Annotated in this window: 54 protein-coding genes (1 of these 54 running past the window's edge); 47 read left to right on the forward strand and 7 right to left on the reverse strand. The window is 36.5% G+C overall.

From position 1 onward, the window contains the following. The 14 genes from accC to BAQ48_RS23715 form a co-directional block, all read left to right on the forward strand. A protein-coding gene (gene accC, locus BAQ48_RS23645; RefSeq protein WP_071713037.1) for an acetyl-CoA carboxylase biotin carboxylase subunit crosses the window boundary here: on the forward strand, window positions 1-1146 show its 3' portion. It extends 207 nt beyond the left edge of the window; the window shows 1146 of its 1353 coding nt (coding positions 208-1353); its start codon lies off the left edge, out of view; it ends in the stop codon at window positions 1144-1146. A 22-nt stretch (window positions 1147-1168) separates the two neighbouring features. Then, on the forward strand, window positions 1169-1561 hold the full coding sequence (locus BAQ48_RS23650) for an Asp23/Gls24 family envelope stress response protein (RefSeq protein WP_000807630.1): 393 nt from the start codon (window positions 1169-1171) through the stop codon (window positions 1559-1561). Between the two features lie 347 nt (window positions 1562-1908). Then, a complete protein-coding gene (nusB, locus tag BAQ48_RS23655) occupies window positions 1909-2301 on the forward strand; it encodes a N utilization substance protein NusB (protein ID WP_000830247.1) in 393 nt (130 codons plus the stop codon). Window positions 2302-2324: 23 nt separating this feature from the next. Further along, window positions 2325-3185, forward strand: a complete 861-nt coding sequence (gene folD, locus BAQ48_RS23660) for a bifunctional methylenetetrahydrofolate dehydrogenase/methenyltetrahydrofolate cyclohydrolase FolD (RefSeq protein ID WP_000226742.1) — start codon at window positions 2325-2327, stop codon at window positions 3183-3185. 26 nt (window positions 3186-3211) lie between these two features. Next, the gene (gene xseA, locus BAQ48_RS23665; RefSeq protein WP_071713038.1) at window positions 3212-4570 is read left to right on the forward strand and encodes an exodeoxyribonuclease VII large subunit; all 1359 of its coding nucleotides are present in this window, start codon (window positions 3212-3214) and stop codon (window positions 4568-4570) included. Then, the gene (gene xseB, locus BAQ48_RS23670) at window positions 4560-4790 is read left to right on the forward strand and encodes an exodeoxyribonuclease VII small subunit (RefSeq protein ID WP_000428423.1); all 231 of its coding nucleotides are present in this window, start codon (window positions 4560-4562) and stop codon (window positions 4788-4790) included. The genes xseA and xseB overlap by 11 nt, the downstream gene beginning before the upstream one ends. Further along, the gene (gene ispA / locus BAQ48_RS23675) at window positions 4790-5680 is read left to right on the forward strand and encodes a (2E,6E)-farnesyl diphosphate synthase (protein ID WP_071713039.1); all 891 of its coding nucleotides are present in this window, start codon (window positions 4790-4792) and stop codon (window positions 5678-5680) included. Before xseB ends, ispA begins: the two co-directional genes overlap by 1 nt. 301 nt (window positions 5681-5981) lie before the next feature. Continuing rightward, window positions 5982-7874 (forward strand): 1-deoxy-D-xylulose-5-phosphate synthase, encoded by a 1893-nt coding sequence (gene dxs / locus BAQ48_RS23680; RefSeq protein WP_071713040.1) that lies wholly within the window; start codon window positions 5982-5984, stop codon window positions 7872-7874. 3 nt (window positions 7875-7877) lie between these two features. Further along, a complete protein-coding gene (locus BAQ48_RS23685; RefSeq protein ID WP_071713041.1) occupies window positions 7878-8717 on the forward strand; it encodes a TlyA family RNA methyltransferase in 840 nt (279 codons plus the stop codon). 142 nt (window positions 8718-8859) lie between these two features. Further along, window positions 8860-9309, forward strand: a complete 450-nt coding sequence (argR, locus tag BAQ48_RS23690) for an arginine repressor ArgR (protein WP_001032581.1) — start codon at window positions 8860-8862, stop codon at window positions 9307-9309. Window positions 9310-9575: 266 nt separating this feature from the next. Further along, window positions 9576-11315 (forward strand): DNA repair protein RecN, encoded by a 1740-nt coding sequence (gene recN / locus BAQ48_RS23695; RefSeq protein WP_071713042.1) that lies wholly within the window; start codon window positions 9576-9578, stop codon window positions 11313-11315. 118 nt (window positions 11316-11433) lie between these two features. Then, complete coding sequence (spoIVB, locus tag BAQ48_RS23700; RefSeq protein ID WP_071713043.1) at window positions 11434-12732, forward strand: SpoIVB peptidase; 1299 nt, start codon at window positions 11434-11436, stop codon at window positions 12730-12732. 289 nt (window positions 12733-13021) lie between these two features. After that, window positions 13022-13816: a sporulation transcription factor Spo0A gene (gene spo0A / locus BAQ48_RS23710; RefSeq protein ID WP_033665531.1), complete on the forward strand. Its 795-nt coding sequence runs from the start codon at window positions 13022-13024 to the stop codon at window positions 13814-13816. A gap of 295 nt (window positions 13817-14111) precedes the next feature. Further along, window positions 14112-15644: a glycosyltransferase family protein gene (locus BAQ48_RS23715; RefSeq protein WP_071713045.1), complete on the forward strand. Its 1533-nt coding sequence runs from the start codon at window positions 14112-14114 to the stop codon at window positions 15642-15644. A gap of 167 nt (window positions 15645-15811) precedes the next feature. Here BAQ48_RS23715 and BAQ48_RS23720 read toward each other — a convergent pair whose 3' ends face one another. Further along, window positions 15812-15958, reverse strand: coding sequence for a YycC family protein (locus BAQ48_RS23720; protein WP_001247671.1), 147 nt, complete (start codon window positions 15956-15958; stop codon window positions 15812-15814). Between the two features lie 50 nt (window positions 15959-16008). Here BAQ48_RS23720 and BAQ48_RS23725 point away from each other — a divergent pair, with 50 nt between their 5' ends. Continuing rightward, window positions 16009-16737 carry a glycerophosphodiester phosphodiesterase gene (locus BAQ48_RS23725; RefSeq protein ID WP_071713046.1) on the forward strand — a complete coding sequence of 243 codons (729 nt, stop codon included), beginning with the start codon at window positions 16009-16011 and terminating at the stop codon, window positions 16735-16737. Between the two features lie 51 nt (window positions 16738-16788). On the opposite strand, the gene BAQ48_RS23730 is transcribed toward BAQ48_RS23725, so the two are convergent. Further along, window positions 16789-17022 (reverse strand): DUF2627 domain-containing protein, encoded by a 234-nt coding sequence (locus BAQ48_RS23730; protein WP_001190189.1) that lies wholly within the window; start codon window positions 17020-17022, stop codon window positions 16789-16791. A gap of 137 nt (window positions 17023-17159) precedes the next feature. On the opposite strand from BAQ48_RS23730, the gene BAQ48_RS23735 reads away from it, so the two are divergent. The 19 genes from BAQ48_RS23735 to BAQ48_RS23830 all read left to right on the forward strand — a co-directional run bounded on the left by BAQ48_RS23735 (window position 17160) and on the right by BAQ48_RS23830 (window position 35780). Then, window positions 17160-19232: a sigma-54 interaction domain-containing protein gene (locus BAQ48_RS23735; RefSeq protein ID WP_071713047.1), complete on the forward strand. Its 2073-nt coding sequence runs from the start codon at window positions 17160-17162 to the stop codon at window positions 19230-19232. Window positions 19233-19427: 195 nt separating this feature from the next. After that, window positions 19428-20327 carry a phosphate butyryltransferase gene (yqiS, locus tag BAQ48_RS23745; RefSeq protein ID WP_071713048.1) on the forward strand — a complete coding sequence of 300 codons (900 nt, stop codon included), beginning with the start codon at window positions 19428-19430 and terminating at the stop codon, window positions 20325-20327. A 34-nt stretch (window positions 20328-20361) separates the two neighbouring features. After that, window positions 20362-21462 carry a leucine dehydrogenase gene (locus BAQ48_RS23750; RefSeq protein ID WP_000171361.1) on the forward strand — a complete coding sequence of 367 codons (1101 nt, stop codon included), beginning with the start codon at window positions 20362-20364 and terminating at the stop codon, window positions 21460-21462. Window positions 21463-21549: 87 nt separating this feature from the next. Next, the gene (buk, locus tag BAQ48_RS23755; RefSeq protein ID WP_000115778.1) at window positions 21550-22653 is read left to right on the forward strand and encodes a butyrate kinase; all 1104 of its coding nucleotides are present in this window, start codon (window positions 21550-21552) and stop codon (window positions 22651-22653) included. Between the two features lie 4 nt (window positions 22654-22657). Next, window positions 22658-24079 (forward strand): dihydrolipoyl dehydrogenase, encoded by a 1422-nt coding sequence (gene lpdA / locus BAQ48_RS23760; RefSeq protein WP_000090438.1) that lies wholly within the window; start codon window positions 22658-22660, stop codon window positions 24077-24079. A 27-nt stretch (window positions 24080-24106) separates the two neighbouring features. Further along, window positions 24107-25108 (forward strand): 3-methyl-2-oxobutanoate dehydrogenase subunit alpha, encoded by a 1002-nt coding sequence (bfmBAA, locus tag BAQ48_RS23765; protein WP_000852551.1) that lies wholly within the window; start codon window positions 24107-24109, stop codon window positions 25106-25108. Window positions 25109-25121: 13 nt separating this feature from the next. Then, window positions 25122-26105: a 3-methyl-2-oxobutanoate dehydrogenase subunit beta gene (bfmBAB, locus tag BAQ48_RS23770; RefSeq protein ID WP_000290071.1), complete on the forward strand. Its 984-nt coding sequence runs from the start codon at window positions 25122-25124 to the stop codon at window positions 26103-26105. A 15-nt stretch (window positions 26106-26120) separates the two neighbouring features. Further along, window positions 26121-27437 carry a dihydrolipoamide acetyltransferase family protein gene (locus BAQ48_RS23775; protein ID WP_071713049.1) on the forward strand — a complete coding sequence of 439 codons (1317 nt, stop codon included), beginning with the start codon at window positions 26121-26123 and terminating at the stop codon, window positions 27435-27437. Between the two features lie 342 nt (window positions 27438-27779). Continuing rightward, window positions 27780-28958 carry an FtsW/RodA/SpoVE family cell cycle protein gene (locus BAQ48_RS23780; protein ID WP_071713050.1) on the forward strand — a complete coding sequence of 393 codons (1179 nt, stop codon included), beginning with the start codon at window positions 27780-27782 and terminating at the stop codon, window positions 28956-28958. Window positions 28959-29065: 107 nt separating this feature from the next. Continuing rightward, entirely contained in the window at window positions 29066-29770 is a 705-nt protein-coding gene (locus BAQ48_RS23785) for a DUF421 domain-containing protein (RefSeq protein ID WP_071713051.1), read from the forward strand. 69 nt (window positions 29771-29839) lie between these two features. Further along, entirely contained in the window at window positions 29840-30304 is a 465-nt protein-coding gene (locus BAQ48_RS23790) for an NUDIX hydrolase (RefSeq protein ID WP_071713052.1), read from the forward strand. A 121-nt stretch (window positions 30305-30425) separates the two neighbouring features. After that, on the forward strand, window positions 30426-30833 hold the full coding sequence (locus BAQ48_RS23795; protein WP_071713053.1) for a YjdF family protein: 408 nt from the start codon (window positions 30426-30428) through the stop codon (window positions 30831-30833). Window positions 30834-30976: 143 nt separating this feature from the next. Beyond that, window positions 30977-31390, forward strand: a complete 414-nt coding sequence (locus BAQ48_RS23800) for a BrxA/BrxB family bacilliredoxin (RefSeq protein ID WP_001979317.1) — start codon at window positions 30977-30979, stop codon at window positions 31388-31390. Between the two features lie 249 nt (window positions 31391-31639). Further along, the gene (locus tag BAQ48_RS23805; RefSeq protein ID WP_071713054.1) at window positions 31640-32419 is read left to right on the forward strand and encodes a transporter substrate-binding domain-containing protein; all 780 of its coding nucleotides are present in this window, start codon (window positions 31640-31642) and stop codon (window positions 32417-32419) included. 36 nt (window positions 32420-32455) lie between these two features. Then, on the forward strand, window positions 32456-33115 hold the full coding sequence (locus BAQ48_RS23810; RefSeq protein WP_001046917.1) for an amino acid ABC transporter permease: 660 nt from the start codon (window positions 32456-32458) through the stop codon (window positions 33113-33115). Beyond that, window positions 33108-33830: an amino acid ABC transporter ATP-binding protein gene (locus BAQ48_RS23815; protein ID WP_071713055.1), complete on the forward strand. Its 723-nt coding sequence runs from the start codon at window positions 33108-33110 to the stop codon at window positions 33828-33830. Before BAQ48_RS23810 ends, BAQ48_RS23815 begins: the two co-directional genes overlap by 8 nt. Window positions 33831-33930: 100 nt before the next feature. After that, on the forward strand, window positions 33931-34899 hold the full coding sequence (locus BAQ48_RS23820) for an aromatic acid exporter family protein (RefSeq protein ID WP_071713056.1): 969 nt from the start codon (window positions 33931-33933) through the stop codon (window positions 34897-34899). A 16-nt stretch (window positions 34900-34915) separates the two neighbouring features. Further along, a complete protein-coding gene (locus BAQ48_RS23825) occupies window positions 34916-35476 on the forward strand; it encodes a L,D-transpeptidase (protein WP_071713057.1) in 561 nt (186 codons plus the stop codon). A gap of 64 nt (window positions 35477-35540) precedes the next feature. Then, window positions 35541-35780: a DUF3894 domain-containing protein gene (locus BAQ48_RS23830; RefSeq protein WP_000281157.1), complete on the forward strand. Its 240-nt coding sequence runs from the start codon at window positions 35541-35543 to the stop codon at window positions 35778-35780. A 72-nt stretch (window positions 35781-35852) separates the two neighbouring features. On the opposite strand, the gene prli42 is transcribed toward BAQ48_RS23830, so the two are convergent. Continuing rightward, window positions 35853-35945, reverse strand: coding sequence for a stressosome-associated protein Prli42 (prli42, locus tag BAQ48_RS28050; protein WP_000549142.1), 93 nt, complete (start codon window positions 35943-35945; stop codon window positions 35853-35855). Between the two features lie 189 nt (window positions 35946-36134). Here prli42 and BAQ48_RS23835 point away from each other — a divergent pair, with 189 nt between their 5' ends. Both BAQ48_RS23835 and BAQ48_RS23840 read left to right on the forward strand, forming a co-directional pair. After that, entirely contained in the window at window positions 36135-36680 is a 546-nt protein-coding gene (locus tag BAQ48_RS23835) for a GNAT family N-acetyltransferase (protein ID WP_071713058.1), read from the forward strand. A 127-nt stretch (window positions 36681-36807) separates the two neighbouring features. Next, window positions 36808-37926 carry a tripeptidase T gene (locus BAQ48_RS23840; protein WP_000609822.1) on the forward strand — a complete coding sequence of 373 codons (1119 nt, stop codon included), beginning with the start codon at window positions 36808-36810 and terminating at the stop codon, window positions 37924-37926. 43 nt (window positions 37927-37969) lie between these two features. On the opposite strand, the gene BAQ48_RS23845 is transcribed toward BAQ48_RS23840, so the two are convergent. Beyond that, entirely contained in the window at window positions 37970-38170 is a 201-nt protein-coding gene (locus tag BAQ48_RS23845; RefSeq protein WP_071713059.1) for a hypothetical protein, read from the reverse strand. A 145-nt stretch (window positions 38171-38315) separates the two neighbouring features. Between BAQ48_RS23845 and BAQ48_RS23850 the strand changes: the two genes are divergently transcribed. Then, entirely contained in the window at window positions 38316-39554 is a 1239-nt protein-coding gene (locus BAQ48_RS23850; RefSeq protein WP_071713060.1) for a DNA polymerase IV, read from the forward strand. Window positions 39555-39723: 169 nt separating this feature from the next. Here BAQ48_RS23850 and BAQ48_RS23855 read toward each other — a convergent pair whose 3' ends face one another. Continuing rightward, the gene (locus BAQ48_RS23855; RefSeq protein ID WP_000665710.1) at window positions 39724-39975 is read right to left on the reverse strand and encodes a DUF3932 family protein; all 252 of its coding nucleotides are present in this window, start codon (window positions 39973-39975) and stop codon (window positions 39724-39726) included. Window positions 39976-40164: 189 nt separating this feature from the next. Here BAQ48_RS23855 and rnz point away from each other — a divergent pair, with 189 nt between their 5' ends. The 3 genes from rnz to sdaAA all read left to right on the forward strand — a co-directional run bounded on the left by rnz (window position 40165) and on the right by sdaAA (window position 43283). After that, the gene (gene rnz, locus BAQ48_RS23860; protein WP_000397434.1) at window positions 40165-41088 is read left to right on the forward strand and encodes a ribonuclease Z; all 924 of its coding nucleotides are present in this window, start codon (window positions 40165-40167) and stop codon (window positions 41086-41088) included. Between the two features lie 638 nt (window positions 41089-41726). Next, the gene (gene sdaAB / locus BAQ48_RS23870; protein WP_071713061.1) at window positions 41727-42386 is read left to right on the forward strand and encodes an L-serine ammonia-lyase, iron-sulfur-dependent subunit beta; all 660 of its coding nucleotides are present in this window, start codon (window positions 41727-41729) and stop codon (window positions 42384-42386) included. Between the two features lie 18 nt (window positions 42387-42404). Then, window positions 42405-43283 carry an L-serine ammonia-lyase, iron-sulfur-dependent, subunit alpha gene (sdaAA, locus tag BAQ48_RS23875; protein ID WP_000489466.1) on the forward strand — a complete coding sequence of 293 codons (879 nt, stop codon included), beginning with the start codon at window positions 42405-42407 and terminating at the stop codon, window positions 43281-43283. Window positions 43284-43331: 48 nt separating this feature from the next. On the opposite strand, the gene proI is transcribed toward sdaAA, so the two are convergent. After that, window positions 43332-44171, reverse strand: a complete 840-nt coding sequence (proI, locus tag BAQ48_RS23880) for a pyrroline-5-carboxylate reductase ProI (protein WP_071713062.1) — start codon at window positions 44169-44171, stop codon at window positions 43332-43334. Window positions 44172-44336: 165 nt separating this feature from the next. On the opposite strand from proI, the gene BAQ48_RS23885 reads away from it, so the two are divergent. Together BAQ48_RS23885 and BAQ48_RS23890 are read left to right on the forward strand one after the other, a co-directional pair. Continuing rightward, window positions 44337-45290 carry an MBL fold metallo-hydrolase gene (locus BAQ48_RS23885; RefSeq protein ID WP_071713063.1) on the forward strand — a complete coding sequence of 318 codons (954 nt, stop codon included), beginning with the start codon at window positions 44337-44339 and terminating at the stop codon, window positions 45288-45290. Window positions 45291-45299: 9 nt separating this feature from the next. After that, window positions 45300-46094: an SDR family oxidoreductase gene (locus BAQ48_RS23890; RefSeq protein WP_071713064.1), complete on the forward strand. Its 795-nt coding sequence runs from the start codon at window positions 45300-45302 to the stop codon at window positions 46092-46094. A 30-nt stretch (window positions 46095-46124) separates the two neighbouring features. Here the strand turns inward: BAQ48_RS23890 and BAQ48_RS23895 are convergent, their stop codons facing one another. After that, window positions 46125-46310 (reverse strand): YqzH family protein, encoded by a 186-nt coding sequence (locus BAQ48_RS23895; protein ID WP_071713065.1) that lies wholly within the window; start codon window positions 46308-46310, stop codon window positions 46125-46127. A gap of 223 nt (window positions 46311-46533) precedes the next feature. Between BAQ48_RS23895 and argC the strand changes: the two genes are divergently transcribed. From argC to argF, 5 genes are read left to right on the forward strand one after another with little or no spacing between them, the layout of a single operon-like run. Beyond that, entirely contained in the window at window positions 46534-47571 is a 1038-nt protein-coding gene (gene argC / locus BAQ48_RS23900) for an N-acetyl-gamma-glutamyl-phosphate reductase (RefSeq protein WP_071713066.1), read from the forward strand. 10 nt (window positions 47572-47581) lie between these two features. Next, window positions 47582-48805, forward strand: a complete 1224-nt coding sequence (argJ, locus tag BAQ48_RS23905; protein WP_071713067.1) for a bifunctional glutamate N-acetyltransferase/amino-acid acetyltransferase ArgJ — start codon at window positions 47582-47584, stop codon at window positions 48803-48805. 11 nt (window positions 48806-48816) lie between these two features. Then, window positions 48817-49584 (forward strand): acetylglutamate kinase, encoded by a 768-nt coding sequence (gene argB, locus BAQ48_RS23910; protein ID WP_071713068.1) that lies wholly within the window; start codon window positions 48817-48819, stop codon window positions 49582-49584. Further along, window positions 49581-50741, forward strand: coding sequence for an acetylornithine transaminase (locus tag BAQ48_RS23915; RefSeq protein ID WP_071713069.1), 1161 nt, complete (start codon window positions 49581-49583; stop codon window positions 50739-50741). The genes argB and BAQ48_RS23915 overlap by 4 nt, the downstream gene beginning before the upstream one ends. A 12-nt stretch (window positions 50742-50753) precedes the next feature. After that, window positions 50754-51704, forward strand: a complete 951-nt coding sequence (gene argF / locus BAQ48_RS23920; RefSeq protein WP_071713070.1) for an ornithine carbamoyltransferase — start codon at window positions 50754-50756, stop codon at window positions 51702-51704. Window positions 51705-51924: the final 220 nt, after the last annotated feature.

Genomic DNA, 51924 nt, shown 5'->3' on the forward strand with positions numbered 1-51924 from the left:
GCGAAGTTAACGGGCTGCGATGCTATACATCCAGGATACGGATTTTTAGCAGAGAATGCAGACTTTGCAGAGTTATGTCGTGAATGTAACTTGATTTTTATCGGTCCAAGTCCAGAAGCTATTTCAAAGATGGGCACAAAAGACGTTGCTCGTGATACAATGAAAGAAGCAGGGGTTCCGATTGTACCAGGTTCACAAGGGATTATTAAAAATACCGAAGAAGCGATCGAGCTTGCTAATCAAATTGGATATCCAGTTATTATTAAAGCGACTGCAGGTGGCGGCGGAAAAGGTATTCGTGTTGCACGCCATGAAGAAGAGCTTGTAAAAGGAATTCAAATTACACAGCAAGAAGCTAGTACCGCTTTTGGGAACCCTGGTGTATACTTAGAAAAGTACGTTGAAGATTTCCGCCATGTTGAGATTCAAATAATGGCAGATGCACATGGAAATGCCATTCATTTAGGAGAGCGTGATTGTACAATTCAGCGCCGTTTGCAAAAACTATTAGAAGAAAGTCCATCACCTGCGCTTGATGAAAATATTCGCAAGCAAATGGGTGAGGCGGCAGTTAAAGCGGCGGTAGCGGTTGATTATACAGGTGCTGGTACGGTTGAGTTTATTTATGAATATAAAACGAAAAGCTTTTATTTCATGGAGATGAATACGAGAATTCAAGTTGAGCATCCGGTTACTGAAATGGTAACAGGGATGGACTTAATTAAAGAACAAATTCTTGTAGCTTCTGGAGAAAAGTTATCGTTACAGCAAGAAGAAGTACAATTTAATGGTTGGGCAATTGAATGTCGAATTAATGCGGAAAACCCTGCCAAAAAATTTATGCCATCTCCAGGTAAAGTAGAAATGTACTTACCACCAGGCGGATTTGGTATTCGCGTCGATTCAGCTGTATATCCGGGATATTCAATCCCACCTTTCTATGATTCGATGGTTGCTAAATTAATTGTTCACGGAAAAACACGTGAAGAGGCAATTGCAAAAATGAAGCGAGCGCTTAGTGAATTTGTCATTGAAGGCGTACATACAACAATCCCGTTCCATTTGCAATTGCTAGATCATCCTGATTTTGTAAAAGGTGAGTTTAATACGAAATTTTTGGAAGAGCATGAACTTGTGACGCAGTGATACATTAAAGGAGGTTTTTTTCATGGCTGAACATATGTTAGATATGGGTCAAGATACAACTCTTGGTAAAGTAGAAATTGCACCAGAAGTAATCGAAGTAATTGCTGGTATTGCAGCTGCTGAGGTAGAAGGCGTAGCGGCAATGCGTGGTAATTTTGCTACAGATGTTGTTGAGAAGTTAGGTAAGAAAAATCATGGTAAAGGTGTAAAGGTTGAATTAGCAAACGAAGATATTATCGTTGATCTATATGTTGTAATGTATTTTGGCGTAGCAATTCCAGTTGTTGCACAAAAGATTCAAGACAACATTCGCCAAGCACTCTTTACAATGACAGGACTTGAGCCAAAAGAAGTGAACGTTCACATCGTTGGCGTAACATTCGAAACACAAAAAACAGAAATCGAACCAGTGTAAGAATGAAAAAGGTGCCTAGTAACATAGGCATCTTTTTTATCGTTTCATTTCTTCACAAATTACAACCCTCTAATTATTATACTATTTCAAAAAATGAGAAATAAAAAAGAAAACATTTCGTTTTTCCAAAAAACGTACATTGTGATAAGATATGGAACTTGAAGTTAATCTTTTTATTATTTTTCAGCCTTGTAACCCGTGTGTGAAACGATAAATTGTGTTATTATCATTGTATTATAAGGTTGGAAAATCAATGAAAACTGTAAGAGTAAGTGAATTGACGGCTTATAAATTATAATAATATAACAAAGCATAAGGAAAGACTTGAAGCATAAAGGAGAGTTACAATGAAACGTAGGACGGCTAGAGAAAGAGCTATGCAAGCATTATATCAAATGGATATTACAGGTGAATTAGAACCGAAAGTAGCGGTGGAAAACACGCTAGATGAAGGTGAAGAAACAAATGAGTTTCTAGAATCACTTGTTGTAGGTTTTGTAGAAAATAAAGAAGCAATTGATGAAGCGATTCGTCAAAATTTAAAAAAGTGGAAGCTTGAGCGAATTAGTATTGTTGACCGCAGTATTTTACGTGTAGCTGTGTATGAAATGAAATACATGGAAGAAATTCCACACAATGTAACAATTAACGAAGCAATTGAAATTGCTAAAACATTTGGGGATGAGGAATCTCGTCGTTTTATTAACGGCGTTTTATCTAATATAAAAGATACACTGTAATTTCTTTAAGGGGGAATCTTAAAATGGTAGCAGTAATCATCAAAGGAAATGAAGTTGCGGAGAAAAAACGAACACAATTAACAGAAGAAGTTGTGAAGTTGAAAGAGCAAGGGATTGTACCAGGATTAGCAGTTATTTTAGTTGGAGAAGATCCAGCATCTCGTTCTTACGTAAAAGGAAAAGAAAAAGGCTGTGAACAAGTAGGGATTTATTCAGAGCTAATTGAACTTCCTGAAACAATTACTGAGGAACGTTTGCTTGCTGAAATCGATCGCTTAAATGGCGATGACCGTATTAATGGCATATTAGTGCAATTACCTTTACCAAAACATATTGAAGAAAAAGCTATCATTGAAAGAATTTCACCAGAAAAGGATGTAGATGGATTTCACCCAATCAGCGTGGGACGTATGATGACGGGGCAAGATACATTCCTTCCATGTACACCGCATGGTATTGTAGAACTAGTAAAAGAAACGAATCTTGATATTTCGGGAAAACATGTTGTAGTAATTGGAAGAAGTAATATTGTCGGCAAACCAGTGGGACAATTGTTCTTAAATGAAAATGCAACTGTCACATACTGTCATTCTAAGACGCAAAATATGAAAGAGTTATCGAAGTTAGCGGACATTTTAATCGTAGCAGTTGGACGACCTAAAATGATAACAGCTGATTACATTAAAGAAGGAGCAGTTGTTATTGACGTTGGTGTAAATCGCCTAGAAACAGGAAAGCTTTGTGGTGATGTTGATTTTGACAACGTATTAGATGTTGCAGGTTACATTACGCCTGTTCCAAAGGGTGTTGGTCCAATGACGATTACAATGCTTCTTCATAATACTGTTGAATCTGCCAAGCGTGCAGGTGTTGTTTGTAAATAATTTGAATCGGCTATGAGGAGAGAGAGATGGAGAAACAATATTTAACCGTTACAGCATTAACACGCTATATAAAAACAAAAATAGAATACGACCCGCATTTGCAGTCTGTTTGGTTAAAAGGTGAAATTTCCAACTTTAAAAATCATAGTCGTGGTCATATGTATTTTACATTGAAAGATGAAAATGCAAGAATTGCAGCGGTTATGTTTGCGGGTCATAATCGTAATATTAAATTCAGACCAGAGAATGGAATGAAGGTACTCGTGAAAGGGAAAATCTCTGTTTACGAGGCGAGTGGTTCTTATCAAATTTATATTCAAGACATGCAACCTGATGGAATCGGAAACTTGCATTTAGCTTACGAACAGTTAAAAGTTCGTTTAGAGGAAGAAGGTTTGTTTTCTCAAGTTTATAAAAAAACAATTCCTCCGTATGCTAAAACAATAGGTGTGATTACGTCGCCAACAGGAGCAGCGATTCGTGATATTATAACAACGATTAAACGTCGTTATCCAATTGGAAATGTTATTGTATTTCCAGTACTTGTACAGGGGGAGTCAGCAGCTCCCTCAATTGTACAAGCAATTCGTACAGCGAATGAAATGAGAGAGATAGATGTACTAATCGTTGGACGCGGAGGAGGTTCTATTGAGGAATTGTGGGCTTTCAACGAAGAAATGGTTGCAAGAGCAATCTTTAAAAGTGAAATTCCTATTATTTCGGCAGTAGGCCATGAAACGGATTTTACAATCGCAGATTTTGTTGCAGATTTACGCGCGCCAACACCGACTGCAGCAGCTGAGCTGGCAGCACCTAACATTATAGAGTTGCGAGAAAAGGTATTACAAAGAACCCTCAGATTGCAAAGAGCGATGAGAGAGTTAGTACATAAAAAAGAAGAAAAATTACAAGTATTGCAAAAATCTTATGCGTTCCGTTATCCAAGACAAGTATATGAGCAAAAGGAAGAGCAATTAGATCGAGCATTAGAACAGCTTGTGTTAGCGAAAGAGCGCTATATTGATAAAAAAGTAAACCAGTTAAAACAGCTTTCATTTTATTTAGAGAAGCACCACCCATCTCAAAAAATTATGCAAACGAAGGTAGCAGTTGAAACGTTGCAAAAACAATTGCAACGTGAAATGCAAACGTTACTTCAAACGAAAGAATTTGCCTTCGTAAGAGCAGCTCAAAAACTTGAAGCATTAAGTCCTCTTAAAGTAATGATGAGAGGGTATGGGCTTGTATATGGTGAAGAGAAGCAAGTGTTAAAAAGTGTGAAAGATGTCAGCCTTGGAGATGCTGTTTCAGTTCAATTACAAGATGGAATACTAGATTGTAGCGTATCAGGCATAGAGGAGCGTGAATTGAATAATGGAAAATAAATTAAGCTTTGAAGAGGCAATTTCGCAACTTGAGCATCTCGTTTCTAAGCTAGAGCAAGGTGACGTACCTTTAGAAGAAGCAATCTCTTATTTTAAAGAGGGTATGGAGTTATCGAAGCTTTGTGATGAGAAATTGAAGAATGTACAAGAACAAATGGCAGTTATTCTTGGGGAAGATGGAGAGCTTGAACCGTTTACTGCTTTAGGAGATGAAGCATAGTGACTATCGCTTTTGATACTTTTTTGAAAGAAAGTAAAACTTTCGTAGAAGAGAAACTTGTAAGTTATGCAAATGAATTACAATGTCCTAATGTACTTCGTGAAGCGATGGCATATTCTTTGGAAGCGGGTGGAAAACGTCTCCGCCCGTTACTTTTATTTGCAACATTACAAGCGTTTGGGAAAGAAAGAAATCTTGGAGTAGGTGCAGCTTGCGCTCTTGAAATGATTCATACATACTCGTTAGTTCATGATGATTTACCTTGTATGGATGATGATGATTTAAGAAGAGGAAAGCCCACAAATCATAAAGTATTTGGTGAAGCGATGGCAGTTTTAGCGGGAGATGGTTTGTTGACGTATGCTTTTCAAGTAATTATGGCATATGAGCAAAAGGAAATCTCTGCTGAAAAAAAAGTAAGACTTGTACTTGAACTTGCAAAGGCAGCAGGACCCGAAGGAATGGTTGGCGGACAAGTGGCAGATATGGAAGCTGAGGGGAAATTGCTTACAATTGATGAATTGGAGTATATCCATAAGCATAAGACAGGGAAACTGCTTGAATTCGCTGTACTTGCAGGAGCGATACTTTCTGATGCCACAGAAGAGCAGGAAAAAAACTTACTTACGTTTGCAAAATATATCGGTCTAGCTTTCCAAATTCGAGATGATATTTTAGATGTAGAAGGAACCGAAGAAGAGATTGGAAAACCGATTGGTAGTGATGTTTCAAATGAAAAGAGCACATATACAACGTTATTTACTGTAGATAGAGCAAAAGATATTTTAGAAGACACAATTGCAAAAGCGAAAGATGCAATTAGCTCTTTGCAATTACAAGATGAATATCTAGTATCTATTTGCGACTTGATTGCAAAACGTAATAACTAATATAACAGCGTTTTCATTTGTTGAGTCATTCATCATTTTATGATATAAATGTAGGAAAAGGTTTTTCTTTTCTTGTTATTGGCAAAAATATATGTAGATTACATTGCCGTTATCACTTCGTGTTAGCGGCTATTTTTTTCATCGCCTAAAGAAATATGGTTTATAATAAGATTAGGGCACAATAGACTGGTTAATAGCAAAACAAGATGAAAAATAAAAAAGAGAATTTCTTGTGTTGTGTAAATGTTTCTTATAGTATTTGACATGTTGACAGATTATGAAATGAAAGTGAGTGATCCATGTGGATCTAACGCAAATTCAAAACCCTAGTTTTTTGAAAGATATGTCTATCAGTGAACTAGAGGGATTGAGTGAGGATATTCGTAAGTTTTTAATTGAAGAGCTCTCTCAAACAGGTGGACATATTGCACCTAATTTAGGTGTAGTAGAACTCACAATTGCTCTGCATAAATTATTTGATAGTCCGAAAGATAAATTTTTATGGGACGTAGGACATCAATCCTATGTACATAAAATTTTAACAGGACGTGCAAAAGAATTCGGCACATTAAGGCAATATCAAGGACTATGTGGTTTCCCAAAACGTTGCGAGAGTGAGCACGATGTATGGGAAACGGGCCATAGCTCGACATCATTATCTGCTGCAATGGGAATGGCTTTAGCACGTGATTTAAAGAAAACGAAAGAATATGTTATACCAATCATTGGAGATGGTGCTTTAACAGGCGGAATGGCTTTAGAGGCATTGAACCATATTGGACATGAAAAAACAGACATGATTGTTATTTTGAATGACAATGAAATGTCAATTGCACCAAACGTTGGTGCGCTTCATAATGTGCTTGGACGTCTACGTACCGCGGGAAAATACCATTGGGTAAAAGACGAACTAGAGTATATATTAAAGAAAATCCCAGCAGTCGGTGGGAAAGTTGCTGCGACAGCAGAGAAAATAAAAGATAGTCTTAAATATTTACTCGTATCTGGCGTCTTTTTTGAAGAGTTAGGCTTTACATACTTAGGTCCAGTCGATGGACACGATTATGAAAAGCTATTCGAAACGTTGCAATATGCAAAGAAAACAAAAGGCCCAGTGCTTGTTCATGTTATTACGAAAAAAGGAAAAGGTTATAAACCAGCTGAGAGTGATGTTATAGGAACTTGGCATGGAACAGGACCTTATAAAATTGAATCAGGTGACTTCGTTAAACCGAAAGAAGTTGCACCAGCATGGAGTGCTGTTGTTAGTGAAACAGTACTTAAGCTAGCGAGAACGGACGAGCGTATCGTTGCAATTACACCTGCAATGCCTGTTGGATCGAAACTTGAGAAATTCCAAAAAGAATTCCCGGATCGTATGATTGATGTAGGTATTGCAGAACAGCATGCTACAACAATGGCAGCGGGTATGGCAACGCAAGGTATGAAGCCATTCTTAGCGATTTATTCAACATTTTTACAAAGAGCATATGACCAAGTTGTTCATGATATATGCCGCCAAAATTTAAATGTTTTCATCGGAATCGATCGCTCTGGTTTAGTAGGCGCAGATGGTGAAACGCATCAAGGTGTATTTGACATCTCATTCTTACGTCACTTGCCGAATATGGTAATTATGATGCCAAAAGATGAAAATGAAGGGCAACATTTAGTATATACGGCGATGCAATATGAAGATGGACCAATCGCATTACGTTATGCGCGTGGTAATGGACTTGGTGTTCATATGGATGAAGAATTAAAGGCGATTCCAATCGGTTCATGGGAAACGTTAAAAGAAGGTACACAAGCGGCTATTTTAACGTTTGGTACGACAATACCAATGGCAATGGAAGCAGCTGAGCGTCTTGAAAAAGCTGGAGTTTCAGTGAAAGTAGTGAACGCTCGCTTTATTAAACCGATGGATGAAGCATATTTACATGATCTCTTAGGAAAAAATATACCGATTTTAACGATTGAAGAAGCTTGTTTAATCGGTGGTTTTGGAACAGGAGTAGTTGAATTTGCATCTGAGAATGGGTACCATAGTACATTAATTGAACGAATGGGTATTCCGGATCGTTTCATAGAGCATGGTAGTGTAACAAAATTATTAGAAGAAATTGGTTTAACGACAGAAGCAGTTGTAGACCGTATTCATACAATGATTCCATCAAAACAAAAAAGGGCGTAACAAATGAGTGCAAAAAAAGAAAGAGTAGACGTACTATTAGTAGAGCGAGGACTTATAGAAACACGTGAGAAAGCAAAACGCGCCATTATGGCAGGTCTTGTATATGCAAATGAGATGAGACTTGATAAGCCAGGAGAGAAAATCCCACAAGATACAGAAATTACGGTGAAGGGACAAGTTATGCCGTACGTAAGCCGTGGTGGTTATAAACTTGAAAAGGCATTAGAGACATTCCATCTTGATTTACAAGATAAAGTTATGATAGATATTGGTTCATCAACTGGTGGCTTTACGGATTGTGCGCTTCAAAATGGAGCGAAATTATCTTATGCATTAGATGTAGGATACAATCAACTTGCGTGGAAATTACGTCAAGATGAGCGTGTTGTCGTAATGGAACGAACAAACTTCCGTTACGTAACACCAGCAGATTTAGAACGTGGTTTACCGCAATTTGCTAGTATCGATGTTTCATTTATATCATTAAAGCTTATATTGCCAGTTTTAAAAACAATGCTAATGCCTAATGGGGACGTAGCTGCGTTAATTAAACCGCAGTTTGAAGCTGGAAGAGAGCAAGTTGGGAAAAAAGGTATCGTTCGCGATAGAAAAGTACATGAAGCTGTCGTAGAAATGATTGTCGATTTTGCTTTAAAAGAAGGATACAATGTAGAAGGTTTAACATTCTCACCAATTACGGGCGGGGATGGTAATATTGAATTTTTAATCCATCTGAAATGGCATGGTGAACGTGAGAATGGCGAAAATCATTCTCCAGTTTCTGTTGAGCAAGTTGTTACAGAAGCGCATGACGTTCTAAAACAAAAAGGAAAAGGGGAATAACATATGTTGTTCCTCTTTTTGTTGTAATTGTATAATGATTGTAAAAACAATTGTGTACAAGTAACGAATTATACGTTAACATAAATAAGTGAAGTATACCAATGTTTAAACTATGGTAAGAGATAGTGTGAGGTGCAAATGTATGAATAAAGGTCAGCGCCATATTAAAATCAGGGAAATTATTGCGAACAAAGAAATTGAAACACAAGATGAATTAGTTGATATTTTACGTAATGAGGGATTTAATGTAACGCAAGCGACAGTATCGCGCGATATTAAAGAGCTGCACTTAGTGAAAGTGCCATTACATGATGGTCGCTATAAATATAGCTTGCCAGCAGATCAACGATTTAACCCGTTGCAAAAATTAAAACGAAATCTAGTGGATTCATTTGTAAAATTAGACACGGCAGGACATATGCTTGTGCTAAAAACATTGCCTGGTAACGCTCATTCACTTGGGGCACTTATTGATCATTTAGAGTGGGATGAGATCATCGGAACCATCTGTGGTGATGATACTTGCTTAATTATTTGCCGTACACCTGAAGACACAGGTGTTGTCTCTGATCGTTTCTTAAATATGCTGTAACAAAAAAATCTTGTTTACTTTCCTCTATAAAGTGGAAAGTAAACAGGATATTTTTATGGATTAAAAATATGTATTTTCAATTGCAATATAATATTTTGTTCGAATAAAGTAAGAAAATAGGTGGATTGACCCGTAAAACAAATGTTTGGTACAATGGAGCGGGTTAGAAAAGTAATATATACATAAAACATATAGTATGACTATTTGAATAAAGAACTGAGAAAAGCCCTAATAGGGGATTAGTTTATAACGAGGTGAATGGGGCATTGTTATCGGAATTATCGATTAGAAACTTTGCTATTATTGAGGCATTAAATATTTCTTTTCAAAAAGGTTTAACGGTTTTAAGTGGTGAAACAGGGGCCGGGAAATCGATTATTATTGATGCGATTAGTTTGCTTGTAGGTGGCCGTGGTTCAGCAGAATTTGTTCGATACGGAACAGAAAAAGCTGAGATAGAGGGGCTATTTTATGTTGAAGATGATAAGCATCCATGTATTGCAAAGGCAGAAGAATTGGATATAGAAATAGAAGATGGCATGATTATTTTGAAGCGAGACATCGCTGCAAACGGAAAGAGTGTATGTCGTGTAAATGGAAAACTGGTTACACTTAGTATATTAAAAGAAATTGGGAAAACGCTTGTTGATATTCATGGACAGCATGAAACACAAGATTTAATGAATGAAGAGCGTCACCTATTTATGCTCGATCATTTTGATGGAGAGCGTATTGTTAAACAATTAGGTATATATCAAAACGTATACGCTGACTACGAGAAATTAAAAAAACAGTTGAAATCGTTAAGTGAAAATGAACAACAAATGGCACATCGCTTAGATTTAATTCAATTCCAACATGAAGAAATTCGTAAGGCGGATTTAAAGATGGATGAAGAAAATGAATTAATTGAGGAACGATTGCAAATTTCTAATTTTGAAAAGATTTATAAAGCGTTAGGTGATGCATATCGTTCGTTAAGTGCTGACGGACAAGGATTAGATAATGTAAGAAGCGCAATGGGACAAATGGAGAGTATTACACATTTAGATGAAGTGTATCAGGAAAATCATGATTCAATTGCAAATAGCTATTATTTATTAGAAGAAGTGGCGTATCAACTTAGAGAAAAGCTCGATATGATGGAATATGATCCGAATCGTCTAGATGAAATTGAGACACGTTTAAATGAAATTCGTATGTTAAAGAGAAAATATGGAAATACTGTAGAAGAGATTTTAGCGTATGCTGATAAAATTGAACAAGAAATTTTTACAATTGAAAATAAAGATGTTCATATTGAAACGACGAAGAAACAGTTAAAGGAATTAGAAAGTGTTATTCTGCAAGAAGCAACGTTATTAAGTACTATGCGTCATGAGCTTGCAGAGCATCTTACAAATGCCATTCATCAGGAATTAAAAGAATTATATATGGAAAAAACGAAATTTGAAGTGAGAATCATGAAGAGAGAAGGAAATGCAGAAGAACCTCTTGTGGAAGGTACACCAGTAAGATTGACGGCGGATGGTTATGATCATGTGGAATTTTATATTTCAACGAACCCAGGTGAACCGCTAAAACCACTTTCAAAGGTCGCTTCCGGCGGGGAGTTATCTCGTATTATTTTAGCTTTAAAAAGTATTTTTTCTAAGCATCAAGGTGTTGCGTCTGTTATTTTTGATGAAGTGGATACAGGTGTGAGTGGCCGAGTTGCACAGGCTATTGCGGAGAAGATTTATCGTGTATCAGTAAACTCGCAAGTACTTTGTATTACGCACTTACCTCAAGTAGCTTCAATGGCGGATTCACATTTATTTATTCGAAAACAGGTAGCGAATGATCGGACAATTACATCAGTTACTGTTTTAACTATGGAGGATAAAGTAACAGAAATAGCTCGAATGATTTCTGGTGTGGAAATTACGGATTTAACGACAGAACATGCGAAAGAGTTACTTACGCAAGCGCATCATTTTAAACAGACAGCAGAGGCTATCCAGTAATGGATAGCTTTTTTTCTCAAATAACGATTTCTTAATTCTTCCGGTTATAAATAAAGCATTGCAAGGAGAGATTAAAAAGTGAAGCCAAGAGGCTGAATGTGGGGTAGGAGCGAGGAGAGTGAACAAATTGAAATTAGAAAGATTTCGCAAAATAATAGGTCTTTGTCTCCTTGTTTCTTTAGTTTTTATTGGATGTTTTAAACCGCTTCGAACGTTTATTTCATCACCGAAACAACTTGTTATTTTTGAAGGGCAACAATCAGAAATAGCTTCATTACCAGTTTTTCAAGCTTCATCTACAGATCGTCATGTATTTACAGTGAGTTCGAACGAACAAAAACAAGGACTTATGGTAAATTCTCATCAAAATGGTGAAGCAGATATGGTGTTTCAGCTTGCTGGTTTTCCAGTGAAAAAAGTAAATGTAAAAGTGCTGAAAGATTTTAAAGTTATTCCAGGTGGACAATCGATTGGTGTAAAATTAAACACAAAAGGTGTACTTGTTGTAGGCCATCATTTAATTCAAACTGAAAAAGGTAAAATATCTCCTGGTGAAACAGCAGGTGTGCAAATTGGAGATATGATTACTGAAATTAATGGTAAAACAATTGAAAGAATGAGTGATGTAGCACCATTTGTTCATAGTAGTGGTGAAACAGGTGAGCCGCTTAATCTTGTTTTGTTACGAGATGGAAAATACATTCGCACTAAGTTAACACCACAAAAAGATAGTGGTGAATCTTCTTATCGTATTGGCTTATATATTCGAGATTCGGCAGCTGGAATCGGAACGATGACATTTGTTCATCCAGATTCTATGAAATACGGGGCGCTTGGTCATGTTATTTCTGATAATGACACAAAAAAACCGATTCAAGTTGAAGATGGGCAAATTATGCGTTCAACAGTTACATCAATTGAAAGAGGAAGTCATGGGAATCCAGGAGAGAAATTAGCGAGGTTCTCACCAGATCGTGAAGTGATTGGTAATATTACAATAAATAGTCCGTTTGGCATTTTTGGGAAATTAAATACAAATATGACAAATGGTATAATGGATAAAGCAATGCCTATTGCATTATCAAATCAAGTAAAAGAGGGACCAGCAAAGATTTTAACAGTTATTGATCAAGATAAAGTAGAATCGTTTGATATTGAAGTTGTTAGTACAGTACCGCAAAAATTTCCAGCTACAAAAGGTATGGTTATCAAAGTAACAGATAAACGTTTATTAGCGAAAACGGGTGGTATCGTACAAGGAATGAGTGGAAGCCCAATCGTACAAAACGGGAAAGTAATTGGTGCTGTTACGCATGTATTTGTAAATGATCCAACGTCAGGATACGGTGTTCATATTGAATGGATGTTACATGAGGCTGGAATTAATATTTATGATCAAGAAAAAAAAGCGAGCTAATTTATTAATTAGCTCGCTTTTTCTGTTTAAAAATTCGTTGAAATTTTGTAAAAGCTCCGCAAGAGGTGTTTTTTGTTGTAAAATAAAAGGAAAGGGTTGAACGTTTCGTTGTATTTCTATGATGGAATGTGTTGTGAAAGGAAAAAAATGAACGATAAACATATTTTTTTGTGATTTTATCGGAAAGTAACAAACTTTAAAAGGGAATTTTCACACAATTGTCGAACAATTCATGTAGCCTAGAAGGATACACATGTCGGAGAATCGATTCGGTAAGGGAGGAAAAGCTGTGGAGAAAATTAAAGTATGTCTTGTGGATGATAATAAAGAATTAGTATCAATGCTAGAGAGTTATGTTGCTGCTCAAGATGATATGGAAGTAATTGGAACTGCTTATAATGGACAAGAGTGTTTAAACTTATTGAAAGACAGGCAGCCGGATGTACTCGTATTAGACATTATTATGCCACATCTAGATGGTTTAGCTGTATTAGAAAAAATGCGCCACATTGAAAGGCTAAGACAGCCTAGCGTAATTATGTTAACAGCATTTGGACAAGAAGATGTGACGAAAAAAGCAGTTGATTTAGGTGCTTCATATTTCATATTAAAACCATTTGATATGGAGAATTTAACAAGTCATATTCGTCAAGTGAGTGGTAAGGTAAACGCTACCATTAAACGTCCATTGCCATCTTTCCGATCAGCGACAACAGTAGATGGAAAACCGAAAAACTTAGATGCGAGTATTACGAGTATCATTCATGAAATTGGTGTACCTGCTCATATTAAAGGGTATATGTATTTACGAGAAGCGATCTCTATGGTATACAATGACATCGAATTATTAGGATCTATTACGAAAGTATTATATCCAGATATCGCGAAAAAGTATAATACAACAGCAAGTCGTGTTGAACGAGCAATCCGTCACGCAATAGAGGTAGCTTGGAGCCGTGGGAATATAGATTCTATTTCGTCCTTATTCGGTTATACAGTATCCATGTCAAAAGCAAAACCTACGAATTCTGAATTCATTGCGATGGTTGCGGATAAGCTGAGACTGGAACATAAGGCTAGCTGAGAGTAGGTATACTAAAGAGTTTACTCTTTAGTGAAACCGATGAATTATTGAATTTCATACTGAATATCGATTTTAAAACAAATAAATTGTTTTACCTAAAGACCAATGGATTTTATAATTCATTGGTCTTTTTATTTACTTTGATTTAAGAATAGTGAGGCGATTTAGTGGGATATATATGTAGAAAGGGGCAGGGAAAAGAAGTGGGTTGTATAGGGAATACGTGGGTTTGACATCGTAATCTTGATAACGTATCATTGATTGGGAAATGATATAGGTATAGGAGAATATAAGAATGTCTGTAAAAAAAATAGTGGATCGATTGTATCCAATCATTGTTATGACGGTGTTTTTGGCTGTATTTTCAATGATAGTAAGTAAGTTTTTCATTCCGAAAGTAATTTTGATGAGTGGAGAATTTCCGTATCCGACTGAGGAGTATACTGCAAGCAAGATAGGCGTTGTTATAGTAGCGACACTTCTTTTATTTGCACTTTTCTTTATGTATTACAAATGGGTTATTAATAAAATGAAAAGAACGTATACAAATATTATGATTACCTTAGGGATAATAAGTATTTTGGTGGTAGAAATATTTATTACTTCTATAGCGTTTAACCCTGTTGTAGGGGATTATGCCATCCTTAAACAAGGAATTGTCTCGGTGTTTAATGGAGATAATCAATTTTTAGAAATGGGACAACTTCTATTTTATCCATATAATACACATATTGTATTATTAGGAGGATACTTTTCTAAATTAATAGGAAGCGTAGATTTAGCCATAAAAATATTACCAATAGTATGTATAACAGGTAGTATCATTTTAAATGTATTGATTGTAAGGAAGATTACAAACTTTAAAGTTGCTCACATATCGATTGTGTTATCTGTGCTAAACATTTTTATATATTGGCAGGCACCGGTTTTTTATACACATACATTAGTAATATTTTTTATTTCAGCAACGATGTATACATATTTGTGCTTGAAAACGGCCGAAACAAAAAGAATGCAGATTATTTTGTGGATTTTATTGGGAGTTTTCGCAGCTTGTACTTACATTATACGACCGACAGCATTGGCGGTAGCGTTAGCGATTTTAATTGAAAATATTTTAAAGTTTCGTAAGGGATATTCTGTAAAGGTGTTAAGTAGTGTTGTATTTTGTTTAATCCTTATTGTAAGTTTTAAGGGGATAACGACAAAGCTAAATCTTAGTACCGATAATGAAATTGAAAAAATTCCGTATACTCATTGGGTGAAAATGGGTTTAAACAAAGATACGTATGGTGTTTGGAATCAGGCAGATGCAGATTATATTGATGATGAAAACATAAAGAATACGAAGGACTTGAATGAACACAATAAAGAAGTTATAGTACAACGTTTCAATGAGCTTGGTGTAATGGGTTATGTACAACATTTGAATGAAAAAATAACTAGAGAATGGGTATCGAGTCAGTTTTCCATGTATCGTATTGGGCAATGGTTCGAGCAGAAGAATGACAAGGTAACTAATTTTGTGTCGAACTATAGTACAACGAAGTATGAAATCGTTACTATATATTCTTACATTATTAAATTATTCGTGTATATAGCTGTTATGGCGGCTGTTATTCTTTATACAAAGAAAGATGAAAAAGAATCGGAAGTTATACGAATTGCGATGATTAGTACATTAGGAGTATTTACTTTCTTGTTACTATGGGAAACAGCCCCGCATTATACGTATGAGGCATTTGCATTTATGAATATTCCAGCTTCTTTAGGATTGTATAAATTGTTTACGATTGTGACAAAGGATAAACACGGACAATTTGAATAATTAAAATATTATAGCAAACCCCCTCTTTTCATAAAAGAGGGGGTTTGCTATGTATAATTGAAGAGGGTTTGAAATTGGGGAATAGAATGTGCGTTACATATTTTTAGTGGAGAAGTCATCCGTGATATAATAGTTGATAATAAAAAGCCCTGCAAAACAGGACCATATTATTCTTCATCTTTATTTTGTTTTTCTAATTCAACTAGCTTTTGAATTAAAATGTGCTGTGGCATATGCATGAGCTGTTCAAGTGGGACACCTAACGCTTTTGATAGACGGACTGCAGTGTCTGGAGAAATTTGTAATGGTCTCATAGAAGTACCTCCTTTTTCGTATAGTATAGCATAAGATTGGGGGAGTGAGGATGACTCTTATATTTGCACATCGTGGTGTAGCGGGAACGTACCCAGAAAATACAATGATTTCATTTGAAGCGGCGGAGTCTTTTAGAGCGGATGGAATTGAGCTTGATGTTCAATTAACGAAAGATGGAAAGGTTGTCGTCATTCATGATGAAACGGTGAACCGGACAACAAATGGGAAAGGTGCGGTTCGAAATTATTTATATGAGGATTTATGTAAGTTAGATGCAAGTTATAAATTTGGTGACAAAGTAGGTTTTTGTAAAATACCACTTTTAGAAGAGGTATTAAAATGGCTTGTAAAAACAGATTTGCTACTTAATATTGAACTTAAAAATAATAAAATCCCATATAGAGGTTTAGAAGAAGAGGTTATAACACTTGTGCGTAAATTTAGTCTGGAGGATCGGGTTATATTTTCATCGTTTAATCACTACAGTATGAAACGATGCCATATGATGGCTCCTGATATTCAAACAGCTATTTTATATCGCGAAGGTTTGCATAGTCCGTGGGCATATGCGAAAAAAATGGGTGCAACAGCAGTACATCCGAATTATCGTTACCTTCCAGATGCCATTGCTGAACTAACGATAGAAAGTGGTGTAGAGGTTCGCCCTTATACAATAAATGAAGAAACACTTATGCGTAAATATTTTGATATGAATATATCGGCGATTATTACGGATTATCCTGAAACAGCAAGAACTTTATTGCCTATAAAAAAATGAGACCGAGTGCAACGGTCTCATTTTTTATTTGTTAATAGAAGAAAATTTTTTCTATCTTCTAAAGCGGGCTTGAACTTTATTTCGTTTGCGGTCCCGGTGTAAGACGAAGCCACCAAAGATATAAAAGCCGAGTGCGAAGCAGAGAGCTCCGATTAAAAATTGTAACCATAGTATAGAGATTGGTGGAAATAGAATGCCGAATAAAGTATCCCTCATTAACTTAATGCCAAGCACGGCTAATGAAATAGGAATGAGTGCTAACAATAGAGCGAGGTAACGCTGCATACATAACGCTCCTTTTCAGATTATTTAGTATATTTTAATGATGTTATATGAAAAGGGGGTTTGTCAAGAGATTGCTGAACGAGTAAGATAAGGGTGTGAAAAAAATTGCAGAGATACTTCGAGAGGAAGTGTACGATATGAAACAAAAGGTGTTAATTGTTGGTGCAGGTGAAGGTGGCAGTACACTGCTGAATCTGTTACAAAGTTCGAATATATTTCAAATTATAGGGATTATAGATATAAATCCGATGGCGAAAGGATTACAAATTGCTAAGGAATATGGGATTACGATTGGAGAAAGTATAACTCCGTTTCTTTCTATGCACCTCGATGTCATGTTTGATATGACAGGTGACGATAATCTACATAAAGTTTTATTAGAGAAAAAGGATAAAGATACTCTTCTTATACCAGGTGATATTGCAAAAATTGTTACGAGATTAGCGCATGAGAAGGAAGATTTAATTAGAAAGTTAGAAGAACAAACACAACAAGGGGATTTAATTTTAAATTCTACACATGACGGTATGATTGTCATCGATCGAGAGGGGCAAGTCCGCCTTTTTAATAAAAGTGCGGAGCGTATTATCGGATATAAAAAAGAAAACGCAATAGGGAAACATATTTTAGATGTGATCCCAACGAGTAAGTTGCTTCGTATCATACGAACGAAACAAATAGAAGTGAATTATGAACTGACGTTAGAGAATGAAAAGAAAATTATTACAACACGTATTCCAATATTGAAAGAGGGAGGAGAGGTACAAGGGGCGTTTGCGATTTTTAAAGATATTACGGAAGTCGTAGATCTCGCGGAAGAAGTTACAGATTTGAAGGAAATTCAAACGTTACTTGAGGCGATTATTAACTCATCTGAGGAAGCGATTTCTGTCGTGGACGAAAAAGGAAGAGGGTTAGTAATTAACCCCGCCTATACGAAATTAACTGGATTAACAGAAGAAGATATACTTGGACAACCAGCTACAACAGATATTGTAGAAGGTGAAAGTATGCATATGAAAGTACTTCGAACACGCCGTGCGGTACGCGGAATACATATGAAAATTGGTCAAAAAAAGCGAGATGTAATCGTAAACGTAGCACCAGTCATTGTTGATGGTATATTGAAAGGAAGCGTCGGTGTAATTCGTGACGTATCAGAAATTCAAAAGTTAACCAATGAATTGAATAGAGCAAGGCAAATCATTCGAACATTAGAAGCGAAATATGCATTTGATGATATTGTCGGAAATTCAGATGAAACAACGGCAGCTATCGAGCAGGCGAAACTTGGGGCGAATACACCAGCAACAGTATTACTACGCGGAGAGTCAGGGACAGGTAAAGAATTGTTTGCACATGCTATCCATAATGGAAGTAATCGAAAATATAATAAGTTCGTTCGTGTAAACTGTGCAGCTATTTCTGAGACGTTGTTAGAAAGTGAATTATTCGGTTATGAGGAGGGTGCATTTTCTGGAGCGAAAAGAGGCGGGAAACGTGGATTCTTTGAGGAAGCGAATAATGGCAGTATCTTTTTAGATGAAATAGGAGAGTTATCTGCTAATACACAGGCGAAACTCCTCCGCGTGCTGCAAGAAAAAGAAATTGTAAAAGTTGGTGGGACGAAAGCGATACCTATTAATGTCCGGGTAATTGCAGCGACACATGTGAATTTGGAAAAGGCTATTTTAGAAGGAGAATTTAGGGAAGACCTTTATTATCGTTTAAATAAAATCCCGATTCAAATTCCATCTCTTCGTCAGCGTAAAGGCGATATACCAGCGATTGCAGAGAGATTAATTCAAAAAATAAATCAAGATTATGGCCGAAATGTAGAGGGGCTCACTGATTCGGCTATTTCATATTTACAGTCATATGAATGGCCTGGAAATGTGAGGGAGCTTGAAAACATTTTAGGGAGAGCTATTATTTTTATGAATTATAACGAGATATATATTGATGTGCAGCATTTACCACCTTTACATAAAGAAGAGCAGCTGGAGTTAAAACAAAATAACTTATTACCTGTATTAGAAGAAAAGCCACTTGAGCATTTAGTGACAGAGTTTGAAGGGAATATCATTCATGAATATTTAGATAAATTTGATGGAAATAAAACAAAAACTGCAAGAGCGCTAGGAATTTCAGTTCGGAATTTATATTATAAGCTAGAAAAGTATGACTATGCAAAAAATAGCATGCAATAAATTGCGTACCGTGCAATTTATTGCATGGTATACAAAAAGTGACAAAATAAGACAGAATCTTTTGTTATTTTCCAAAGTATTGATTTTACTGCATTTTGAATGCGTTTTCATAATTGGTAAGACCACTTTTAAAAGTTGGCACGGTATTTGCTTTATAAATAGACGAGGGACGACGGAAAGGGTTGATTACAAAATATGAAGTTAGAACACTTAATTGATCAAGCAGCAGGAAAGCCTAAAAAAACTGTGGCTGTAGCAGTAGCTGAAGATCATGAAGTAATTGAAGCTGTAGCGAAAGCAATTACATTACAGCTAGCTCAATTTCGTCTATATGGAAATCAAGAAAAAATAATGGGGATGCTACAAGAACATGGTTTACAAACTTCAGAACATATTGAAGTGATTGCAGCAACATCAAATGCTGAGGCTGCAGAACTTTCTGTTAAATCTGTGAGAAACGGTGAAGCAGATGTGCTTATGAAGGGGAACATCCCAACAGCGAATATTTTGAAGGCTGTGTTAAATAAAGAGTGGGGGTTACGTAAAGGTAGCGTACTTTCACATGTAGCAGCGTTTGAAGTTCCGAATTATAATCGTCTTATTTTCGTTACAGATGCAGCGATGAACATCGCACCTGATGTAACACAGAAAGCTGCTATTATACAAAATACTGTAGAAGTTGCCCGGGCAATAGGAATTGAGTTGCCAAAAGTGGCGCCAATCGCAGCAGTAGAAGTTGTGAATCCAGCGATGCAGGCGACAATTGATGCAGCGATGTTAACACAAATGAATCGCCGCGGACAAATCAAAGATTGTATCGTTGATGGACCACTTGCTTTAGATAATGCAGTATCACAAATTGCAGCAGAGCATAAAGGCATAGTAAGTGATGTAGCAGGTAAGGCAGACATTTTACTCGTCCCAACGATTGAAGCTGGAAATGTGCTATATAAATCACTCGTTTACTTTGCAGATGCAAAAGTAGGAGCAATGATTGCAGGCGCAAAAGCACCGATTGTTTTAACATCTCGTGCTGATTCAGCAGAAACAAAAGTATATTCATTAGCATTGGCAGTTGCGACTGCTTCAAAATAAACCAAAAAGGGTAAAACATTAGGGGGAAACGACAATGACATTAGAAATCTTCGAATACTTAGAAAAATATGATTATGAGCAAGTGGTATTTTGTCAAGATAAAGAATCTGGTTTAAAAGCAATTATTGCAATTCATGATACAACTCTTGGACCAGCTCTTGGTGGAACAAGAATGTGGACATATGATTCTGAAGAAGCGGCGATTGAAGATGCATTGCGTCTTGCAAAAGGGATGACATACAAAAACGCAGCAGCTGGTCTAAACTTAGGTGGTGCGAAAACAGTAATTATCGGTGATCCACGTAAAGATAAGAGCGAAGCGATGTTCCGTGCATTAGGACGTTACATTCAAGGACTAAACGGACGTTACATTACAGCTGAAGATGTTGGTACAACTGTAGATGATATGGATATTATCCATGAAGAAACTGACTTTGTAACAGGTATTTCACCATCATTCGGTTCTTCTGGTAACCCATCTCCAGTAACTGCATACGGTGTTTATCGTGGTATGAAAGCAGCTGCGAAAGAAGCTTTCGGTACTGATAATTTAGAAGGAAAAGTAATTGCTGTTCAAGGTGTTGGTAACGTAGCATATCACCTATGCAAACATTTACACGCTGAAGGAGCTAAACTAATCGTTACAGATATTAACAAAGAAGCTGTACAACGTGCAGTAGAAGAATTCGGTGCAACAGCTGTTGAACCAAATGAAATTTACGCTGTTGAATGTGATATTTACGCACCATGTGCATTAGGTGCAACAGTTAACGATGAAACTATTCCACAACTTAAAGCAAAAGTAATCGCAGGTTCTGCAAATAACCAATTAAAAGAAGATCGTCACGGCGACATCATTCATGAAATGGGTATTGTATACGCACCAGATTATGTTATTAACGCAGGTGGCGTAATTAACGTAGCAGATGAATTATATGGATACAATAGAGAACGTGCATTAAAGCGTGTTGAGTCTATTTATGACACAATTGCAAAAGTAATCGAAATTTCAAAACGCGATGGCATTGCAACTTATGTAGCAGCAGATCGTTTAGCTGAAGAGCGCATCGCAAGCTTGAAAAACACTCGTAGCACATACTTACGCAACGGTCACGACATTATTAGCCGTCGCTAATCATTCATATATAACTTTTACAAAAGGTGTGGTTACCTCTTATGAGGTTTCCACTTCCTTTTGAATTTATTAGTGGAGGTAGCAACATTGTCTGTAAATCGAATTCTTGTTATTAACCCAGGTAGTACATCCACAAAAATTGGTGTTTTTGATAATGAAAGACCTGTTCTAGAAGAAACGATTCGTCATGACGTAGAACAGATTGGAAAATATAAGCGAATTATCGACCAATATGAGTTTCGTAAAGAAACGATTTTAGAAGTTCTACATTCTCACGGTATTAACATTTCAAAATTAAATGCTGTTTGTGGACGCGGTGGATTACTTCGTCCAATCGAAGGCGGTACGTATACAGTAAACGATGCGATGTTAGAAGATTTAAAAAATGGGTTTAGTGGTCATCACGCTTCAAACCTCGGAGGCATTTTAGCCTATGAAATTGCTTCTGGATTAAATATTCCTGCATTCATTGTGGATCCTGTCGTTGTAGATGAGATGGAGCCGATTGCTCGTATAAGTGGTATTGCTGGTATGGAACGCAAAAGTATTTTCCATGCATTAAATCAAAAAGCAGTTGCTCGTAAAGTAGCTGATCAATTAAATCACAAATACGAAGATTTAAATTTATTAGTTACACATATGGGCGGCGGTATTACAGTTGGTGCTCATAAAAAAGGAAAAGTTATCGATGTAAATAATGGTTTAAACGGAGAAGGACCATTTAGCCCAGAGCGTGCTGGTACAGTACCAGTAGGACAACTAGTTGAAATGTGTTTCTCTGGTGAGTATTACCGAGACGAAATGGTGAAACAGCTTGTCGGACAAGGTGGACTTGTAAGTCTAATCGGTACAAATGATGCGATTAAAGTAGAACAAATGGTTGAAAAAGGTGATCCTGAAGCAACTCTTATTTATAAAGCAATGGCATATCAAGTTGCAAAAGAAATTGGCGGAGCTAGTGCTGTGCTTCACGGGAAAATCGATGCAATCGTATTAACTGGTGGACTTGCGTACAGTAAAATTCTTGTTGATGAAATAAAAGAACGAGTGGACTGGATTGCAGATGTTATCGTACATCCAGGGGAAGATGAGTTAGAAGCGTTAGCAGAAGGAGCACTTCGTGTATTACGTGAAGAAGAAGCGGCGAAAGAGTATGTTGTAAGAGAAAAACAAACAGTAGCTAGGGGTTGAGATAATGGCAAGAGAATATGATTTAGTCATCGTTGGCGGCGGTACTGGTGGATATGTTGCTGCTATTCGTGCATCACAACTAGGTTTAAAAACTGCACTTGTTGAAAAAGAAAATCTTGGTGGTACTTGTTTACACAAAGGATGTATTCCTAGTAAAGCCCTTTTACGTAGTGCGGAAGTATATGCAACGGCTAAAAAAAGCGAAGAGTTCGGAGTTATTGCAAGTAATGTAGAACTAAACTTTGCGAAAGTACAAGAGCGTAAAGAGAAGATTGTAACGCAGCTTCATAAAGGCGTTCAACATTTAATGAAACAAGGTAAAATTGATGTGTTTGAAGGTATTGGCCGTATTCTTGGCCCATCTATTTTCTCTCCGATGCCAGGGACAATTTCAGTTGAACTTGCAAGTGGAGAAGAGAATGAAATGTTAATTCCAAAAAATGTACTTGTTGCAACAGGTTCTCGTCCAAATTCATTACCAGGTTTAGAGTTAGACGGAGAGTACGTAATGTCTTCAGATCATGCCCTAAAAATGGAAACGCTTCCTAGCTCGATCATTATCGTTGGTGGCGGTGTAATCGGTATTGAGTGGGCATCTATGCTTGCTGACTTCGGTGTAGAAGTTACAGTATTAGAGTATGCGAAAACGATACTACCACTAGAAGATCAAGACGTTTCAAAAGAAATGCAACGTCTATTCAAGAAAAAAGGTATTAAAGTGGTAACTGGTGCAAAAGTATTACCAGAAACATTGGTAAAAGATAATGGAGTAACAATTCAAGCTGAACATAACGGTGAGAATAAAGAATTTAAAGCAGAAAAAATGCTTGTATCTGTAGGACGACAAGCGAATACGCAAAATATTGGTTTAGAGAATACGGATATCGTTGTGGAAAAAGGATACATTCAAACAAATGAGTTTTATCAAACGAAAGAATCTCACATTTACGCAATCGGTGATGTAATCGGTGGCTTACAGCTTGCTCACGTTGCTTCTCATGAAGGAATTGTTGCAGTAGAACATATTGCTGGTAAAGAAGTTACACCAATTGATTATTCTATGGTATCAAAATGCGTATATAGCAGTCCGGAAGTTGCTTCTGTCGGTTTAACAGAACAAGAAGCGAAAGAAAAAGGCTATAAGTTAAAAGTAGGTAAGTTCTCATTCCGCGCAATCGGAAAAGCACTTGTATACGGAGAATCAGATGGATTTGTAAAACTTGTAGTTGATGAAGAAACAAATGATATTCTTGGTGTTCATATGATTGGACCACATGTAACAGATATGATTTCTGAAGCTGGTCTTGCAAGAGTACTTGATGCAACACCTTGGGAAGTAGCACATACAATTCATCCGCATCCATCATTATCTGAGGCGATTGGTGAAGCAGCATTAGCTGTAGATGGAAAAGCGTTGCACGCATAAAAATGTGGATTTAGGAGGTTATGAAAAATGGCAGAAGTAAAAGAAAAGCGCCATGAAGAGCTTGGCTTAAGTGATGAGCAAGTATTAGAAATGTTCCGTACGATGTTACTTGCACGTAAAATTGACGAACGTATGTGGTTATTAAACCGTGCTGGTAAAATTCCATTCGTAATTTCTTGTCAAGGACAAGAGGCTGCGCAAGTTGGAGCGGCGTTCGCTCTTGATAGAGAAAAAGATTATGCATTACCATACTACCGTGATATGGGTGTTGTATTAGCGTTTGGTATGACAGCTAAAGAGCTTATGTTGTCTGCTTTCGCGAAAGCTGGAGATCCGAACTCTGGTGGTCGTCAAATGCCTGGTCACTTCGGTCAAAAGAAAAATCGTATTGTTACAGGTTCATCTCCAGTAACAACACAAGTACCACATGCAGTTGGTATTGCACTAGCTGGAAAAATGGAGAAGAAAGATTTAGTAACGTTCGTTACATTTGGAGAAGGTTCTTCAAACCAAGGTGATTTCCACGAAGGTGCAAACTTTGCTGGTGTACACAAACTACCTGTTATTTTCATGTGTGAAAATAATAAATACGCAATCTCTATTCCGGTTGAAAAACAATTAGCATGTAAAAACGTATCAGATCGTGCAATTGGTTACGGTATGCCTGGATATACAATAGACGGAAATGATCCGCTTGCAGTATATAAAGCTGTAAAAGAAGCAGCAGACCGCGGCCGTCGTGGTGAAGGTCCAACTTTAATTGAAACAGTATCATATCGTTTAACAGCACACTCTAGTGACGACGATGATCGTGTTTATCGTGATAAAGAAGAAGTTGAAGAAGCAAAGAAAAAAGATTCAATTATAACATTTGCAGCTTATTTAAAAGAAGCTGGCGTGTTAACTGAGGAATCTGAAAAACAAATGTTAGACGAAATTATGCATATCGTAAATGAAGCAACAGAATATGCAGAAAATGCTCCGTATGCAGCACCTGAAGATGCATTGAAGCACGTATACGCAGAATAGGGGGGAACGTTTCATGGCTGTAATGTCTTATATTGATGCTATTACATTAGCAATGCGCGAAGAAATGGAACGCGATGAGAAAGTATTCGTTTTAGGAGAAGATGTTGGTAAAAAAGGTGGCGTATTTAAAGCGACACACGGTTTATATGATCAATTTGGTGAAGATCGTGCGCTTGATGCACCACTTGCAGAATCTGCAATTGCTGGGGTAGCAATTGGTGCGGCAATGTATGGTATGCGTCCAATCGCTGAAATGCAGTTTGCTGATTTCATCATGCCAGCAGTAAACCAAATTGTTTCTGAGGCAGCAAAAATCCGTTATCGTTCTAATAACGATTGGACTTGTCCAGTTACAATTCGTGCGCCATTTGGCGGCGGAGTTCACGGTGCGTTGTATCATTCACAATCTGTGGAAGCGATGTTTGCAAACCAACCAGGTTTAAAAATTGTTATCCCTTCTACACCATATGATGCAAAAGGCTTATTAAAAGCAGCAATTCGTGATGAAGATCCAGTATTATTCTTCGAACATAAACGTGCATATCGCTTAATTAAAGGTGAAGTGCCAGAAGATGACTATGTATTACCAATCGGAAAAGCAGATGTAAAACGTGAAGGTGATGATATTACTGTTATCACGTACGGATTATGTGTTCACTTTGCTCTTCAAGCAGCTGAGAAGTTAGCGCAAGATGGCATCTCTGCACACATTCTTGATTTACGTACTGTATATCCATTAGATAAAGAAGCAATCATTGAAGCTGCTTCAAAAACTGGTAAAGTTCTTCTTGTAACAGAAGATAATAAAGAAGGAAGTATTATGAGTGAAGTGGCAGCTATTATCGCTGAAAATTGCCTGTTTGATTTAGATGCACCAATCGCACGTCTTGCAGGTCCAGACGTTCCAGCAATGCCATATGCACCAACAATGGAAAAATTCTTTATGGTAAATCCAGATAAAGTTGAAAAAGCAATGCGTGAACTTGCGGAATTTTAATCGGGGGGACTATACATGGCTGTAGAAAATATTACAATGCCTCAGCTCGGGGAGAGCGTTACAGAGGGTACAATTAGCAAATGGCTCGTTAATGTTGGCGATCACGTAAATAAATATGATCCGCTTGCAGAAGTAATGACTGATAAAGTAAATGCAGAAGTACCATCTTCTTTCACTGGCATTGTGAAAGAGCTAATCGCTGGTGAAGGTGATACATTAGCTGTAGGTGAGGTTGTTTGTGTCATTCAAGTAGAAGGCGCAGATGAAGTAGCTGCAACAGCTGTAGAGGAAAAAACGAAAGAAGAACCAAAGGCCGAAGTAACTACTGCTGAGAAAGCACCGAAAGCGAAACAACCAACTGATGGAAAACCACGTTTTTCACCAGCTGTGTTAAAACTTGCGGGTGAGCATAATGTTGACTTAGATCTAGTAGAAGGTACAGGATCAAATGGTCGTATTACTCGTAAAGATATTTTAAAACTAGTGGAATCTGGAAATATTCCGCAAGCAGGTGCGAAAAAAGAGGAAGCTGTAGCAGCAGTAGTAGAAGTGCGTCCAGAAGCACCAAAAGCAGCGCCGGTAGCACAAAAAGTAGAAGCTGCGAAACCAGTTTCTGTACCGACAATGCCTGGAGATATCGAAATTCCAGTAACAGGTGTGCGTAAAGCAATTGCAGCGAACATGTTACGTAGTAAGCACGAGGCGCCTCATGCTTGGATGATGATTGAAGTAGATGTGACAAACCTTGTGTCATACCGTAATTCAATTAAAGGCGATTTCAAGAAGCGTGAAGGATTTAACTTAACATTCTTTGCTTTCTTCGTAAAAGCAGTAGCACAAGCATTAAAAGAGTATCCTCAAATTAACTCAATGTGGGCTGGCGATAAAATCGTTCAGAAGAAAGATATTAACCTTTCTATCGCTGTTGCAACAGAGGATGAACTATTTGTACCAGTAATTAAGCAAGCAGACGAGAAAACGATTAAAGGTATCGCTCGTGAAATTACAGAACTTGCAGGAAAAGTACGCACGAAATCGTTAAAAGCGGACGAAATGCAAGGCGGAACATTTACAATTAATAACACAGGATCATTTGGTTCTGTTCAATCTATGGGTATTATTAATTATCCACAAGCGGCTATTTTACAAGTTGAATCAATTGTAAAACGACCAGTAATTATGGATAACGGTATGTTCGGTGCTCGTGACATGGTTAACTTATGTTTATCACTTGATCACCGCGTACTTGATGGCTTAATTTGTGGTAAGTTCTTAGGACGTGTAAAAGAAATTTTAGAAAACACGTCAGAAAATAATACATCTGTATATTAATAAAAAGCTCGCTTATGCGAGCTTTTTATTATCTTATTTTTTCTTCTTTTACTCCTACTATATGTACAACACTTTTCCCAGTAATCTTACAATGGACGATTATGTATTAGGAATTTACGAAAATACATTGCTGATATATGGTATATGGATATAAAATAAAAAAAGAATAATTTTTTTGGCAAATCTTACTGACGAAACTGTAGTATAATATATTGTATTGTATGAAAAAGAGAGTTATTCTATATAAGTGTTTTATAGATAATGTGTAATCAGTCGTCAAAACATGAAGAGTATTGACTCCTGGTTTTTTATTTTGCCGTAACAATGTTTCAGGAGGATGTCATGAAAAGAAGTACCGAGTTTCTAAAAAGTTTAGATGTAAAATTAATTTTAATTTTGTTTGCATTTTGTGTTATAAGTATAACTGCTATATATAGCAGTCAGCAAACCGGACAATATGGAGATGCAAACTTTGCTATGAAACAAGGTGTCAACTACATAATCGGGGTTGTATTGTTACTTCTTGTTGCAAGCATTGATTTAGATCAATTGCAAAAATTGTCTTGGCCGCTTTATATTGCTGGATTTGGCTCACTTATTCTTTTGAAAATACTACCGGTTTCCAGTTTTACACCTGAAAAATTAGGTGCAAAAAGATGGTTTGTTTTTCCTGTATTTGGACAAATCCAACCGTCTGAGTTTTTCAAAATTTCGTTGCTTCTCATAGTAGCAAGTATAGCAGTGAAACATAATGCGCAGTATATGGCGAGGACATTCCAGACGGATTTAAAACTAGTAGGTAAAATTATGCTAGTATCTCTCCCGCCTATGGCCGTTGTATATAGCCAACCAGATACAGGTATGGTGTTCTTATATGCTGCTGCTATTGCATGTATTTTATTTATGTCAGGTATTCAGAAAAAATTGATAGCATTATGTACAGTTATTCCGGTGACCATATTAACCACCTTAATATTTATTTACGTAAGGTATGAGGATTTCTTCTTTAATAATTTAGTTACGTTATTAAAGCCTCACCAACAATCACGGATTTTAGGTTGGTTAGATCCATTTGAACATACAGACCAAGGTTATCAAACGCAGCAATCGATTTTAGCTGTAGGTAGCGGAGGTATGGAAGGGAAAGGATTTGGCGAAGGGAACGTCTATATCCCAGAGAAGCATACTGACTTTATTTTCGCTACAATTGCCGAAGAAGGCGGATTTATAGTAGCGGCGTTAGTTGTATTCTTGTTCCTATTACTACTATATAGAACAATTATTATCGGTTATTCTGCTGATAATTTATTCGGTACATTATTATGTGCTGGATCAATTGGAATATTAACGGTTCAAATATTCCAAAATATTGGTATGATCGTTGGATTAATGCCTGTAAAAGGTATTGCATTACCTTTCTTATCATATGGGGGAAGTTCCTTATTCTCGAATATGATTATGATGGGGCTCATATTATCGGTACGGAAAACGTATAAAAAATATATGTTTTCGGTTAAGTAAAAAAGCTGGTTCGTGTAAAAACGAACCAGCTTTTTTTACATATATGCTCTTAAACGTTGCAAACTAACACAGACTTGTAGTTTGGAATGTTTAAGGAGTGCAATGTGATGCATATGCATATTTTTGAAGGAGCACGGCACCTTTCTAATAGCGAATGGGTTGTTCGAGCTATTATAGCGTACATATTTTTAATATTAGTTGCGAAAGCGATGGGACAAAGGTCTATCGCACAACTTCGATTTTTAGATGTTGTATTAGTGTTATTGCTTGGTGGGAATATTTCTAACGCGCTATCTGATGAAAAGGTCGGATTACTCGGTTCGATGATTACAACGTTTATACTTGTTGTACTGCACATCATAAGCTCTATTTTAATGTTGAAATGGGATAGATGGAGACGTTTTTTAGAACCTGCACCTATTATTCTTATACATAATGGTTCCATTGATTTTAGTAATTTAAAAAAAGCGAGGATTACGGCAGAATATTTATTTTCAGAACTTCGTGTGCAAAATGTGAGTGATATTTCTACAATTAAATTGGCTCTATGGGAAGCGAGTGGTGTCGTTTCTATATTTCAGTATCCAGAATATGAAGCAGTTTCTCGCCTTGACCTTAAAGTGGCAGGGAAAAAGTCGCCAGTTGCTTTTATTTTAGTGAAGGATGGAAAAATCCAGCAGGACGTTCTTGCTTTATTAGGAAAAACAGAAGAGTGGGCGAAAGAATGTTTAGAGAAGAGCACGGAAATCGAATCCATTATGTTGGCTACAGTAGATGAAGCACATAAAATAAATATTTTGTTAAAAAAATGAAAAAGATACGCATTTTGTCGTTTTATACATATGATACAATAGTGTGGACAACGAAAAAGGAGGGATACGATGGGATATGTAGAAGAATTACGAAAAATAGTTGGTCATCGCCCTTTAATTTTAGTTGGTGCTGTTGTACTCGTTATAAATGAAAATGGAGATGTTTTATTGCAGCAAAGAACAGAGCCGTATGGAAAATGGGGACTGCCTGGTGGGTTAATGGAGCTAGGCGAATCACCAGAAGAAACAGCGTACCGTGAAGTATATGAAGAGACAGGAATAGAAGTGAAGAACCTGCGACTAATCAATGTATTTTCTGGAGCGAACTACTTTACAAAATTAGCGAATGGTGATGAATTTCAATCTGTAACGACAGCCTATTATACGGATGAATACGAAGGAGATTTTGTTATGAATAAAGAAGAAGCAGTTCAGCTTAAATTCTTCTCAGTAACAGAACTACCGGACTATATTGTAGGATCGCATAAAAAAATGATTGCTGAATATATAAAGATTATGGGAAATAAGATATAATACAATGAAAGAGATACAAAAACACAGTTCTGGTCGGTAGTCCAGACGCATGATTACATGTCAGTAACCTTCCCCTCCGGGATGTCCAGTATTTCTAATTTTTTTTAAGGAGGGGCTGTCAATGGATTTGACAGTATATCACGATGGTCAATTTTTCGTAGGAATTATTACGCATAAAGAAAAAGGGAAATTGTATGGAGCACGGTATATTTTTGGAATGGAACCTTCAGATGAAGAAGTACTTATATTTGTGAATGGTCCAATGTTAGCATATTTCCAGCACGTTGCAAAATGCGGTGTGGAAGTGAAAGAAACAAAGCGTCCCAAAAATATAAAACGTATCATACGACAAGCGGCAAAAGAAGTAAATGTAAAACGTTTTACTAAGGCACAAGAGGCAATTGGCTTATCTTATGAACTGCATAAACAAGAAAAGAAAGTGCGGTCTAAAGAGAAGCGAGAAGCTGAAAAACAAAGAAGACGTTTAATTAAAGTACAAAAAGCAAAGCAAAAGCATCGTGGCCATTAAGAAAAGGTGTTAGAGCAAGAGCTCTAACACCTTTTCTATACCCAAATACAAGTAAACTTACTTGTATTTCATAAACATTAACTGGTAAGATACAAATAGGTAGTTTTAGAGGAGGGAAAAGATTGATTAATTTTAACTTTTTTATGAATGATGTTGTCCGCCAAGCGCGTGAAGAGATTGTCTCTGCTGGATATACAGAATTAACGACGCCAGAAGCAGTAGAAGAAGCGTTCAAAAGAAATGGAACAACACTTGTAATGGTGAACTCTGTATGTGGTTGTGCAGGCGGTATTGCTCGTCCTGCTGCTGCGCATTCCGTACATTATGATAAACGTCCTAACCATCTTGTAACGGTGTTTGCAGGCCAAGATAAAGAAGCAACAGCAAGAGCTCGTGAATATTTCGAAGGGTATCCACCTTCATCTCCATCATTTGCTTTATTAAAAGATGGAAAAATTGTAACGATGGTAGAGCGTCATGAAATTGAAGGTCATGAACCAATGCAAGTTATTGCGAAACTACAATCGTATTTCGAAGAGAATTGCGAAGAACTATAAATAATTGAAAAGGCGCTACGCTCACAATTAAGTGGGTGTAGCGCCTTTTTTATTTAGTATTCGAAATGATAGGATATACATTGATTGGTTTATTTATGCAATATTTTATGCATAGAAAACAGTGTTTTTAATGATTTTTTATTTATTTTTATTTTATATATTGCATAAAAATAAAAGTACTGATACAATACAAACATCGAATAAATATTCTAATTAACTTTTAAATATACATCATTAGGGGGAAGAAAGATGAAGAAGTTTTTATCAATATCGTTTGCACTTATTTTAATTGTAAGTATGTTCAGTGCTTGTAGTAATGGGGAAGAAAAGGCTACTGAAAAAAATAAAAAAGTACTGGTTATGGGGACTTCAGCGGACTATAAACCATATGAATACGTGGAAGCGTCAAAAAGTGATGAAATTATCGGCTTTGATGTTGATGTTGCTAAATATATCGGAAAAGAACTTGGTTATGAAGTGAAAGTGAAAGATATGGATTTTGGTGGTTTATTAGCATCTCTTAGCTCAGGAAAAGTCGATTTCGTAATGGCAGGCATGACGCCAACTGCAGAGCGTAAAAATAATGTTGATTTCACAGATATTTATTTTGTTGCGAAAAACATGGTCGTTTCTAAAAAGGATTCTAACATTAAATCTGTAGAGGATTTAAAAGGGAAAAAAGTAGGGGTACAAACAGGGTCTATTCAAGAAGAGAAAGCAGCAGAATTTAAAAAACAAGTAGATTTCAAAGTTGAGGGACGTGACCGTATACCAGAAATCGTACAAGAAATTAAAGCTGGTCGTTTTGACGCTGCAATTATAGAAGACACAGTTGCTAAAAATTATTTAGAGAAAATGAAAGACTTACAAGGAATTGAAATTAAAGAAGCACCAGAAGAAGTTGGAGCAGCAATTGCCCTTCCGAAAAACAGTGATAAAACAGCTGAATTTAATAAAGTAATTAAAAAAATGCAAGAAAATGGAGAAATGGATAAATTAGTGAAGAAATGGTTTGGCAGCGAAAAATAAGCTGCCTTTCACTTTTCTGTGAGGGGAATGAACAGAATGAACTTAGATTTTTCGGCGATTACGCCTTCGATACCGTATATATTAAAAGGTCTAGAAGTTACTTTAAAAATTGTAGCAGTATCCGCTTTAGCGGGGTTTATTTTAGGAACGTTATTAGCACTTTGTAAAATTGCTAGAATACGAGCATTAAATATAGCGGCAGATCTGTATACATCAATTTTTCGTGGTACACCACTTGTATTGCAATTAATGATTATTTATTTCGGTGTCCCGCAAATAATTGGTTATGAAATACCAGCATTCTTGGCAGCTGTACTAGCATTTAGTTTGAATTCAGGTGCATACATGTCAGAAGTAATCCGTGCCGGCATTCAAGCGGTTGATAAAGGACAAACAGAAGCGGCGATGGCTTTAGGAATTCCATACGGAAAAATGATGCGAAATATCATTTTTCCTCAAGCTTTAAAAAATATATTACCGGCACTTGTAAACGAGTTTGCGACACTTACGAAAGAATCGGCTGTAGTAACAGTAATAGGCGCGACGGATTTAATGCGCCGTGCTTACATTGTAGGCGGTGAAACGTTTAAATATCTTGAACCATTACTTTTTGTTGGACTGATTTATTATATGTTAGTTATTATTCTTACACTAGTCGGGAAGGCAATTGAAGGGAGAATGAAGAAAAGTGATTAAAATTGAAAACCTTCATAAATCATTTGGGAAAAACGAAGTATTAAAAGGGATTACAACAACAATTGAAAAAGGGGAAGTAGTAGCAATTATCGGACCGTCTGGATCAGGAAAATCAACATTTTTACGTTGTATGAATGTGTTAGAGGCACCGACAAATGGTCACATTTGGATTGGAACGGAAGAAGTAACGAATCCGAAAACAAATATAATGCATGTTCGTGAAAATGTCGGAATGGTATTTCAGCATTTTCACCTATTTCCTCACATGACTGTATTAGAAAATATTACGTATGCGCCTATCAATGTAAAAGGGGTAGCGAAACAAGAAGCTGAAAAAAAAGCCGAAAAACTGTTAGAAAAGGTAGGATTATTAGATAAAAAAGATACGTATCCGAATCGCCTTTCAGGAGGACAAAAGCAACGTGTAGCAATTGCGAGAGCGTTAGCGATGGAACCGGAAGTTATGTTATTTGATGAACCGACATCAGCACTAGATCCAGAGATGGTGAAAGAAGTGTTAGAAGTTATGAAATCATTAGTTACGACAGGAATGACGATGGCGATTGTTACACATGAAATGGGATTCGCAAAAGAAGTAGCAGATCGTGTGCTCTTTTTAGATGGTGGAAAGCTTGTAGAAGATAGTGCGCCAGCAGAATTTTTTGCAGAACCGAAAAGTGAACGTGCGCAACAATTTTTACAAAAAATATTGTAATGTGTAAAGGTTAAGTGAATAATAAGCAGAAAAGGATGACATTGTGTCATCCTTTTTTTATACTAATTGTAAATACATTTATACATATAGGAGCAAACATATGTTTAAAATTGGATACCGTACAGTCAAAACAGCGCTTGGAACAGGCGCAGCGGTTTTTCTTGCCCAGTTATTAGGATTAGAATTTTATAGTTCAGCGGGTATTTTAGTTATATTATGTGTGCAAAATACGAAGCGTAAATCGCTTCAAGTATCGTTACATCGTTTTTTAGCTTGTGTGTTATCAATGGTATTCGCGTTTTGTATTTTTGAAACGATTGGTTATACACCACTTGCAATTAGTGTATTATTACTTACATTTATCCCGACTGCAGTTATGTTTAAAATTCAAGAGGGGATTGTTACGAGCTCAGTTATCGTCATGCATCTATATTCATTGAAACAAATTACATGGCTTATAGTTGGAAATGAAATTGCGATATTGACGATAGGGATTAGCGTGGCTCTATTAGTGAACATGTATATGCCAAGCAGTGAAAATAAGCTAAGGGAGTATCAGGACATAATAGAAAGTAATTTTAAAACGATTTTGTTTGAAATGGTTGTGTATTTACGAAATCGAGAAAGTAGTTGGAGCGGAGCAGAACTCATCGAAACCGAGAACATGTTAAATGAAGCAACCGATTTATCGTTTAAGAAACTTGAGAATGCATTTATGCGAGAAGATGACTATTACTATCGTTATTTTAATATGCGTATGCAACAATTCGAAATTTTAGAGCGAATGATACCATTAGCAGCTTCTTTATCATGGACATATGAACAAGCTGATATGATTGCCGATGTTGTTGAAAACATTGGGAATGCGATTAGCCCTGAAAGTACGGGAGTTATTTCCTTAAGGCAGCTTCAAGAAATGAGAGAGCTATTTAGAGAAATGCCGTTACCAGTCACGCGTGAGGAATTTGAAATACGCGCAAAACTTGTTCAACTTGTATATGAAATGGAGCAATATTTACTCATTAAAAGTCGTTTTAAGGGAAAGGATAATATAAAAGAACTTATATAGAAGGTAGGAATTATTTATGCCGTATCTTCTCTCTTTCATATTATGCCTATCTTTATCTCCGATTTGGCCTCTTGGTGATAATCCACGTGCCGGGGACCCTTTCATTATTGTAAATAAAGCGACGAATAAATTAGCTTATATTGATGACGGTAAGATTCAGAAAGTTTTTCCAGTTGCTACGGGAAAAACGAATGAATTAACACCAGAAGGAACTTTTGATATTGTAATGAAAGCGAAGGATCCATATTACATTGCGAAAGATATTCCAGGTGGCTCGCCAAAAAATCCACTTGGATCAAGGTGGATGGGGTTTAATGCAAGAGGTACTGATGGGAGTAAATATGGAATACATGGAACAAACCAGCCCAGCTCAATTGGAAAGTATATTTCACAAGGATGTATAAGAATGAAGAAAAACGATGTGGAATATTTGTTTGATCGTATTCCAATTGGAGCGAAAGTGTGGATTGTGAAATCGAAAAAATCATTTCAGCAATTGGCTAAAGAAAAAGGAGCCATTGCATATGAAAAAGCTAACGAAAAGGTTGGCTTTTTCTTTTGCATTAAGTTGTCTTGACATGTGTACATAACCATGCGTTAATGAAGATATAGAAAGATAAAAAAGAAAAGGGGTTGCTCATATGTACTTGAATCCAAAAATTTCGTATATGCAGTTTTTTATTGGTTTTCTATTTGTGATTACATTCATATTGGCAACTTTTAATATATGTTCTTACCTTGTAGCAATTATATTGATGGCACTGCTTAACCTTACATTTGTTATTGGGGCGTTTCAGCAGAAACAGTATACAAGCTTTGTAATAGCATTAGTAATGTCATTTTCCTTTAGTATTGTAGCAATTGTGATTTATACAAAATAAACCATCTCGATTTCGAGATGGTTTATTTTGTCATATATGAAAAGTAAAAAAAGGACGAACATATCGTCCTTTTTACCAAAACATACTCGCGCCAGCAAGTAATGTTGTTACCAGCATAGAAATTAGCATTAAATAAATCATAATTTTTTGAGTTTTTTTATGCATCATTATACCTCCTTGCAAATCAGTACAATATCATTGTAACGAGAAATGATATTGTGGACAAGAGGAGAGAAAGGACAAAATTCGGGAAGGGGTTGCAACATATAACAGGAAATTCGCGTATGCACAGAGAATATATTAAAAGAATAGATGGTTAATGTTTTGTTATGCAAGCTGAAGAATGGAGATACGATGATGAAAATATATGATACAGATCGTTTACATTTAAGGGAAATTGATGAGTCGTATGCGGAAAAAGTTCTTCAATATTACGACAGAAATCGTGAATTTTTAAAAGCGTGGGAAGAGTATAGACCAGAGGGTTTTTTTACATTAGATTATCAAAAGAAAAGGTTACAAAAGGATAGAAAAGAGTTTGCAGAAGGAAAGATTATTAGGCTATGGATTTTTAAAAAGGGTGACGATACGAAAATAATTGGTTGTATTTCATTTAATTTAATCGTGCGTGGTATTTATCAATCTTGTGTACTCAGTTACAAATTAGATAAAGCAGAGTTGAATAAAGGCTATACGACAGAAGCGCTTAGAAAAGCCATTCAAGTTGCTTTTGAGGAATCGCAGTTACATCGTATAGAAGCGCCGATTATGCCACGTAATTTAGCATCTATACAAGTAGTGACGAAGATAGGCTTTCAATATGAAGGAGTATCTAGGAAGATGTTAATGGTAAATGGCGTGTGGGAAGATCATATGCGCTGGGTATTGTTAAATGAGTAATAGAAAGCAGATGGGTATCTAGACATATAAACCATCTGTTTTTTGTCTTGTATTTCGAAACTTTTGCGAAATTCTGTTATAATTAATATTGTTACATACATAATGGTAGTGCAGGAGGCGCAGTCTTATGATTAATCAAGAACGTTTAGTAAATGAATTTATGGAATTAGTACAAGTAGATTCTGAAACGAAATTTGAAGCAGAAATCTGCAAAGTATTAACAAAGAAATTTACAGATTTAGGTGTAGAAGTATTTGAAGATGACACAATGTCTGTAACTGGTCATGGTGCAGGTAACTTAATCTGTACTTTACCAGCAACAAAAGATGGTGTTGATACAATTTACTTTACTTCTCATATGGATACAGTAGTTCCTGGTAATGGAATTAAGCCTTCTATTAAAGATGGATATATCGTATCAGATGGTACTACAATTTTAGGTGCGGATGATAAAGCAGGATTAGCATCAATGTTCGAAGCAATTCGTGTTTTAAAAGAGAAAAACATCCCTCATGGCAAAATTGAATTTATTATTACAGTTGGAGAAGAATCAGGTCTTGTTGGTGCAAAAGCGTTAGACCGTGAGCGTATTACAGCGAAATATGGTTACGCATTAGATAGCGATGGAAAAGTTGGTGAAATCGTTGTTGCAGCTCCAACACAAGCGAAAGTGAACGCAATTATTCGTGGGAAAACAGCTCACGCTGGTGTAGCTCCAGAAAAAGGTGTATCTGCAATTACTATCGCTGCGAAAGCAATTGCAAAAATGCCACTTGGTCGTATTGATTCTGAAACAACTGCAAATATTGGCCGTTTTGAAGGTGGTACACAAACGAATATCGTTTGCGATCACGTACAAATCTTTGCAGAAGCTCGTTCTTTAATTAATGAGAAAATGGAAGTACAAGTTGCGAAAATGAAAGAAGCATTTGAAACGACTGCAAAAGAAATGGGCGGTCAAGCAGACGTTGAAGTAAACGTTATGTACCCAGGTTTTAAATTTGCTGATGGGGACCACGTTGTAGAAGTTGCAAAACGTGCAGCTGCAAATATTGGTCGTACACCTTCTCTACACCAAAGTGGCGGCGGAAGTGATGCAAACGTAATTGCTGGACACGGTATCCCAACAGTTAACTTAGCAGTTGGTTACGAAGAAATTCATACAACAAATGAGAAGATTCCTGTTGAAGAATTAGCAAAAACGGCAGAATTAGTTGTTGCAATTATTGAAGAAGTAGCAAAATAATGTATAGAGAAAGCGTGTAAATCAATTGTGATTTACACGCTTTTTATTTTGATTCAATTGCTTTGACAAGACGTATAAGCCAATATAAGAAAATCCATGGCAATATATAAGTTGTTACTATATGAACTAGGCGAGGGAAGAATCCCGCTATGTTAATATCAAAAATAGGAAGTAGTAAATAATTGATTACGATGATTAGTATAATTACGAGAAACGTATAATTGAGTTTATTAGTTGATTTCATAATAATCACTCTCCTTTACAATTAAAACCATTTTATATAAATTATAACAAAATATATAATGGAAAAGAACAAGTAATTATTATTACTATTGTATAAAATTTGATATAATAAAAAGAACGAACGTTCTGATTAGGGAGTGAGTAGTATGCGAGAAATGTATCCGAAAAATGGTCGTGTAATTTTGCATGTAGATATGAATTGTTTTTTCGCATCTGTTGAAATTGCTCACGACCCATCATTACAAGGGAAACCACTAGCGGTTGCTGGAAATGAGAAAGAGAGAAAAGGAATCATCATAACATGTAGTTATGAAGCGAGAGAATATGGAATACGTACGACGATGCCTCTTTGGGAAGCGAAAAGATTATGCCCGAAATTAGTTGTAAGACGTCCTAATTTCACATTATATCGCGAAGCTTCATTTCAAATGTTTCAAATACTTTCCCGTTTTACAGAAAAAATACAACCAGTCTCTATAGATGAAGGGTATTTAGATATTACAGATTGCTACGCACTTGGTTCACCTCTTGAAATAGCAAAGATGATTCAACAAGCACTATTAACAGAGTTGCAGCTCCCTTGTAGTATCGGAATTGCTCCAAACCTGTTTTTAGCAAAAACAGCTTCTGATATGAAAAAACCTCTAGGTATTACCGTACTTCGAAAACGTAATATTCCAGAAATGATTTGGCCACTTCCCGTGGAAGCGATGCATGGGATTGGCGAAAAAACAGCTGAAAAATTAAATGAAATTCATATACATACAATTGAACAGTTGGCAAAGGGAGATGAGCATATCATTCGTGCTAAAATCGGCAAGCATGGTGTTGATTTACAAAAGCGTGCGAAAGGTACGGATGATAGAGAAGTTGATCCCAGTCAAATGGGACAGCATAAAAGTGTCGGCAATTCGATGACTTTTTCAAAGGATATGGATGAAGAGAAAGAGTTACTTGATATGTTAGAACGGTTATCAAAATCAGTAAGTAAAAGATTACAAAAGCGAACTCTTGTCAGCTATAATATTCAAATTATGATTAAATACCATGATAGGCGGACAGTAACACGGAGTAAGCAATTGAAAAATGCAATTTGGGAAGAACGAGATATTTTTCAGGCAGCATCTCGTTTATGGAAGCAACATTGGGATGGAGATTCCGTTCGTTTACTAGGTGTTACAGCTACTGAAATAGAGTGGAAGACAGAATCAGTGAAACAATTAGATCTGTTTTCATTTGAAGAAGATGCGAAAGAAGAGCCGCTACTTGCTGTCATCGATCAAATTAATGATAAATATGGAATGCCTCTTTTACAACGAGGTAGCCAATTATTACGTAAGCAGGAAAAGTCTTTTCAGCAAAAATTAGAAAATAAGTTTATGTAGAAGGTATTATGAATATAAAACCTTCTTTTTTTAGATAGAACAGAGAATCCGACCATGCGTGGGGTGGTCAGATTCTTTTTTAGCCTCATGCCAAGTTAAAACAAAAAGATTGAAAGAGTGTGGATATAAATAAAAAGCACTGTATGTAACCAGTGCTTTTTACTATAAATTACGAGATTGTAGCATTTTCAAAAATAACAATCTCTGAACGATTTGTTGTTGAAACGCGTTGTGCGTAATATGTTAAAGCTGAAGAAATATAAGCTGGCAACGTCTCATTTGTATGTGATGTTGTATATTCATGGATTAATTCTTTTAAAGTCGTCCATTCTAATTGTGCTGGGTGATCAGACACGAAAGAACTTACCCAGCGATCAAATGATGATGAAAAATCAGTTTGTAAACGAAATACTTCTTTCATAATAAAACGCTCCCTTAAAATGTAGTATATTTATTTTAGCACAAAACACGAACGATTACTAAGTTTTTTGATTATAACGTTCGTGTTATATAGTTGTCTAGATGATAGGTTATGTAAATTCAATTTGCCATTTGAAATAACATTCCGTAAGATGAGAGATAGATTATATAAAGAGCTGGAGGAAAGAAAGTGGAATTTGTATTTTTAGGAACTGGTGCAGGTGTTCCTTCAAAAGGAAGGAATGTTTCAGCAATTGCTTTGCAGTTGTTAGAAGAACGAGGACAGACTTGGTTATTTGACTGTGGCGAGGCGACGCAACATCAAATATTACATACATCTATACGTCCACGCCGCATTGAAAAAATATTTATTACCCATTTACATGGTGATCATATTTTTGGATTGCCTGGTTTATTAGGGAGTCGTTCGTTTCAAGGAGGGACTACACCGTTAACGGTATATGGACCAAAAGGAATTAAACAATTTATTGAAGTAGCATTATCGGTAAGTACAACACATGTCAAATACCCACTTGAAGTTGTTGAGATAGAGGAAGAAGGTACCGTGTTTGAAGATAATGAGTTCTATGTAGAAACGAAAAGATTGTCGCATGGCATTGAATGTTTCGGATACCGTATTGTAGAGAAAGATATACAGGGAGCACTTTTAGTCGATAAGCTCTTAGAATTGGGTGTGAAACCAGGTCCAATTTTTAAACGTTTAAAAGATGGAGAAGTAGTTGAATTAGAGAATGGGACAATGCTAAATGGAAAAGATTTTATCGGCCCGCCTCAAAAAGGGAAAATTATTACCATTTTAGGTGATACACGATATTGCGAAGCAAGTAGAGAGCTAGCACAAGACGCCGATGTACTTGTTCATGAGGCAACTTTCGCAGCAGAAGATGAACAACAAGCGCATGATTATTTTCATTCTACATCTAAGCAGGCTGCAAGTATTGCACTTCAAGCAAATGCGAAACGATTAATATTGACTCATATTAGCTCTCGTTATCAAGGCGATACATATAAGAAATTATTGGAAGAAGCAAGGGAAGTATTTTCTAATACGGAAATAGCAACGGATTTAAAATCATTCCCAGTAGAAAGATAATAATTTCAATAAAAAAATGGTGACTTATGTTTACCATTTTTTTATTTTCAAAAAAATTAGTAAGCAACTGTTATCATTTTATAGTTATACTCGTATAATACAGAAGTTTATAATGCTTTGAATATATAGGGTGAAAATACGAAATACCGATTGTTTAGAAAAACTGTTACATAAGAAGATGTATGTACAAGTAATACAAATGAGAAAATAAGAATTTTATTCAGAAACTTTAAAATTCAATAAAAGTAAGCGTTTTACAAAAAACAAGCTATAATGAGGGCACATTATAATTTATTTGAAATACCATTTTTTAAAAGAGGTTGGACAATTAGTCGGTAGCCTAGAAGGCATAGTTGTATTTAGTGAGAGGTGTATCTCCTGTTTATGCTATGATTGTAGAGGCTTCTGTGTTAAACTTTGGATTGCTACCAGGCTTAATTGCTGGTTATCTTATATCATTTTAAATGAAAGTAATGCTATGGTATCAGGTATTATTTTAGGATATATTGGTTCACCTTTATTCAAAAACTATCCAATTCGTATAGCGGAGCAAATTCGTGGTGCGGCTGGAAAAGCAATAGATGCGGTAGCTTAATAGAATGGTAAAAAATTTTCATAGAGGTTTAGGGGGAATTCTGATGAAGTATCGCTCGGTATTTGATATTATTGGTCCGGTTATGATTGGTCCATCAAGTTCACATACAGCAGGGGCAGCAAGAATGGGGCAAGTTGCTCGCCAACTGTTTCGTCATGAACCAGAGAGGGTTAGTATTTCATTATACGGATCATTTGCAAAAACGTATCGTGGGCACGGTACGGATGTGGCGTTAATTGGTGGAATACTTGGATTTGAAACAGATGATTTACGTATTCCAGATGCATTAGACATTGCAAAAGAGCTCGAAATTGAAGTGGAATTTATTGAGGAAGATGCAAATGCACCTCACCCAAATACAGCGAGAATTCGTTTGTATAAAGGAGAGGAAGAAATTGAAGTTGTTGCATGTTCTATTGGTGGTGGTAAAATCGAAGTGGTAGAGTTAAATGGCTTTGATCTACAATTATCAGGAACGAGCCCAGCACTTCTTATTGTAAATAACGATCGCTTTGGTGCTATTGCAGCAGTAGCTTCAATCCTTGCAAAACGTGAGATTAACATTAGTACAATGAGTGTTTCTCGTAAAGAAAAAGGAAGAAGAGCACTTATGGTCATCGAAACAGATGAACTGTTAGCAGATGAAGTGATTGAAGAAATAAAAGCGCAACAAAATATTTGTCAAGTAACTATTATGGATTAATTGCAGGGGGGACACACCATGTTTCGGAACGCAGCGGAACTAGTGGCGCAAGCTAAAGAACAAAATGTGAAAATCGCAGAAATTATGATTCAATGTGAAATGGAAACTAGAAGTATTTCACGTGAAGAAGTAATTGCGGGTATGGAAAAAAACTTAGTCGTGATGGAACAAGCGGTAGAACGAGGTATTCGCGGCGTAAAATCACCAACTGGTTTAACTGGCGGAGATGCTGTAAAAGTTCAAACGTATATGAACAGTGGAAAAGGCTTATCTGGAGATACGATTTTAGATGCAGTGAGTAAAGCTGTTGCAACAAATGAAGTAAACGCAGCGATGGGAATCATTTGTGCAACACCAACAGCAGGGTCTGCTGGAACAGTACCAGGTGTACTATTTGCACTAAGAGAAAAATTGCAGCCTACACGTGAAGAAATGATTGAATTCTTATTTACAGCAGGAGCTTTCGGGATGGTTGTTGCGAATAATGCTTGTATTTCTGGTGCGGCAGGAGGATGCCAAGCTGAAGTTGGTTCGGCAAGTGGAATGGCGGCTGCAGCAGCAGTTGAGATGGCTGGTGGAACACAAGATCAAGCAGCTACAGCGATGGCAATTTCATTAAAGAATATGCTTGGTTTAGTATGCGATCCTGTTGCAGGACTTGTAGAAGTACCTTGTGTAAAACGTAATGCAGCAGGAGCTGCGAATGCGATGATTTCAGCTGATTTAGCATTGGCTGGTGTAACTAGTACAATTCCATGTGATGAAGTAATTGAGGCAATGTTTAGAATCGGACAAACGATGCCAGTAGCACTTCGTGAAACAGCTGAAGGTGGGCTTGCAGCAACACCGACTGGTCGTCGTCTGCAAGAAGAAATTTTTGGTAAGGTTAATAACTAAGCGTAAAAATAAAAAAACGGAGCTCAAGTAAATTTGAGCTCCGTTTTTTTATTTTTCTTTCGTAATTTCTTCTAATGTTTTTCCGAGATCATGTGAGCGTTTCGTTGCCTTCGTAATACATGAAATTAAAGTCTGTTGAAAGTTATGTTCTTGTAACACTTCAATGCCTGCTTCGGTAGTTCCGCCAGGAGAAGTAATTTCCTTTCGCAAAATAGAAGGGTGTTTTTCACTTGCTTTTAGCATTTCAGCAGCACCAATCATCGTCTGAAGAATAAGTGATTTTGCAACATCTTCTTTTAAACCAATTTTTTTGGCGGCTTCCTCCATCGCTTCTACTACATAATAAATATAAGCTGGTCCACTTCCAGATAATGCAGTGACGGCATGCATATCATCTTCCTTTACAACAGAGACGAGACCGATCGTTTCAAATAAAGCTATGGCAGTCTGAATATGCCCCGTTGTTGCATGTTTTGAAGGCGAGATAGCGGTAGCTGATTTTAAAATAGCCGCAGATGTATTTGGCATTGCACGAATAATCGGAACGTCTTTTTGAAGTAGATCTCTAATTGATTGAGTAGAAACACCTGCTAATAACGAGATAATAAGCAGATTAGGATTCGTATATTCTTTAAGCGGGATAATGGCTTCGGCAACATCTTTTGGTTTCATTGCTAGAAAAAGAATATTTGCATCAGCAAGGAGTTCTTTTTTGTTATGCGTACCTTTAATACCGTATTTTCTATGTAGCTCCTGTAACCTTGTTTCGTTAGAACGATTACTTACGGTAATTTGTTCTCCTTTAACAACGTTTGCTTGTAATAAGCCACCAATAATTGCTTCGGCAATGGAGCCTGCACCGAGAAAGGAAATATTTTGAATAGACATGATGTTCCTCCTTAAAATTTATATAGAAATTCTTATAAATGTACATACATTCGTTTTTTTATAGAAAACACCTCTTTTTATCTGAAAATAATGACAAATCAATAGGGAAGTTGTAAACTGAAGAGGTATTCATTTTTGAACCGGAAAGAGACAGGGGGGCTAGGCATGACGGCGATTCACCGAATGGAGATTCCTGTGCCATTTGCAGTTGAAACTGTAAATGTGTTTTTAGTTGAGGGGGAGACATTAACATTAATTGATACAGGGACGAATACAGAAGAGGCAAGAAGTGCGTTAGACAGTCAGTTAGGTGCATTAGGATATACGATAGAAGATATTGAAACAGTAGTGATTACGCATCATCATGCGGATCATTGTGGGCTTTTAAATATATTCTCTGAGAAAACGAAAATTATTGGACATCCTTGGAACGAGCCTTGGATCACGCAAAATCCAGAGTTTTTAAAGTGGTATCATGAGTTTTTTAGAGAGACAGCTTTGCAATTTGGTGTTCCAGCAGCATTTTTGAAAGACGAGGCGTTATTGACGACAAGGACATTGAAATATTCTTGTAATAGATCGTTAACGCATACTGTGAGAGAGGGAGATCGTATTGATTCTTTACCTGGGTTTACAGTAATTGAAACACCAGGTCATGCTTCCACTCATATTTCATTATATAGAGAATCTGATGGAATATTAATTGGCGGGGATGCTCTCATTAGTCATATTTCTTCAAATCCAATATTAGAACCACCATATGAAGGGCAAACAGAAAGGGCACGTCCGTTATTACAATATAATCAAACATTACAGCGGTTAAGCGAAATGAATATTTCACGTATTTTATCAGGGCATGGTGAAGATGTTCTCAATGTGAAACAACTTATTGAAACGAGATTACAAAAGCAAGAAACACGTGCATTTAAAGTGCTTGAGTTATTAAAGGAAAAACCAATGACAGCATTTGAAGTATGTGTAAAACTATTTCCGGTATTATATAAGGAACAATTGCCACTTACTATTTCAGAAACGGTTGGACAATTAGACTTTTTAGCATATAATCAACAAGTGATGATTGATGAGTCTTCGCAACAATTGATTTATTATGCAAAGTAGGTGACAGCAATGACGGGACGTTTACAAAATAAAGTAATCGTCATTACAGGTGCTTCTAGTGGAATTGGAGAGCAAGTTGCAATGCAAGTTGCAGAGCAAGGGGCAACTCCAGTATTAATGGCGCGAACAGAAGAGAAGCTACAAGCGTTAGCAGAACAAATTAGAGCAAATTATAATACGCCTTGCTATTATTATGTATTAGATGTAAGTGAAGAGACAAAGGTACAATCTGTCTTTTCAAAGGTATTACAAGAAGTGGGACGTATTGATATATTAGTAAACAATGCGGGATTTGGTATTTTTAAAACGTTTGAAGAAGCGTCAATGGATGAGGTAAAGGATATGTTCCAAGTAAATGTATTCGGTTTAGTGGCTTGTACGAAATCAGTTTTACCGTATATGGTAAAAAGGAATGAAGGACAAATTATTAATATCGCTTCGCTTGCTGGAAAAATTGCAACTCCAAAGTCGAGTGCTTATGCAGCGACGAAACATGCCGTATTAGGATTTACGAATAGTTTACGCATGGAATTATCGAATACAGATATTTATGTGACAGCAATTAACCCAGGTCCGATAGATACGAACTTTTTTGAAATAGCTGATCAATCAGGTACATATGTGAAAAATATGGGACGTTACATGTTAAAACCAACATATGTAGCAGAACAAATCGTAAAATCGATGCATACGAAAAAACGTGAAGTAAACTTACCGAAGTGGATGGGAATTGGTCCGAAACTTTATGCATTATTCCCAGGTTTATTTGAACGCGTAGCAGGTAAATCATTAAGTAAAAAATAGGAGGTTTCCATCTGGAAACCTCCTATTTTTTTATTTTCCAGTCACATAATCGTAAACGATATCCTCAACTGCTTCGTATACATCAATTTTAGTATTTGAATGAATTATCGTTTGAATATGTTTAATAAGCATTTCCTGATCTTCTTTTGACACAGTATTGCATTGATATTGTTGAAAACTTTTTATAATCATTTTCCCAAGTAATTTTTCATTCATGTTTTTCCCCGCCTGTATGTATACATGTATTATTTTATTGTACTTGAAGTGAAATGAAAATACTATCATAATCATTTTTGTATAAAAATTCGAATTTATATATTGTTTTTCTAGTAAAATTAAGATTTTAAAGTTTTTAAAATTTATAAATATTTAATTGACTCTATAAATATACAATATTATAATCATACTTAATTTAAAGAATTGATTTGAGGAGGAGCATATGAAAGTCGCGATTATTGGAGCAACTGGGTATGGAGGTATTGAGTTAATTCGGTTATTAGAGCAACATCCATATTTTTCGATAGCATCTCTCCATTCTTTTTCGCAAGTTGGCGAGTGTATAACAAATGTATATCCGCATTTTCAAAATGTTCTTGTTCATACGTTACAAGAAATTGATGCGGAGGAAATAGGGAAGGGAGCGGAAATTGTATTTTTAGCAACCCCAGCAGGAGTATCAGCAGAGTTAACTCCAAAATTATTAGCAGTAGGTTTAAAGGTAATTGACCTATCTGGAGACTTTCGTATGAAAGATCCTTTGATATATGAACAGTGGTATAAAAGGGCAGCTGCAAAAGAAGAAGTTCTTAGGGAAGCTGTATATGGGTTAAGTGAATGGAAAAGGTCCGAAATTCAAAATGCAAATTTAATTGCAAACCCAGGATGTTTTGCTACAGCTGCATTATTAGCGATATTGCCGTTAATGCGTAGCGGCATGATTGAAGAAGATTCCCTTATTATTGATGCGAAATCAGGAGTATCTGGAGCAGGCAAAACGCCAACAACGATGACTCACTTTCCTGAGTTATACGATAACCTGCGTATTTATAAAGTAAATGAGCATCAACACGTTCCTGAGATTGAGCAAATGCTTGCAGAATGGAATAGGGAAACGAAACCAATCACGTTTAGTACACATTTAATACCGATATCACGGGGGATTATGGTTACACTTTATGCGAAAGTAAAACGAGAAATGGAAATAGAACAACTTCAAAATTTATATGAAGAAACGTATGAACAATCGGCTTTTATTCGAATTCGCAAGCATGGAGAATTTCCAAGCCCAAAAGAAGTGAGGGGCTCAAATTATTGTGATATGGGGATAGCTTACGATGAAAGAACTGGAAGCGTGACAGTCGTTTCTGTTATAGACAATATGATGAAAGGTGCAGCTGGGCAAGCGATTCAAAATGCAAATATAGTAGCGGGACTAGAAGAGACAACAGGTTTACAACATATGCCGCTTTATCTATAAGGGGGACATGATGATTAAAGTAGAGTCTATTACAAAATTAGAAAACGGTTCAATTGTAACGCCGAAAGGCTTTTCGGCAATCGGTACTGCAAGTGGATTGAAAAAGGAGAAAAAGGATTTAGGCGCAATCGTTTGTGATGTACCAGCGGCAAGTGCAGCTGTTTATACGACAAATCAAATACAAGCAGCTCCCCTGCAAGTAACGAAAGAGAGTATAGAGGCTGAGGGGAAATTACAAGCTATTCTCGTCAATAGTGGAAATGCAAATGCTTGTACAGGAATGAAAGGATTACAAGATGCATACGAGATGCGTGCATTAGGGGCGGAACATTTTGGGTTGAAAGAAAATTACGTTGCAGTAGCTTCAACGGGTGTAATTGGTGTTCCTTTACCGATGGATATAATTCGAAAGGGAATTGCAACTCTTATCCCGGCGAAGGAAGAAAGTGAAGCTCATTCTTTTTCTGAAGCAATCTTAACGACGGATCTTATAACGAAAGAAACTTGCTATGAGATGATTATTGATGGGAAGAAAGTGACGATTGCTGGTGTTGCTAAAGGTTCAGGGATGATTCATCCGAATATGGCAACGATGCTAAGTTTTATTACGACAGACGCTTATATAGAGCATGACGTATTGCAAACAGCATTATCACAAATAACGAATCATACATTTAATCAAATTACGGTGGATGGAGATACTTCTACAAATGATATGGTCATCGTTATGGCAAGTGGATTATCAGACACGAAGCCAATCAATATGGAACATACAGATTGGGAAACTTTCGTATTTGCTTTACAGAAGGTATGTGAAGATTTAGCAAAAAAAATTGCGCAAGATGGAGAAGGGGCTACGAAGTTAATTGAGGTGAATGTGCAAGGTACGAAAACGAGTGAAGAGGCAAAGAGAATTGCAAAGCAAATAGTCGGTTCGAGTCTTGTGAAAACAGCAATACATGGTGAAGACCCAAACTGGGGGCGGATTATTAGTAGTATGGGACAAAGTGAAGTAGTTATTAATCCGAATACAATTGATATTGCTCTTCAATCTATATCGGTTTTAAACAATAGTGAGCCTCAATTATTTTCTGAGGAGGAAATGAAAAAGAGATTACAAGAAAATGAAATAGTCATTGATGTGTATTTACATTTAGGAGACGAAAAGGGATCAGCTTGGGGCTGTGATTTAAGTTATGACTATGTGAAAATAAACGCTTGTTATCGTACGTAAGGAGAGAGAAGATGAGTGATTATATTGTAGTGAAATGCGGCGGTAGCATGTTGGATGGATTAAATGATGTGTTTTTTGATTGTATAAAGAAATTGCAACAAAAGTATAAGGTAGTGATTGTTCATGGTGGCGGCCCAGAAATTGATGCTAAATTAAAAGATTGCAACATCAAAGTAGAAAAAAGAAATGGTTTACGAGTGACACCAAAAGAAGTTATGGATATTGTTCAAATGGTGCTATGCGGAAGTACAAATAAAAAGTTTGTAATGAATTTACAAAGGCATAATTTACTTGCGGTAGGGCTTTCAGGGTGTGATGGTAATTTACTTCAAGTTCAACCTGTTGGCGCAGAGATAGGATATGTAGGAGAGGTAAGTTATGTAGAAACAGCCGTATTAAAAGGATTAATAAATATGAATTATATTCCTGTTATTGCTCCGGTCGGGATACATGGTAATGAAATTTATAATATAAATGCAGATAGCGCTGCAGCTGGGATTGCGGTCGCACTATCTGCAAAAGAACTCATTTTTATTACAGATGTAGATGGGATATTACATGAAGGGAATTTGATAAAGAAAGCGGATGAATCTGAAATTGTTACTTTTATAGAAGAAGGGATCATTACAGGCGGGATGATTCCGAAAGTACAGGCAGCACTTACATCATTAAAAATGGGAGTACAGAAGGTTAGTATCGTAAATGGTACAAAGGATTTTACTAAAGTTACAGGAGAGTGTATTGGAACGACGGTAACGAAAGGCGTGAGTATAGTATGACAAGTCATCTTTTTCAAACGTATGGAAGACGAAATGTTGAGTTTGTAAAAGGAAATGGAACGAAGGTCATTGATAAAAATGGTAAGCAATATTTAGATTTTACATCGGGTATTGGAGTGTGTAATTTAGGACATTGTCATCCTACTGTTGTAAAGGCAGTAAAAAAACAACTTGGAGACATATGGCATATATCTAACTTATTTACGAATTCCTTACAAGAAGAGGTTGCATCGTTATTAACAGAAAATACAGCATTAGACTACGTGTTCTTTTGTAATAGCGGGGCGGAAGCAAATGAAGCGGCTTTGAAGTTAGCACGTAAGCATACTGGAAAATCTCTCGTCGTTACATGTGAGCAATCGTTCCACGGCAGAACATTTGGAACGATGAGTGCAACAGGGCAAGATAAAGTGAAAAAAGGATTTGGTCCATTGCTTCCGTCGTTTTTACATATCCCTTTTAACGATATACAGGCGTTAGAGGAAGTAATGAATGAAGAGGTAGCGGCGGTAATGGTAGAAGTTATACAAGGAGAGGGCGGGGTAATACTTGCTGATCCATCCTTTTTGAAAGAGATTGAAAAACTATGTAATAGGTACAATGCTCTCTTTATTATCGATGAAGTACAGACGGGGATAGGAAGAACAGGAACGTTATTTGCTTATGAGCAGCTGGGAATACAGCCTGATATCGTTACTATTGCAAAGGCATTAGGAAATGGTATTCCTGTTGGAGCGATGATTAGCCAGAAAGAACTGGGTACTTCCTTTGCTGCTGGATCACACGGTTCAACTTTCGGTGGGAATTATATTGCAATGGCTGCGGCGAAAGAAGTATTGCAGTTAAGCAAAGAAGCGGCGTTTTTAAAAGATGTACAGGAAAAAGGCGCGTACGTATTAGCGAAATTGAAAGAAGAATTGTGCAATGCTGAATGTATTAAAAATATTCGTGGTAAGGGCCTTATGATTGGAATCGAATGTAAGCAAGGAGTTGCGAGTTTTATAGAACAATTAGAAAAAGAAGGGCTACTCGTATTACAAGCAGGTCCTAATGTTATAAGACTATTACCACCACTCATTGTAACGAATGAAGAGCTAGAACAGGCAGTATATATGATAAAAAAAGTAGTTTGTACAAAAAAAGTATCAATCATATAAGGGGGAAGTTCCATGTCAACTGTACAAGTACCGAAATTAAATACGAAAGATCTTTTAACACTAGAAGAACTGACGCACGAAGAAATCATTTCAATAATTGAGTTTGCCATATATTTAAAAAAGAATAAGCAGGAGCCTTTATTACAAGGCAAAATATTAGGGCTTATTTTTGATAAGCATTCAACTCGTACTCGCGTTTCTTTTGAAGCAGGAATGGTACAGCTTGGAGGACATGGAATGTTTTTAAGCGGGAAAGAAATGCAAATTGGAAGAGGGGAGACTGTTTCAGACACTGCAAAAGTATTATCACATTATATTGATGGTATTATGATACGTACATTCTCACATGCAGATGTAGAAGAGCTGGCAAAAGAATCAAGCATTCCTGTTATTAACGGATTAACAGATGATCATCACCCTTGTCAGGCGTTGGCGGATTTAATGACAATTTATGAAGAAGTGAATACATTTAAAGGAATTAAATTGGCTTACGTAGGTGATGGGAATAATGTATGTCATTCATTGTTATTAGCGAGCGCAAAAGTCGGAATGAATATGACTGTGGCAACGCCTGTAGGGTACGAACCAAATGAGGGAATTGTAAAAAAAGCATTAGCGATTGCAGATGAAACAGGGGCTAAAATTGAAATTTTGCATAATCCTGAATTAGCGGTACATGAAGCAGATTTCATTTATACAGACGTTTGGATGAGTATGGGGCAAGAGGGAGAAGAAGAGAAATATACGTTATTTCAACCGTATCAAGTTAATAAAGAACTTGTTATGCATGCGAAACAAACGTATCGTTTCTTACACTGTTTACCTGCTCACCGTGAAGAGGAAGTAACAGGAGAAATTATAGATGGACCGCAGTCTATCGTCTTTGAACAAGCCGGTAATCGATTGCATGCGCAAAAAGCGTTATTAGTGAGTTTATTTAAAAATGTAGAGGAGCCTTCCTAAAAGGGAGGTTTTTTTATGTTGAAATGTCGGATGTATATTTAGTTAATTATTTCTATATCATTTATAATAAAAAGAGAAAACTAATTTTATCCCGCTTTAATGGGCAGTAAGACCCCCACCTCAAAATTCAGCGAAAGCAAAGAAGTTGGGTGGGGGATCAACTGCCCATAAAAGTCCGATTGGTTCAACTAATAATCAGTGGGGGATGAAGAAAACCCCC

It is taken from the genome of Bacillus luti (assembly GCF_001884105.1).
Lineage (GTDB): Bacteria > Bacillota > Bacilli > Bacillales > Bacillaceae_G > Bacillus_A > Bacillus_A luti.

Coding starts and splice junctions, on each gene's coding strand:
- BAQ48_RS23650 (WP_000807630.1), top strand. CDS start 1,169: ATGGCTGAACATATGTTAGATATGGGTCAAGATACAACTCTTGGTAAA.
- nusB (WP_000830247.1), top strand. CDS start 1,909: ATGAAACGTAGGACGGCTAGAGAAAGAGCTATGCAAGCATTATATCAA.
- folD (WP_000226742.1), top strand. CDS start 2,325: ATGGTAGCAGTAATCATCAAAGGAAATGAAGTTGCGGAGAAAAAACGA.
- xseA (WP_071713038.1), top strand. CDS start 3,212: ATGGAGAAACAATATTTAACCGTTACAGCATTAACACGCTATATAAAA.
- xseB (WP_000428423.1), top strand. CDS start 4,560: ATGGAAAATAAATTAAGCTTTGAAGAGGCAATTTCGCAACTTGAGCAT.
- BAQ48_RS23685 (WP_071713041.1), top strand. CDS start 7,878: ATGAGTGCAAAAAAAGAAAGAGTAGACGTACTATTAGTAGAGCGAGGA.
- argR (WP_001032581.1), top strand. CDS start 8,860: ATGAATAAAGGTCAGCGCCATATTAAAATCAGGGAAATTATTGCGAAC.
- BAQ48_RS23715 (WP_071713045.1), top strand. CDS start 14,112: ATGTCTGTAAAAAAAATAGTGGATCGATTGTATCCAATCATTGTTATG.
- BAQ48_RS23720 (WP_001247671.1), bottom strand. CDS start 15,958: ATGAGACCATTACAAATTTCTCCAGACACTGCAGTCCGTCTATCAAAA.
- BAQ48_RS23725 (WP_071713046.1), top strand. CDS start 16,009: ATGACTCTTATATTTGCACATCGTGGTGTAGCGGGAACGTACCCAGAA.
- BAQ48_RS23730 (WP_001190189.1), bottom strand. CDS start 17,022: ATGCAGCGTTACCTCGCTCTATTGTTAGCACTCATTCCTATTTCATTA.
- BAQ48_RS23735 (WP_071713047.1), top strand. CDS start 17,160: ATGAAACAAAAGGTGTTAATTGTTGGTGCAGGTGAAGGTGGCAGTACA.
- yqiS (WP_071713048.1), top strand. CDS start 19,428: ATGAAGTTAGAACACTTAATTGATCAAGCAGCAGGAAAGCCTAAAAAA.
- BAQ48_RS23750 (WP_000171361.1), top strand. CDS start 20,362: ATGACATTAGAAATCTTCGAATACTTAGAAAAATATGATTATGAGCAA.
- lpdA (WP_000090438.1), top strand. CDS start 22,658: ATGGCAAGAGAATATGATTTAGTCATCGTTGGCGGCGGTACTGGTGGA.
- bfmBAA (WP_000852551.1), top strand. CDS start 24,107: ATGGCAGAAGTAAAAGAAAAGCGCCATGAAGAGCTTGGCTTAAGTGAT.
- bfmBAB (WP_000290071.1), top strand. CDS start 25,122: ATGGCTGTAATGTCTTATATTGATGCTATTACATTAGCAATGCGCGAA.
- BAQ48_RS23775 (WP_071713049.1), top strand. CDS start 26,121: ATGGCTGTAGAAAATATTACAATGCCTCAGCTCGGGGAGAGCGTTACA.
- BAQ48_RS23780 (WP_071713050.1), top strand. CDS start 27,780: ATGAAAAGAAGTACCGAGTTTCTAAAAAGTTTAGATGTAAAATTAATT.
- BAQ48_RS23785 (WP_071713051.1), top strand. CDS start 29,066: ATGCATATGCATATTTTTGAAGGAGCACGGCACCTTTCTAATAGCGAA.
- BAQ48_RS23790 (WP_071713052.1), top strand. CDS start 29,840: ATGGGATATGTAGAAGAATTACGAAAAATAGTTGGTCATCGCCCTTTA.
- BAQ48_RS23795 (WP_071713053.1), top strand. CDS start 30,426: ATGGATTTGACAGTATATCACGATGGTCAATTTTTCGTAGGAATTATT.
- BAQ48_RS23800 (WP_001979317.1), top strand. CDS start 30,977: ATGAATGATGTTGTCCGCCAAGCGCGTGAAGAGATTGTCTCTGCTGGA.
- BAQ48_RS23805 (WP_071713054.1), top strand. CDS start 31,640: ATGAAGAAGTTTTTATCAATATCGTTTGCACTTATTTTAATTGTAAGT.
- BAQ48_RS23810 (WP_001046917.1), top strand. CDS start 32,456: ATGAACTTAGATTTTTCGGCGATTACGCCTTCGATACCGTATATATTA.
- BAQ48_RS23820 (WP_071713056.1), top strand. CDS start 33,931: ATGTTTAAAATTGGATACCGTACAGTCAAAACAGCGCTTGGAACAGGC.
- BAQ48_RS23825 (WP_071713057.1), top strand. CDS start 34,916: ATGCCGTATCTTCTCTCTTTCATATTATGCCTATCTTTATCTCCGATT.
- BAQ48_RS23830 (WP_000281157.1), top strand. CDS start 35,541: ATGTACTTGAATCCAAAAATTTCGTATATGCAGTTTTTTATTGGTTTT.
- prli42 (WP_000549142.1), bottom strand. CDS start 35,945: ATGCATAAAAAAACTCAAAAAATTATGATTTATTTAATGCTAATTTCT.
- BAQ48_RS23835 (WP_071713058.1), top strand. CDS start 36,135: ATGATGAAAATATATGATACAGATCGTTTACATTTAAGGGAAATTGAT.
- BAQ48_RS23840 (WP_000609822.1), top strand. CDS start 36,808: ATGATTAATCAAGAACGTTTAGTAAATGAATTTATGGAATTAGTACAA.
- BAQ48_RS23845 (WP_071713059.1), bottom strand. CDS start 38,170: ATGAAATCAACTAATAAACTCAATTATACGTTTCTCGTAATTATACTA.
- BAQ48_RS23850 (WP_071713060.1), top strand. CDS start 38,316: ATGCGAGAAATGTATCCGAAAAATGGTCGTGTAATTTTGCATGTAGAT.
- BAQ48_RS23855 (WP_000665710.1), bottom strand. CDS start 39,975: ATGAAAGAAGTATTTCGTTTACAAACTGATTTTTCATCATCATTTGAT.
- sdaAB (WP_071713061.1), top strand. CDS start 41,727: ATGAAGTATCGCTCGGTATTTGATATTATTGGTCCGGTTATGATTGGT.
- sdaAA (WP_000489466.1), top strand. CDS start 42,405: ATGTTTCGGAACGCAGCGGAACTAGTGGCGCAAGCTAAAGAACAAAAT.
- proI (WP_071713062.1), bottom strand. CDS start 44,171: ATGTCTATTCAAAATATTTCCTTTCTCGGTGCAGGCTCCATTGCCGAA.
- BAQ48_RS23885 (WP_071713063.1), top strand. CDS start 44,337: ATGACGGCGATTCACCGAATGGAGATTCCTGTGCCATTTGCAGTTGAA.
- BAQ48_RS23890 (WP_071713064.1), top strand. CDS start 45,300: ATGACGGGACGTTTACAAAATAAAGTAATCGTCATTACAGGTGCTTCT.
- BAQ48_RS23895 (WP_071713065.1), bottom strand. CDS start 46,310: ATGAATGAAAAATTACTTGGGAAAATGATTATAAAAAGTTTTCAACAA.
- argC (WP_071713066.1), top strand. CDS start 46,534: ATGAAAGTCGCGATTATTGGAGCAACTGGGTATGGAGGTATTGAGTTA.
- argJ (WP_071713067.1), top strand. CDS start 47,582: ATGATTAAAGTAGAGTCTATTACAAAATTAGAAAACGGTTCAATTGTA.
- argB (WP_071713068.1), top strand. CDS start 48,817: ATGAGTGATTATATTGTAGTGAAATGCGGCGGTAGCATGTTGGATGGA.
- BAQ48_RS23915 (WP_071713069.1), top strand. CDS start 49,581: ATGACAAGTCATCTTTTTCAAACGTATGGAAGACGAAATGTTGAGTTT.
- argF (WP_071713070.1), top strand. CDS start 50,754: ATGTCAACTGTACAAGTACCGAAATTAAATACGAAAGATCTTTTAACA.